The 57671-nt window shown below is 35.9% G+C and carries 53 protein-coding genes, 5 tRNA genes, 1 pseudogene and 1 CRISPR repeat array (1 of these 60 running past the window's edge); of the genes and pseudogenes, 23 read left to right on the top strand and 36 right to left on the bottom strand.

Translation table 11 applies throughout. The annotated features are described in order from the left end of the window. A protein-coding gene (locus tag AC1VS3_RS04905; protein WP_008687479.1) for a DUF1653 domain-containing protein crosses the window boundary here: on the top strand, positions 1-1436 show its 3' portion. Its footprint begins 301 nt before the window's first position; 1436 of the gene's 1737 nt are visible here — the last part of the coding sequence; its start codon lies off the left edge, out of view; it ends in the stop codon at positions 1434-1436. Between the two features lie 171 nt (positions 1437-1607). Here AC1VS3_RS04905 and AC1VS3_RS04900 read toward each other — a convergent pair whose 3' ends face one another. Genes AC1VS3_RS04900 through AC1VS3_RS04880 form a run of 5 tightly spaced genes read right to left on the bottom strand, consistent with a single transcriptional unit; the run spans position 1608 to position 5732 of the window. Next, positions 1608-2813, bottom strand: a complete 1206-nt coding sequence (locus AC1VS3_RS04900) for a S41 family peptidase (protein WP_008687478.1) — start codon at positions 2811-2813, stop codon at positions 1608-1610. A gap of 6 nt (positions 2814-2819) precedes the next feature. Next, positions 2820-3938 carry a hypothetical protein gene (locus tag AC1VS3_RS04895; protein WP_008687477.1) on the bottom strand — a complete coding sequence of 373 codons (1119 nt, stop codon included), beginning with the start codon at positions 3936-3938 and terminating at the stop codon, positions 2820-2822. After that, positions 3931-4818 carry a DUF4097 family beta strand repeat-containing protein gene (locus AC1VS3_RS04890; protein WP_008687475.1) on the bottom strand — a complete coding sequence of 296 codons (888 nt, stop codon included), beginning with the start codon at positions 4816-4818 and terminating at the stop codon, positions 3931-3933. Before AC1VS3_RS04890 ends, AC1VS3_RS04895 begins: the two co-directional genes overlap by 8 nt. Beyond that, entirely contained in the window at positions 4805-5419 is a 615-nt protein-coding gene (locus AC1VS3_RS04885; protein ID WP_008687474.1) for a DUF1700 domain-containing protein, read from the bottom strand. The genes AC1VS3_RS04890 and AC1VS3_RS04885 overlap by 14 nt, the downstream gene beginning before the upstream one ends. Then, entirely contained in the window at positions 5412-5732 is a 321-nt protein-coding gene (locus AC1VS3_RS04880) for a PadR family transcriptional regulator (RefSeq protein ID WP_008687473.1), read from the bottom strand. Before AC1VS3_RS04880 ends, AC1VS3_RS04885 begins: the two co-directional genes overlap by 8 nt. A gap of 331 nt (positions 5733-6063) precedes the next feature. Between AC1VS3_RS04880 and AC1VS3_RS04875 the strand changes: the two genes are divergently transcribed. After that, positions 6064-6139: transfer RNA gene (locus tag AC1VS3_RS04875), tRNA-Glu, on the top strand. Positions 6140-6283: 144 nt separating this feature from the next. Here the strand turns inward: AC1VS3_RS04875 and AC1VS3_RS04870 are convergent. Next, on the bottom strand, positions 6284-7645 hold the full coding sequence (locus AC1VS3_RS04870; protein WP_008687472.1) for a hypothetical protein: 1362 nt from the start codon (positions 7643-7645) through the stop codon (positions 6284-6286). Between the two features lie 305 nt (positions 7646-7950). On the opposite strand from AC1VS3_RS04870, the gene AC1VS3_RS04865 reads away from it, so the two are divergent. Continuing rightward, positions 7951-9336, top strand: a complete 1386-nt coding sequence (locus tag AC1VS3_RS04865) for a S1C family serine protease (protein WP_008687471.1) — start codon at positions 7951-7953, stop codon at positions 9334-9336. Between the two features lie 213 nt (positions 9337-9549). Here AC1VS3_RS04865 and malQ read toward each other — a convergent pair whose 3' ends face one another. From malQ to AC1VS3_RS04840, 5 genes are all read right to left on the bottom strand, one after another. Next, entirely contained in the window at positions 9550-11025 is a 1476-nt protein-coding gene (gene malQ / locus AC1VS3_RS04860; RefSeq protein WP_008687470.1) for a 4-alpha-glucanotransferase, read from the bottom strand. A 12-nt stretch (positions 11026-11037) separates the two neighbouring features. Further along, a complete protein-coding gene (glgP, locus tag AC1VS3_RS04855) occupies positions 11038-13305 on the bottom strand; it encodes a glycogen/starch/alpha-glucan family phosphorylase (RefSeq protein ID WP_008687469.1) in 2268 nt (755 codons plus the stop codon). Positions 13306-13434: 129 nt separating this feature from the next. After that, positions 13435-14235: a ZIP family metal transporter gene (locus AC1VS3_RS04850; RefSeq protein WP_008979438.1), complete on the bottom strand. Its 801-nt coding sequence runs from the start codon at positions 14233-14235 to the stop codon at positions 13435-13437. A gap of 192 nt (positions 14236-14427) precedes the next feature. Next, entirely contained in the window at positions 14428-14925 is a 498-nt protein-coding gene (locus tag AC1VS3_RS04845) for a PocR ligand-binding domain-containing protein (RefSeq protein WP_008687466.1), read from the bottom strand. A gap of 75 nt (positions 14926-15000) precedes the next feature. Further along, a complete protein-coding gene (locus AC1VS3_RS04840) occupies positions 15001-15684 on the bottom strand; it encodes an MBL fold metallo-hydrolase (protein WP_008687464.1) in 684 nt (227 codons plus the stop codon). Between the two features lie 133 nt (positions 15685-15817). Here AC1VS3_RS04840 and AC1VS3_RS04835 point away from each other — a divergent pair, with 133 nt between their 5' ends. After that, the gene (locus AC1VS3_RS04835; RefSeq protein ID WP_008687462.1) at positions 15818-16324 is read left to right on the top strand and encodes a flavin reductase family protein; all 507 of its coding nucleotides are present in this window, start codon (positions 15818-15820) and stop codon (positions 16322-16324) included. Between the two features lie 52 nt (positions 16325-16376). Here the strand turns inward: AC1VS3_RS04835 and AC1VS3_RS04830 are convergent, their stop codons facing one another. Continuing rightward, positions 16377-16610, bottom strand: a complete 234-nt coding sequence (locus AC1VS3_RS04830; protein WP_008687461.1) for a hypothetical protein — start codon at positions 16608-16610, stop codon at positions 16377-16379. A gap of 78 nt (positions 16611-16688) precedes the next feature. Next, a complete protein-coding gene (locus tag AC1VS3_RS04825) occupies positions 16689-17705 on the bottom strand; it encodes a hypothetical protein (protein WP_008687458.1) in 1017 nt (338 codons plus the stop codon). 171 nt (positions 17706-17876) lie between these two features. Here AC1VS3_RS04825 and AC1VS3_RS04820 point away from each other — a divergent pair, with 171 nt between their 5' ends. From AC1VS3_RS04820 to fumC, 3 genes are all read left to right on the top strand, one after another. Next, on the top strand, positions 17877-18440 hold the full coding sequence (locus AC1VS3_RS04820; protein WP_008687457.1) for a hypothetical protein: 564 nt from the start codon (positions 17877-17879) through the stop codon (positions 18438-18440). 279 nt (positions 18441-18719) lie between these two features. After that, positions 18720-19007 carry a hypothetical protein gene (locus AC1VS3_RS04815; protein WP_008687456.1) on the top strand — a complete coding sequence of 96 codons (288 nt, stop codon included), beginning with the start codon at positions 18720-18722 and terminating at the stop codon, positions 19005-19007. Positions 19008-19081: 74 nt separating this feature from the next. Continuing rightward, positions 19082-20449, top strand: a complete 1368-nt coding sequence (gene fumC, locus AC1VS3_RS04810; RefSeq protein WP_008687455.1) for a class II fumarate hydratase — start codon at positions 19082-19084, stop codon at positions 20447-20449. A 33-nt stretch (positions 20450-20482) separates the two neighbouring features. Here the strand turns inward: fumC and AC1VS3_RS04805 are convergent, their stop codons facing one another. Together AC1VS3_RS04805 and AC1VS3_RS04800 are read right to left on the bottom strand one after the other, a co-directional pair. Further along, positions 20483-21244 carry an amidohydrolase family protein gene (locus AC1VS3_RS04805; protein WP_008687453.1) on the bottom strand — a complete coding sequence of 254 codons (762 nt, stop codon included), beginning with the start codon at positions 21242-21244 and terminating at the stop codon, positions 20483-20485. Between the two features lie 376 nt (positions 21245-21620). Further along, positions 21621-22787, bottom strand: coding sequence for an NAD(P)-dependent malic enzyme (locus AC1VS3_RS04800; protein WP_008687452.1), 1167 nt, complete (start codon positions 22785-22787; stop codon positions 21621-21623). 207 nt (positions 22788-22994) lie between these two features. On the opposite strand from AC1VS3_RS04800, the gene AC1VS3_RS04795 reads away from it, so the two are divergent. After that, on the top strand, positions 22995-23840 hold the full coding sequence (locus AC1VS3_RS04795) for a metallophosphoesterase family protein (protein ID WP_008687451.1): 846 nt from the start codon (positions 22995-22997) through the stop codon (positions 23838-23840). Here AC1VS3_RS04795 and AC1VS3_RS04790 read toward each other — a convergent pair. Both AC1VS3_RS04790 and AC1VS3_RS04785 read right to left on the bottom strand, forming a co-directional pair. After that, entirely contained in the window at positions 23806-24039 is a 234-nt protein-coding gene (locus AC1VS3_RS04790) for a hypothetical protein (protein WP_008687450.1), read from the bottom strand. The two genes, AC1VS3_RS04795 and AC1VS3_RS04790, sit on opposite strands and share 35 nt — an antisense overlap. Positions 24040-24153: 114 nt before the next feature. Beyond that, entirely contained in the window at positions 24154-24690 is a 537-nt protein-coding gene (locus tag AC1VS3_RS04785) for a DUF1836 domain-containing protein (RefSeq protein ID WP_008687449.1), read from the bottom strand. Positions 24691-24960: 270 nt separating this feature from the next. Between AC1VS3_RS04785 and AC1VS3_RS04780 the strand changes: the two genes are divergently transcribed. The 5 genes from AC1VS3_RS04780 to AC1VS3_RS04760 are packed head-to-tail and all read left to right on the top strand — an operon-like array spanning position 24961 to position 29818. After that, positions 24961-25434: a potassium channel family protein gene (locus AC1VS3_RS04780; protein WP_418547839.1), complete on the top strand. Its 474-nt coding sequence runs from the start codon at positions 24961-24963 to the stop codon at positions 25432-25434. After that, on the top strand, positions 25435-26106 hold the full coding sequence (locus AC1VS3_RS04775) for a potassium channel family protein (RefSeq protein ID WP_008687447.1): 672 nt from the start codon (positions 25435-25437) through the stop codon (positions 26104-26106). Continuing rightward, entirely contained in the window at positions 26103-27602 is a 1500-nt protein-coding gene (locus AC1VS3_RS04770) for a TrkH family potassium uptake protein (protein ID WP_008687446.1), read from the top strand. The genes AC1VS3_RS04775 and AC1VS3_RS04770 overlap by 4 nt, the downstream gene beginning before the upstream one ends. Positions 27603-27628: 26 nt before the next feature. After that, the gene (locus tag AC1VS3_RS04765; protein WP_008687445.1) at positions 27629-29122 is read left to right on the top strand and encodes a DUF4118 domain-containing protein; all 1494 of its coding nucleotides are present in this window, start codon (positions 27629-27631) and stop codon (positions 29120-29122) included. 12 nt (positions 29123-29134) lie between these two features. Continuing rightward, entirely contained in the window at positions 29135-29818 is a 684-nt protein-coding gene (locus tag AC1VS3_RS04760) for a response regulator (RefSeq protein ID WP_008687442.1), read from the top strand. Between the two features lie 460 nt (positions 29819-30278). Here AC1VS3_RS04760 and AC1VS3_RS04755 read toward each other — a convergent pair whose 3' ends face one another. Further along, entirely contained in the window at positions 30279-31274 is a 996-nt protein-coding gene (locus AC1VS3_RS04755; protein ID WP_008687440.1) for an asparaginase, read from the bottom strand. 234 nt (positions 31275-31508) lie between these two features. Between AC1VS3_RS04755 and AC1VS3_RS04750 the strand changes: the two genes are divergently transcribed. Then, positions 31509-31584, top strand: a tRNA-Glu gene (locus AC1VS3_RS04750). A 3-nt stretch (positions 31585-31587) separates the two neighbouring features. Then, a tRNA-Asn gene (locus AC1VS3_RS04745) sits at positions 31588-31663 on the top strand. A 276-nt stretch (positions 31664-31939) separates the two neighbouring features. On the opposite strand, the gene AC1VS3_RS04740 is transcribed toward AC1VS3_RS04745, so the two are convergent. The 3 genes from AC1VS3_RS04740 to AC1VS3_RS04730 form a co-directional block, all read right to left on the bottom strand. Further along, positions 31940-32557 (bottom strand): HAD family hydrolase, encoded by a 618-nt coding sequence (locus AC1VS3_RS04740; RefSeq protein WP_008687439.1) that lies wholly within the window; start codon positions 32555-32557, stop codon positions 31940-31942. A gap of 495 nt (positions 32558-33052) precedes the next feature. After that, positions 33053-35086 carry a UvrD-helicase domain-containing protein gene (locus AC1VS3_RS04735; protein ID WP_008687438.1) on the bottom strand — a complete coding sequence of 678 codons (2034 nt, stop codon included), beginning with the start codon at positions 35084-35086 and terminating at the stop codon, positions 33053-33055. Between the two features lie 485 nt (positions 35087-35571). Continuing rightward, on the bottom strand, positions 35572-36147 hold the full coding sequence (locus AC1VS3_RS04730; RefSeq protein ID WP_008687437.1) for an N-acetylmuramoyl-L-alanine amidase family protein: 576 nt from the start codon (positions 36145-36147) through the stop codon (positions 35572-35574). Between the two features lie 228 nt (positions 36148-36375). On the opposite strand from AC1VS3_RS04730, the gene AC1VS3_RS04725 reads away from it, so the two are divergent. Beyond that, positions 36376-37299 carry an aldo/keto reductase gene (locus AC1VS3_RS04725; protein ID WP_008687436.1) on the top strand — a complete coding sequence of 308 codons (924 nt, stop codon included), beginning with the start codon at positions 36376-36378 and terminating at the stop codon, positions 37297-37299. Positions 37300-37434: 135 nt separating this feature from the next. Beyond that, on the top strand, positions 37435-38337 hold the full coding sequence (locus tag AC1VS3_RS04720) for a DUF368 domain-containing protein (RefSeq protein ID WP_226906275.1): 903 nt from the start codon (positions 37435-37437) through the stop codon (positions 38335-38337). Between the two features lie 260 nt (positions 38338-38597). Next, a CRISPR array of direct repeats spans positions 38598-39435; the repeat unit is 33 nt; unit sequence ATTTCAACTCACGTACCTCACAAGAGGTACGAC. Between the two features lie 164 nt (positions 39436-39599). On the opposite strand, the gene cas2 is transcribed toward AC1VS3_RS04720, so the two are convergent. From cas2 to AC1VS3_RS04685, 7 genes and pseudogenes are all read right to left on the bottom strand, one after another. Further along, positions 39600-39890 carry a CRISPR-associated endonuclease Cas2 gene (gene cas2, locus AC1VS3_RS04715; protein ID WP_026006737.1) on the bottom strand — a complete coding sequence of 97 codons (291 nt, stop codon included), beginning with the start codon at positions 39888-39890 and terminating at the stop codon, positions 39600-39602. A 5-nt stretch (positions 39891-39895) separates the two neighbouring features. Beyond that, positions 39896-40927 carry a type I-C CRISPR-associated endonuclease Cas1c gene (cas1c, locus tag AC1VS3_RS04710; RefSeq protein ID WP_008687432.1) on the bottom strand — a complete coding sequence of 344 codons (1032 nt, stop codon included), beginning with the start codon at positions 40925-40927 and terminating at the stop codon, positions 39896-39898. Beyond that, a pseudogene (locus tag AC1VS3_RS04705) lies at positions 40911-41255 on the bottom strand (CRISPR-associated protein Cas4); the annotation flags it as partial. The gene cas1c and the pseudogene AC1VS3_RS04705, both read right to left, overlap by 17 nt. A gap of 331 nt (positions 41256-41586) precedes the next feature. Further along, the gene (gene cas7c, locus AC1VS3_RS04700; protein ID WP_008687428.1) at positions 41587-42438 is read right to left on the bottom strand and encodes a type I-C CRISPR-associated protein Cas7/Csd2; all 852 of its coding nucleotides are present in this window, start codon (positions 42436-42438) and stop codon (positions 41587-41589) included. 1 nt (position 42439) lies between these two features. Then, positions 42440-44377 (bottom strand): type I-C CRISPR-associated protein Cas8c/Csd1, encoded by a 1938-nt coding sequence (cas8c, locus tag AC1VS3_RS04695; protein WP_008687427.1) that lies wholly within the window; start codon positions 44375-44377, stop codon positions 42440-42442. Continuing rightward, positions 44374-45099: a type I-C CRISPR-associated protein Cas5c gene (gene cas5c / locus AC1VS3_RS04690; protein WP_008687426.1), complete on the bottom strand. Its 726-nt coding sequence runs from the start codon at positions 45097-45099 to the stop codon at positions 44374-44376. The genes cas8c and cas5c overlap by 4 nt, the downstream gene beginning before the upstream one ends. An 18-nt stretch (positions 45100-45117) precedes the next feature. Continuing rightward, entirely contained in the window at positions 45118-47577 is a 2460-nt protein-coding gene (locus AC1VS3_RS04685) for a CRISPR-associated helicase/endonuclease Cas3 (RefSeq protein WP_008687425.1), read from the bottom strand. 176 nt (positions 47578-47753) lie between these two features. Here AC1VS3_RS04685 and AC1VS3_RS04680 point away from each other — a divergent pair, with 176 nt between their 5' ends. The 6 genes from AC1VS3_RS04680 to AC1VS3_RS04655 all read left to right on the top strand — a co-directional run bounded on the left by AC1VS3_RS04680 (position 47754) and on the right by AC1VS3_RS04655 (position 52062). Further along, positions 47754-48218: a MarR family winged helix-turn-helix transcriptional regulator gene (locus AC1VS3_RS04680; protein ID WP_008687424.1), complete on the top strand. Its 465-nt coding sequence runs from the start codon at positions 47754-47756 to the stop codon at positions 48216-48218. Next, positions 48211-48846, top strand: coding sequence for an HAD family hydrolase (locus AC1VS3_RS04675; RefSeq protein WP_008687423.1), 636 nt, complete (start codon positions 48211-48213; stop codon positions 48844-48846). Before AC1VS3_RS04680 ends, AC1VS3_RS04675 begins: the two co-directional genes overlap by 8 nt. A gap of 11 nt (positions 48847-48857) precedes the next feature. Next, positions 48858-49658, top strand: a complete 801-nt coding sequence (locus AC1VS3_RS04670; protein WP_481275538.1) for a putative ABC transporter permease — start codon at positions 48858-48860, stop codon at positions 49656-49658. 191 nt (positions 49659-49849) lie between these two features. After that, positions 49850-50404, top strand: a complete 555-nt coding sequence (locus tag AC1VS3_RS04665) for a CDP-alcohol phosphatidyltransferase family protein (RefSeq protein ID WP_008687421.1) — start codon at positions 49850-49852, stop codon at positions 50402-50404. Positions 50405-50417: 13 nt separating this feature from the next. Next, a complete protein-coding gene (gene ytvI / locus AC1VS3_RS04660; RefSeq protein WP_008687420.1) occupies positions 50418-51563 on the top strand; it encodes a sporulation integral membrane protein YtvI in 1146 nt (381 codons plus the stop codon). 423 nt (positions 51564-51986) lie between these two features. Then, positions 51987-52062: transfer RNA gene (locus AC1VS3_RS04655), tRNA-Arg, on the top strand. A gap of 277 nt (positions 52063-52339) precedes the next feature. On the opposite strand, the gene AC1VS3_RS04650 is transcribed toward AC1VS3_RS04655, so the two are convergent. The 8 genes from AC1VS3_RS04650 to AC1VS3_RS04615 all read right to left on the bottom strand — a co-directional run bounded on the left by AC1VS3_RS04650 (position 52340) and on the right by AC1VS3_RS04615 (position 57656). After that, positions 52340-52416, bottom strand: a tRNA-Arg gene (locus tag AC1VS3_RS04650). Positions 52417-52485: 69 nt separating this feature from the next. Beyond that, the gene (locus AC1VS3_RS04645) at positions 52486-53850 is read right to left on the bottom strand and encodes a site-specific integrase (RefSeq protein WP_117517883.1); all 1365 of its coding nucleotides are present in this window, start codon (positions 53848-53850) and stop codon (positions 52486-52488) included. 95 nt (positions 53851-53945) lie between these two features. Continuing rightward, the gene (locus AC1VS3_RS04640; protein ID WP_054322353.1) at positions 53946-55268 is read right to left on the bottom strand and encodes a hypothetical protein; all 1323 of its coding nucleotides are present in this window, start codon (positions 55266-55268) and stop codon (positions 53946-53948) included. A gap of 18 nt (positions 55269-55286) precedes the next feature. Next, on the bottom strand, positions 55287-55469 hold the full coding sequence (locus tag AC1VS3_RS04635; RefSeq protein ID WP_054322354.1) for a helix-turn-helix domain-containing protein: 183 nt from the start codon (positions 55467-55469) through the stop codon (positions 55287-55289). Between the two features lie 89 nt (positions 55470-55558). Continuing rightward, entirely contained in the window at positions 55559-55924 is a 366-nt protein-coding gene (locus tag AC1VS3_RS04630; RefSeq protein WP_178695074.1) for a type II toxin-antitoxin system PemK/MazF family toxin, read from the bottom strand. 396 nt (positions 55925-56320) lie between these two features. Continuing rightward, positions 56321-56740, bottom strand: a complete 420-nt coding sequence (locus AC1VS3_RS04625) for a helix-turn-helix domain-containing protein (RefSeq protein WP_158550359.1) — start codon at positions 56738-56740, stop codon at positions 56321-56323. A 73-nt stretch (positions 56741-56813) separates the two neighbouring features. After that, a complete protein-coding gene (locus AC1VS3_RS04620; protein WP_117454723.1) occupies positions 56814-57137 on the bottom strand; it encodes a hypothetical protein in 324 nt (107 codons plus the stop codon). Positions 57138-57182: 45 nt separating this feature from the next. Further along, complete coding sequence (locus AC1VS3_RS04615; protein WP_117454724.1) at positions 57183-57656, bottom strand: hypothetical protein; 474 nt, start codon at positions 57654-57656, stop codon at positions 57183-57185. Between the last annotated feature and the right edge of the window lie 15 nt (positions 57657-57671).

The following is a 57671-nucleotide window of genomic DNA, read 5'->3' as shown; positions in this document are numbered from 1 at the left end:
TTTTCAATCATGTAGGGCGTTATTTTTGGGCATTTCGTGATGTTATGGAAAAGCGTGAACAATCCCCTTACTGCAATTGGTTCCATAATCTAAACTTTCAATGGGATAACCCCATGCATGATGGATTTACCTATGATACATGGGAAGGACATTACAATTTAGTTAAATTGAATTTACAAAATGAAGAAGTTGTTCAGTATTTATTAGAAAGTATTGCGATGTGGATGGATGATTTCCACATTGATGGTTTGCGCTTAGATGCTGCAGATTGTATTGACCCTGCCTTCTTTCGACGCTTAAAACAATTTTGTGAAGAACATAATCCTGATTTTTGGTTAATGGGTGAGATTATCCATGGTGATTATAACCGTTGGGCAAATCCGGATATGTTAGATTCAGTAACCAACTATGAATGTTATAAAGGTTTGTATTCTTCACACAACGAAAAGAATTATTTTGAAATTGCTTATTCCTTAAACCGTCAGTTTGGTGGTAATGGAGGTATTTATAAGGATCTAGTTCTATATGATTTTGTGGATAATCATGATGTAAATCGTTTAGCTAGTACGGTAAAGGAAGAACGTGATCTGGCAAATATTTATACCATGTTATATGCAATGCCGGGGATTCCATCAATTTATTATGGTAGTGAATATGGCATCAAAGGCACAAAACATGATGGCAGTGATGCCGATATCCGCCCTTGTTTAACTTTGACAGAGCTTGCGACAGAAAATACGGCATTATTTTCTCATATCTGCAAACTGGGAAAAGCTTATGACGCTTTACCGGCCTTAAAGCATGGCGATTATCAGCAAGTTATCGTACGCAATCAACAGTTTGTCTTCGCTCGTAAAACGACTGAACAATGCGTATATGCAATTTTCAATGTCAGTGATGAAAGTGCTGATATTGATTTTCCAGTACAATCTGCACATTTATATGACATGTTAAATGAAAAAGCCTACAATTGCTTGGAACATCATTTTATCATTTCGATGCCTGCTAAAAGCTCCATGCTGCTGGTGGAGAAGGAAGATGTAGCAGCTGTTTCTTCAACACCAAGTGATAAAGCAGTAACCTTGCACAACACAGAAACACAAAATGAAACTACGACGAAAAAGAATGCATCAGTGCAGGACGCAACAGCTGTACCAAAAGCTCCGCTTCCAAAAGCAGATGGTTATCCAGAAGAAGATGCTTCACAGCTTGCCATAACAACACCTTCTATTCCTCTTGGCGTTTATCAACACTACAAAGGAAAACGTTATGCTTTATTATATATTGCAAAACATTCAGAAAATGAAGAAGCTTACGCGGTTTATCGACAGCTGTATGGCGATGGTAAGGTATGGGTAAGACCATTGCGTATGTTTGTTGAAGAGATTGAAGTTGATGGTGAGAAAACACCTCGTTTTACGTATCTTAAACCCTAGTAAAAAAAAGTCCAAGCGGACTTTTTTTTATACATTATCATTTTTCATACTTTATCATATTAAATTATGCAAGATAGATGCCATACAATAACTTCTTATGACAAACCTTTGTCCATCTACCAAATACTCTAGATGATAGCTTTTTTAAATTCTGGATTATTTCATAATGACTTATTTACCATGTGCTGCAATAAGCTGCAAGGTTGTTTGAATACAAACATCCTCTTTCGTGCTGACTTCATTAACGGTCGTTGACTTAACGTGCACATCCGGCTGTGTCTTGATCTCATCGTTGATATTTCCATCTTCATCTACACCTAAGCATATAGCCATACGTATCACTATGCCGCTGTTAGGCAATGCAAATAATACAGGATCACTTCCAATACCATCTCCGCCACTCACTCCTCCAACAATCGTTGCTGCTTTGCTTTGTTTTAGAAAGTTAGCCAGCATTTCACTAGAAGAGTACACATTTTCATCAATCAACAGATAGATTGGTTTCTTAAAACGAATGCTATCTTTCGCTGGTACCACCTTCATATCACCTACAATGCCATGTGAGAATTGAGAAAATTCTGATTTTGGGAAGCGGATGTTTGGAAGTTTCATATCCGTAATACGTTCTCCTTCAATCATGTTGGCATATTCCCCATCTTTCAAGAAGACATAAGAAGTTACCGTGATTGTTTTATCCACGATCTTTGGCAATAACATTTCAGACCAATATAGCGAGTTCCCTCCACCATTGCCCCGGATATCCAAGATCAATGCCTTTGCGGATTGATTTGCTTTTAAAAAGGAGGCGAGCATTTCTTCATCTTTTTTACTCGTTTCCAGAGATAACATTTTAGGAATGCGGATATACATAACCTGTCCATCTAATAGAAGTGCTTTTGCATTTACCGTAACATTCTCATCCGTTGCTGCATTTGGTAAAACATAATCACAGAACTGCTTCTCATCAAAGCCATAGTGTTCATAAACAGCTTTTGTTTTCAACTTTTTTATCATCTGATAACGATAATCCCTAGGTTGTTTCGCAAAACTTTGTTCATATAGTTTCATGGTATACATCAGCGATTGTGTATCTTGTATGCGCTGTGTATGACCATTGTGTAATTTTTCCAATACACCATCAATAATATTCTCAAAATCATTCATAGATGTACAACTTTCCACCTTATCACGTGCTGCTTTTTTTGCCTTCTCCCATTGCAAATTAGACAAACGTTCACTCATTTCTAAAAATGGATAATTTTCTTCAATGGTTTTGATGAAATAATCAAAATCCTTCAGATATTTTTGTTCGTTAGTACGGGAACAACTGCTTATGAATAGTACCAAAAGTAGTGATATCATCATGATTTTACGCATACACTTCTATCCCCTTTCAACCTGTTTTTCTTTTATCTTCATAAGTACTTTATTTTTAAGCTCTCTGATACATTCATAGGATAATGGCATAGCTGCCTTAATCTCTTCGACAAAGGAAGTTGGGAAATAGGCTGCCGTTTGTAAAACTGACAACAACATCATTTCGCGGCAATTTTTGATAATAAAGCGGCAAACTTGCTCATCCTGAATGTGTGTGAAAACGACCTTTTCAAGGAAAACCCATAGTTTTTCCAATAAGGCTTTGCGTTCTGCCTTATTACATATAGTAGCTAAGGTATGATGGTGATGCTGATCATCTTCTACAACATCTTGTAAATCATCTGCTACCTGTAAAGTAAAGCCAAACAGCATACAAAACTCCTGTTGCACATCACTTAAATGCCCATCGATTAAATAACCATCCGCTAAGACGCTAGTACCACCTTTCCAAATGGAAATTTCAAGTACGTCCTTCTCAGGTATCGTTTGCTGTTGACGCAAAGATTGTTGCTGTCCCTCTTGGATCAAATATAGGCTTTGATACACATCTTGATAACTTGATGGTGCATACTGATGTTCTATTTTTTCCACCAATTGATGCATCTTATTGGCATACGGATGTGCAAAAGCTTCTGTATGATGATGCAGTCGCCGCATGAACCAGTGATTAAAAGCCTTCTTTTCTTCCTTATCCATAAGGGTATCGTCTAACACATTATCAGAATATGGATACAGCATACTATAACCAAACATGGCTTGATGATATTGTATGGGTTTTTGAAAAGCAACTTCTAACATCCAAATGATCCACATATTGCGTAGTGCCTGAAATACCTCTTCAGCGTGAAGATTTTCATCAAAAGCTTTCGCATCATCAATAAATTTTTGGGTGCAAGTTTCAAATTGCTGCTGATCTTGTTTAGACATCCAAGAGATATCAAGGAATGCAGGAAGCAATGCTTTAATTTCCTGCACATCCTCTGTCATATGACTAAGCTGTTCCTGTAGTTTTGCTTCATTATGTTTTCTTTCCGTTTCATCATATGGTGGAAAAGAAAGTGGCTTTCCAGAAGTTTGCTTCCAAAACAACTTTGTGCTTTCGCATAGTGTCTGAATATCACGCATGATCAAAAGCGATTTCCACACTGCCAGCCTGGCAGTCAATATCTAGTTGATTTTTCGCATCATTACGTACACTGATTTCATTCGATAATCCACTATAGTCTTGCTCTCCAAGTTCAACAGAGCCCACTTCATTTTTTATCTGATACCCATACTGATTCTCTTTATCTTGTAAGTACAGATTTACACTACCGGCCTGACAATCAATTTTCGTTTTACCGCGTAAATCACCGGAAACATCAATACTTCCTGCCTGTACATCAAATTCGCTGTGCTCACTCACCATTTCTTTCATATCTATGCTGCCCGCCTGCGCTGACAGTTCCATTTTACGTGAAACTTGTACCTTTTGCATTTCTACTTCTGTAGCGTCACCATCTACTATCAGATCTTTTAAACGCAGACCTTGAACCGTTAAATGACCTGTGGAAGCATCAATTTCTAACTTTTTCAATAAGTCCTCTTTTTTCAATGTGATATCCAAACGTGCTTTATGTAGAAAATGTTTATTTTTCACATCTACTTTCATGGTATTTGTACTCCTAGAAACACTAACCTGATTTTCATAAATATTGGAAAAACGCAAGCTGTTGTTATCACCCACACGTATCGTTGTGTTCACGGCTGCTACGTTTAATTCTAACTTGTCTACATCATCAAAAGTTTGTGAGAATGTTTTCGTTTTTGAAATGTCTTCAGCGACCTCTTCAAGGTGAATACCAAAGCTACCATGAAAGGGCCACCAAGGAGCTGTTTGGTTATCAACTCGTAAATAGGCAATATCCCCATTTTGCACAATTCCCATGCCAATGCAGAAAGCACCGATGATGACACAAATTATGGAAATGATTAAAGTTACTTTTATCCCATTATGCTTTTTCATAATGCTTTCCCTCCTTTGCTTTGTGATAAAGGTTTGTTACAAGTCGCATGAATGCCGGCAACAAAGTACGAATCAACCAGATAAATAATAAGAGCAGCAAGATTCCCAATCCGATACATAACAAACCTCCGCCAATGGCAATCAATGCATTGCCTGGTGTTTCTAAATGATAAAATCCATTAACAAGTAAGGGAAAGCCTGTAAATGCAATCGCTCCTACGGATGCAAGACCGGCGATAGCAAAGGCTCCTATTGTTATAAATAGAGCAAATATCACTGCAACCAATGCCAACAGCAAAGGCAATGCGATGGGTAATGCACAGATACCAAGAATAATTGCAATAATGCTTTTTAGAGAAGATTTCTTGGTTGTATTTTGGTCATTTGCAAATGTCGTGTTATGACGTCGTATTTCTGCATCAGCTCTTATCTGTGCCGCAAATTTGTAAGGTGAACCAAGATCGGCTATGACCTGTTGCTCATTCCCTTCACCTGCATCATCAAAATATTCTTCACAATAAGATAATGCATCTTCTATTTCATCTTGTGATAATCCCTTTAAACGAACCCGAAGTTCTTCTAGATATTGTTGTTTACTCATCACAAACGCCTCCCTCTAAAATGTCTGTAATTTTACTGGAAAATTGTTTCCATTCCTCTACATATTCCTCATATTTGACTCTTCCTGTTTCTGTTAAACGATAATATCGTCTATTTCTGCCCATATGCTGCTGGTCATATGTCTCTAAATACCCATCTCGCATCAATCGACGCAAAACCGGATATAGTGTAGATTCACTCACGCTCATCACTACTTTTACTTCCTGGGTAAGCCGATATCCATATGTGTCTTCTTTATGCAAGGTCGCTAAAACACAAGCATCCAGCAATGCTGATCCAAGCTGAAATGTCATATACATCACCTTTCTTCCACAATATTATACATCGTATAGTATTATAATTCAATATATATTATATTTTAATTAATTAAATATGTAAAAACGCATAACATATAAAAATGCAGAGCTATTAATCATAAGCCATCTACTCTTATGAAAGAAACATTGTTGATGTAAAAACCTTAGTATACTCTTAAAATAAATGCGCATTTTTAAAGATTACCATAAGTAAGTAAAAAGTGTATTAAGCTCCATCTGATAAATAGTCTGGCGGATATTAATTTTTTACAAAAAGTTCTTGACGCTTAAAACCTATTTTGTTATAATTACGTGGCAACAGTTAAATGGCGCGTTGGAGAAACGGTTAACTCACATGCCTTTCACGCATGCACTCACGGGTTCGAATCCCGTACGCGTCACCAGTTAAATATATAAGGTAAGTTCAAGTGAACTTACCTTTTTTCAATAAGCGGGATGAGAAACACGTTACGGCTGTTTGGGCATGTGAGTTTTGATAAGTACATAAAAAAGACTGTTGTTTTTGATCAACAGTCCTTTATGCTCAACTATTTATTAATAATATCCATGATATTCTGATAATATGTGTAGCGTCCATCTACGTACTGTAAAGACTCATAAGCCAACGCTTTTGCTTTATTAAAGTCAATATCTTCATAAACAGATGCAAAGCGATAATAGATATAATCTTTGATTTGATTATCTCGTAAGATATAACCATAACATTCATCACCGTGCTGGAAATCACCATGCTTGATATATAAATCAGCAACATCCATCAAAATACGCAACTGATATTTTGTAAATAAATCATAATATTGAGATAATACGGCATATGCGAAATCTTCATAAAATTTCACATCGTCATACTGCCAATCTGGCAATATAGCATATGCCAAATCAAAGAAGTGTGCAACAAATGCATCAACATCTGCACCAATCAATTCGCTGACAATCGCTGAATCCCCTATATTCTTGCGCTGACCAATCATTAGCAATTTTTCACAAATCTTAAATTCCTTCAGATATTCAGCAGCATTTACTTCAGCATCTTCACTGATTGTAGTCTTAACCGCTGTATTCATATCCTTCTTAATATCTTTATAATCCATTGCTTTAATGTCCATAGTATCAGCCACCTTACCTAAAGTTACAGCCACTAAGTCGGTATCATAACCATCTTTTTCGTAAGCAAAGTCTGCATTCTTTAAGTTATTTCCCTCAATGATATCTTTCTCTAGTTTCTTAATGTCAGCCTCATCCATCAAGAAACGTGCATAATCTTCATACACATGCTGTACACCCATGGCTTGCATACGCTGGATGCATTCTTCTAAAGACAACACTTCATAGACAGCGGTTTTTTCCTTCTTTGTTGGTTTTTTGGCAGCTTTCTTAGCAGCTGGCTTCTTTTCATTAACTGTCTCCGTTTTTTTCACAGCCGATTTTTTTTCTTCTTTCGCTTCTACTTTTTTCGTTTCCGCTTTCTTTGTACTCTTCTTAACCGGTGTTTCTTCTTTTTTAGGTTCTTCCTTAACGCTCTTTTTAGTAGCAGGCGTTTCTTTCTTCGCCGCTTTGACCGTTTTGGTTTCTTCCTTTTTCACCGTTTTTGCACTCTTTGTTTCAGCTTTTGTACTCTTTGTTTCTGCTTTGGTTTCCTTTTTTACGGTTTTCTTAGGTTCTTCTTTCACAGTTAGTTTTTCTGGTTCCTTTGCTACCGTAATTTTTTCTGGTTCTTTTGCAGCTGTGATCTTTTTAGGTTCTTTTGCAGTCGTAAGTTTTTTAGCCTCTGGTTTTACGGCAATACTTTTAACTTCTTCGCTCTTTGTTTCTTTTTTAACAGTTTCAGCTTTTGCTGCAGCACTTTTCTTTGCTGTTGCTGTCATTTTCTTTTTACTGGTGTTTGCCATGTGTAATTCCCTCCCACATTTTCTTTTTATATATAAATACGAAAGTATACCGACGTTTACGAACGAATATGTATGATACACATTCCATTGTTATTATAGCATAGTTAAATGTCGTATTTAAGTAAGAAAAGGGGAATCCTTTACTTTTTGGCATTTTTTTCGTGATTTTATCCCGTTTTTCACATATTTCCATCCAACTTTGAAAAAAATTCATCTGATTTTCACATATTTATAAAATTTTTTTGAGATAATCTATCTGTATACTAAAAGGCGTAAAGAAAACATACTTAAAGGAGGAGCAGTATATGAACGAAAATGAAAACAGTAATGTCGAAAACATGAATAACAAAGATGAAAACAAGTATGATGAGACTGTAGTAAATGAAACAGTCACTGACACTGAGGAAGAAACAAGTACTCAAAAAGAGCCAGTAAAAGAAGAAACGACGTTAGAAGAAGATGTAAAACAAGAAGAAACCACTTCGACTGAAGAAGCACTGACTGACAATGGAAAGCAGCCAAAAGTGCCTTTCATAAAAAAGCATAAAAGCGGTGTTATGATGTCAGGTTGTTTCCTGTTGGCTTTAGCCGGTGGATTTGGCGGTACTTTAGCTGCCAATCATATCAATGGTAATGGCGGTGTCATCATGTATCAATCTGCCAACACCACAAAAACTACAACAACAGCAGCCAATGGTGACACGATGAGCATTAAACAAATCACCGAAGCTGCCGCAAACAGCGTCGTTGAAATTAAAACCGAATCGGTGTCCACGAATAGTTTCTTTCCTCAAGCAGTATCATCTGGAGCCGGTAGTGGTGTTATCTTAACCAAAGATGGCTATATTGTCACGAACAACCATGTCATTGATGGTGCTGATAAAGTCACTGTGACAACAAAAGATGGAAAATCTTATAATGCTAAATTGATTGGGACCGATGCATCCACCGATTTAGCTGTCATTAAAATCGAAGCCAGCAATCTTTCTCCTGCTGTAATGGGAAAATCCAGCAAGTTGGAAGTTGGTGATACGGCGGTTGCTATCGGAAATCCATTAGGTGAATTAGGTGGAACCGTAACTTCTGGTATCATCTCTGCTTTAGATCGTGAAATTACCGTTGATAATCAGAAAATGCATTTATTACAAACGAATGCTGCTATCAATCCAGGTAATTCCGGCGGTGGTTTGTTTAATGATCGAGGTGAACTGATAGGTATTGTTAATGCCAAATCCAGTGGCAACAATATTGAGGGTCTTGGTTTTGCTATTCCGATTGACCGAGCGAAAGATGTCATTGAAAATCTGATTGAAAATGGGTATGTAAAAGGCCGTGCTTCTTTAGGAGTTACCCTTTCAACCGCAACAAATCCTTATGGTGAAAGCATGTCTGCTGTTTACATCGCTAAAGTGGAAAGTGGTAAAGCCGCAGACAAAGCAGGTTTAGAAGTCGGTGATCAGATTTTAAAGGTAGACGGTAAGAAGGTTAGCGATATTGCGGATGTAAAAACTGCCGTAAATAGTCATAAAGCCGGAGAAACCATGACAATGAATATACTTAGAAATAATGAAACGAAGACCATCAAGGTGACACTTGGTGAAGCTGACGCATCAACAACCACTTCCAATAATGAAAAATCGCAACAATCCGATCAACAAAATGGGATGGATCCATTTTCCAACTTTAATTAATCGCTATATAAAAACTGCACATGACGATATGTGCAGTTTTTGATTTTCACTATAAATAAATTACTATATCAGCTTTTTGCTTTGTGTCACAAAACTTAGAATTATAGCATGGGAAGGAATATAAAAAGGCAAACTAATTTGCCTTTTTATATATGACGATTCTGAATAAGAAATTTTTCCGTTCCTCATGAAATGATGATTTAGCATCATTACTTAATGATCTCTGCCGGTTTCCCTGATCCAATCACCAAGCTTTGGTAACAATTCATAAAAGGTTTTTAAGTTCTTCAGTTTCCATTCCCAATTAGGTGAACCTATTGTCCCCGGTGTATTGATCCTGCCTTCTTTTTTCAATCCCAGAATATCCTGTACTGGTAAGATGACAACTTCTGCCGCACTGTTTAGGCAATAGCGAATAACCAGTTCGTGGAAATTACGGTTTTCATAGCCACAGTTGTGAAAATATCTACGCAGTGCAATTTTACGGTTTTGCGGTAAATCTTGATAAAAACCTTCCAGCGTATCATTATCATGAGTGCCGGTATATAAAATCACATGCTCTCTGCGTTTTTTCTTTAATTGCTTTGGAACCAATTCAAATTCAGCAACATTCATTCCTAATAAGTGATAATGATCTCGCAGCTTATGCACCTGCTTGCGCAAATCACCCAAATCTTCAGCGACGATTTGAATATCAGGCATCTGACGATATACTTCATCAAAGAAGTCATAAGCCGGTCCGCTTATCCATTCTCCAACCTGTGCCGTAGGACATTCCACCGGAATCTTCCAATACGTATCAAATGCCCGAAAATGATCGATACGGGTGATATCAAAGTTGGCAGCACTCCATGCTAAACGCTTCATCCAGAAATCATAATGCTGCTTTTTCATCTGTTTCCAATGATAAATTGGATTTCCCCAACGTTGACCATCCTCACTGAAATAGTCAGGTGGTACTCCGGCGATAAAAGTTGGATAACCATCTGCATCCAATAAGAATTCTTCTTGACGTTGCCACACATCGGCACTGTCTAAACCGACATAGAATGGCATATCACCCATAATCTTAACACCTTTGGCATTCGCATATTCTTTTATGCCTGCCCATTGTTTATAAAAGATAAATTGTAGAAACTCCTCATAACGGATTTCATTTTCAAGGCTTTGTAAAGAGTAGTGGCGATCAATGATCCACTCCCGTTGCTCCTTAGGCCATTGTTGCCAAGGCTTATCATCATTTTGTTTCTTTAAGGTAATAAAGACCGCATATGGATACAGCCATTCTGATTGTGACGTAAACAGTTGATACTCCTGTTCAAACTCATGAAAATTTTTTTGAAACGTTTTAAATGCCTTTCTTAAATAAGGCTCTTTGAATTTGCGCACGCCTTCATAATCTACACGTTCACTAAATTTATTATAGTTACGAATAGAGCTTTGTTTTAAAAGCCCATAATCAGCTAATGTATCTATACTGATGTATAGCTCATCTCCGGCAAAGGAAGAATACGGCTGATATGGTGAATTCCCATATCCGACAGGATTCAATGGCAATATCTGCCAAATATGAATATGCTGCTTTGCGATTGCATCAATCAAGCGATACGTATGCTTGCCAAAATCACCGATACCCTGATTTGACGGCAGTGAAAAAATCGGTAGTAAGATTCCTGTAGTCCGTTCCATGTGACCCCTCCTCTAAGACAATTTCCAGATATCCCTGTCATACTCTTGAATCGTTCGATCACTAGAGAAGAAACCGCTCATAGCGATATTCATCAGCATTTTTCTGCCCCAGTCCGTTTGCTTTTCATAATCTTGCAACATCTTTTCTTTACATACTATATACTCTTCTACATCTAACAATGTCATGAACCAGTCCTTATGAATTAATTCATGATGCAACCGTGTTAGACTGACCGGATCTCCAACACGTAGCATTTCATCACTGATAAGGAAGTCAACCAACGTTTTTACATGTTCACTTCCTTCATAAATATCCTTTGCCACATAATCTTGGTTTGCATAATGAGCGATTACAGTATCGCTATCTTTGCCAAAGGTATAGATATTCTCTTGACCTACCAAGTCCGCTATTTCCACATTCGCACCATCATTTGTGCCCAATGTCACAGCGCCATTTAACATGAATTTCATATTACCGGTACCACTGGCTTCTTTCGATGCAAGTGAAATCTGTTCAGAAATATCACTGGCTGGGATGATAAATTCAGCTTCACTGACATTATAGTTTTCAATAAAACACAATTGCAGATATGGAGATACCTTTTCATCCTTTGCGATAAGTTCTTGCAAACATAATAAAGCATGTATGATGTCCTTGGCAATTGTATAGGCGCAAGCTGCTTTCGCTCCGAAAATTATGTTGATCGGACGTGGCGGCAGTTCGTTGTCACGAATTTGCAAAAGCTTATGAATAATATATAACGCATTCATTTGCTGGCGCTTATATTCATGCAAACGTTTGACCTGTGTATCAAAAACAGCATAAGGGTTTAAGGTTATTTGCTGTTTCTTTTTCATATGCGCAATCCATTCCATTTTCTTTTCCTGTTTAATTGCCATAATATCTGCAATTACGGTTTCATCATGCGCATACTTTACCAATTCTTTTAATATTTCAGGATGGGAAGATGGATCTTTTTTCAACAAATCACATAAATAATGATGTAGTTGCGTATTACATCCACTTAACCAGCGTCGAAAGGTAATACCATTCGTCTTATTGTTAAATTTCGTAGGATATAAGGCATAGAAATCTTTCAATTCGCTTTGTTTTAATATATCAGTATGAATGGCCGCAACACCATTGACACTTTTACCGATATGAATGTCAATATTGGCCATATGCACATTGCGGTTTGCATCTATAATAGCAGTACTTGCTTTTTTACTGCGTTCTTTCATCATCACATCCAGTGTTTCTATAATATTCATTAATTGTGGTACAACGTCTTGCAAGTAAGCATAAGGCCAGGTTTCTAATGCTTCGGCTAAGATCGTATGATTTGTATATGCACACATACCGGAGACGACTTCAATAGCTTCAGCAAGCAATAGACCTCTCTTTTGCAAAAGACGAATAAGTTCTAAGATTACCATTGTCGGATGGGTATCATTGATTTGAATGATGACATGTTCATGCAGATGGCGCAGATCCCATTGGTGTTGTAAAGCTTCTTCTAAAATCATCTGGGCAGCACAGGATACCATAAAGTATTGTTGATAAATCCGTAACTTTCGGCCTGCTTCATCACTGTCATCCGGATATAAGAATAACGTTAGATTTTTTTCAATGGCTGTTTTATCAAATTGGATACCATCGTGAACAATTGATTCATCAACACTTTCTACATCAAATAGATGCAAGGTGTTGCGAGTGCCATGCTCACCGATGACTTCCATATCATATAAGATTGGTTTCAGCCAGCCGTTTTTATAGGGAACGCGATAATTGACTTCTTTTTTCGTAAACCAGGAAGTTTTACCGATCCAGCGATTTGGTAATTCTACTTGTTTATTGTTTTCAAATTTCTGTTCAAATAATCCAAAATGATAATATAAGCCGATACCGTCTCCATTGCGCTGTAAGGATGCAATTGAGTCAAGGAAACAAGCAGCCAATCGGCCTAAACCTCCGTTCCCTAAGGATGGTTCCATTTCCTCATCTTGAATCTGCGACCATGCAAATCCTTCTTTCTGCACCAATTCTTGCATTTCATCTAATAAACCTAAATTAACTAAATTGCTTGTAAGCATCTTTCCTAACAGAAATTCTGCTGAAATATAGTAGAGCTTACGCTCACTTTGGTGTATTGGTGCCGATTGCATCTGCGCTTTTACATAAGCTTGAATCAGCTCATACATTCTGGTTGCGCTTAAATGGTTATATTTACGTTTTTCCTGTTGGATATGTTGTTGCAGATCCTGCAGTTTCTTTATCATAGCTCTTCTCCCTTCGCATATGTAAGTGTTATCATTATTCTTATTTTAACACAAATTTATCTATTTTTGGCTGAGAAATGAAAAAAGTACAGATTTTTTCATTCTGTACTTTTTTCACCCTATTTATTTCTAACCTAAAGCTACATCCATGACCATCATCAGAAGGAAACCAAACATCACGCCAGCTGTTCCCGCATGGGTATGTTCTCCTAAATGCGCCTGTGGTATTAGTTCCTCTACCACAACATACAACATGGCACCTGCCGCAAATGATAACAGCCATGGCATGACCAATGTCGCACCCTGCACAATGGCGACGGTCGCAATTCCTGCTATGGGCTCTACGATACCGCTTAAGGAACCATATAGGAATGCTTTGCCATTTGAACATCCTTCTTTCTTTAAGGGAAGCGAAATAGCCGCACCTTCCGGAAAGTTTTGCAAACCTATGCCAAGAGCTAAGGAAATGGCTGCCGCTAATGTTACCGATGCCCCAGTTTGTAAAGACATGGCAAATGCTAGTCCTACTGCCATGCCCTCTGGTATATTGTGCAATGTTACGGCAAATACCAGCAAGGTTGTTCGCTTTAGTGAAGATGTTGGACCTTCCGGTTTCTCACTGCCTGGATGTAGATGAGGTAAAGCATGATCTAAGCCAAACAGAAAAATACCACCTAGGATAAAACCTCCAGCTGCTGGAAGCCAAGGAATCATCCCTAATTCTTCTGCTTGTTCCATGGCAGGGATTAATAAGCTCCAAACACTTGCGGCTATCATGACACCTGCCGCAAACCCAAGAAAAATTGATTGTACATTTGCTTTTATATCTTTACGAAAGAAAAAAACCATTGCCGCACCCAAAGTTGTCATAAGAAAGGTAAAACCAGTTCCCAGTGCCGCTAACAGATATGGATTTGTAATTTCCATCATAACACCTCACTTTATTACATATAGTATAGCGTAAGTAAGCTAAAGATAACATTAAAACGCCCAAAACCTTCCTTTTTCTTACCAAATATGTGTATGTTATGATTTTTCATATCTGTTTCCAAGTAAAAACCGTAACATCAATAGAAATGATACGGCATTTTCTATACTGTTACGGTTATATACTTATTTATCTTACATTCCTTTTGCAAATGTGAAATGATAGTTCAAAAGATCCTTTAATAATTGAATAGAGGCATTCATTTCTGACTCATCCATTGTTTTAATAACCTTAAAATTATGCAACAACATACCTTCATCAAGTTTATATTCACTGCTGAGATAATTTGCCCAGCGATCCGCCTCTTCTTTTTGTTTTTGTGCTAAGATGCCTTCCGATACAATCACACAATGATACTCCTTATAATTAACAGGAACCGCCCATTTAATCAAACCAGCATGACAAGAATAAATACATTCCTTATCAATCTGGCGTGCATTTTCATACGTTTCCTTTGTACATTCTTCACACTTTTCCAATGCCTTGCTTGAAATCTTAAGACATTTACAAAAATAATTTTTCTCTGATGCACTCTGAATCACCGTATTATCCTCAACGATATAAGAGCGCAGTCCGGTAATTCTCTGATAATCATCTAGCGCATGTTTTACTATTTGCTTTTCATCCATCATCTTTATCACCCTTTATCTTTCCTCTTCGTACTTTCAAATATATCATATTTTCATAAAAATGGCTACCGGATTCCGTTATATTGTAAACGTTTCCATATCTTTTCTAATCTTTTGGATACGCTTTGCATATGCTTTTACTTCATCTCTTTTACATAATTTCTCTACTATATCATATTGATCCCACATATGCATCGGGATGATATGCTTTGCATCACTATACTGCATAAAACAGCTGACACCTTTATAAAACCCTTTAATAAGACGTGGATCAACTGGTAAAAATGCCACATCCATCTGGTAACGACTAAGTTTTTTCATTGCTTTACGATATGCTGTTTCCATTTGTTGAGCCTCTTCTTCACTGTCTTCCTCGCCCCAATCCCACCAATTTAAATCTCCTGCATGATAGATGATATTTTGTTCACACATCACAAGGAAAGCAACCCCTTCATCTGTGGATGCAATCGTTTTTACTTGCAAATCATCCACTTCATATATCTGGTCACAAGCGCATACCAAAACGTCCTTACGATCCTTACAAGGAACATCATCACTGATCAGATAATGTACATCTGGATGAATTTTGGCTAATGTGAAAATCGCTTCATGGAAATGATCTTCATGATGATGAGAGACAAAGACATATAGTGGCTTATCTTTCGGTAGTTCACAAAGTGGCGTATTGACCCAATCAAACAATAGCAGATGATGTTTTAATTCAATAAGAAAGGCACTGTGATGTAAATACGTAATTTTCATGAGTAACTACCTCCACTTTTCTATATCTTATCTTAAGTTTTAAAAATACACAATAAATTCATATTTTCATGCTACTTGCCAAATGCTTTCTGCATAAACTATAATAGCATCATAACAGAAAGGAGTGTTTATTATGAACGCTTTACAAATCATAGAGCCAGAAAAACTGCATGGAGATGTCTTTACCATGATTGGCAAAGAGTGGATGCTGGTAACAGCAGAAAAGGATGGACGTGTCAACACCATGACCGCTTCCTGGGGTGGTATGGGAATTTTATGGAACAAAAAAGTCGCTTATATCTTTATCCGTCCGCAACGCTATACGAAGGAATTTATCGATGGAAGTGAGCGATTGACATTATCCTTTTATGATGAAGAGTATCGCAAGCAATTAAGTTATTGCGGTACTGTTTCGGGAAAAGATGAAGATAAGATCACAAAAGCCGGTTTCCATATTGCTCATCACCATGATGTTCCTTACTTTGAAGAAGCGAATACGGTACTGGTATGCCGTAAGCTGTATGCACAAGAATTAAGCGAAGCGTGCTTCTTGGATAGCTCCTTAATTGAGAAAAACTATCCATTAAAAGACTACCATACGATGTATGTCGTTGAAATTGAAGAAGCCCTAGCACGCTAAAAACACAAAATAAAAGATGGAATGTATTTCTTAAAAAATACACTCCATTTTTTTACATATGTTCAATAATTTCAACTTCGACTTTCTTCTCACTTGGATAATATTCATAAGTGATTTTAGCCAGATTGGTATCTCCTAAATTTTTGGTAAGAACACGCGTAATATTATCCGTCAATGTTTTCGTATCATCTTCTGATTCACAGAAATATTCAATCTTCGTCGTCACAAATTTTCGAGTCGTCACATTTTTAGAGATTTCTTCACTCAAACGAATTGCATTTTTCATAACATATACTCCTTTTTTTCTATATTATATTACCACTAACTTTATGATTTAGGAAGTCCTTTCCCTCGATATTTACGATTATGATGAAACTGTGATGGTCCCGTTATCCTCACTCACATACGTGAATGTTTCATCGGAATAATTCATTTTGACATTCTTTAACAGCTTTTTAGGCTCTTTTTCAACATAAAACGAAATTCTTTCTTCATCAGATAACTGTTGATATATACCATAACTCAATAAATAATGGCAAATACTTTCTAGTTCCTCATCACTTAAAGCATCATGCACATACAGTTTACTCGTACGAACATTATCTTTCGTAATTCGTGTTTCGTAACGATAGGATATTTCCGGTTTATCAATTAGCAGACTGCTTTCCTCTGTTCCATCAAAAGGACATGCCCCCGCTACATCCTGCAGTTCCATGCGCAATTGTTGTTGCGGAAACACAATCACATGAGTTATCGCCTTATCATTCAAAAAACCGTTGATGACATAATCGCTTGGATTCGTAAGGATGACCTTACCTTTTTCAACGCTACAATCAATTTTCGTAACCGGATGATCGTTCACCAATGCATCATTGCTTAATTCTGTATAGGCACTGTCATTATTATAATCTTCAAACTCATGCGACGATGATGCAAAGACGTTATAAGCAATGAAAGCAATAAGCAATAGGACGAAAATGATGATCCCCATAGCATTTTTCAATATAGTTGATGGCCCTTGGCGCTTATCTTCTTTATAAATATGAGCTTGGCGCTGCCGTTTTCCCCTTTCAAACTTCATTCTGGGGTGTTCAAATTTCGGCTTTTCAAATTCTGGATGTTTAAATTCTTTATACTCATAGTTTGGATGCTGTGCTTGCCGCTCATAGGAAGCCGCATTTTCAATTGTCTTTTTTTCTTTTTCCTTCTGCTCATTTCTATATTGACGTTCTTCATTTGATGCTATATCATCCTCTACGATATAAAGATTCTTTTCATGATAACGTTCACTGATTGGCTTTGTGTGTCTGCCGCAGATCTCACAAACCGCATCATTTGTCTTTGCTCCGCAGCTTGGACAATAGCGTTGTTTCTTTTCCATATCATTACCCCTTAAGTACACCACTTACGGTATATCCCTTTTTATTATTATACTATAATTTCTGATATTTTTTACAATTGATATTGATAGTTTGAAAAAATTTATGAATTAGTGAAAAAAAGAACATAAAAGAGGTATAATGGTATAGAGAATAAAACAGGAGGAACTCTTATGAAACAAGTTATGTATGGAATTGAGATCGCTGATGTGAATGATTTTGGCGGATGGGTAGGTTATGAACCTGTAAAGGAAGAGATGGCAACCGTTTTAAATCATCACATGTATCTGTTTTTCCAAAACGAATATCATATCCGTCAATTTGCGGAAGGACGTAAATTTGTCATTAATGTAAAAGATGATTCTTTTGGTAAAGTTGTGGATAATGCGCGTATCATTAAGGCTATTGTAGAATATGGAACACCATTAAGCATGAATGGTTATGAAATAAGTGCTCCAGCGTATGCACGCAATATCGTAAAACCATTAAGCCGTGCTACCCACTTCATTCCTGAGAAAGATATTTATAGCTTTGCGGATGAACATTATAAAACGATGAAGACAGACTTTAACTATATCACTGATTTAATGCGCCGCACTTCTATTGAAGAAGTAGATGTATTGCTAGGCAGTATCTCTTTTGTAAATAAGAATTTATTGTATCATTATCCACATTACTTTATTGTTGGTGACAGCCAGATCAAAGTATTAGATGATGATTACCAAATTGCTGAGTAAATGATAAAAAGCCGATTACGGCTTTTTTCATAATTGTATAGGCTTAAAGTCTTTTTTGGTGTTTGTGAAATAATAGCCACGTAACAATCCCCACCCCTAATACAGCACTTAGTTTTTTCATATTATCACGTTCCTTTCTTGCTATCAGTATAAAGAAGGAACGATAAAAAGACCATCGAATATGCTTACAATAGTCTTACAAAATCGTTAGTTGAAAGTAAATCTTGACTTATCTTCCTGTCAATCTTAAAATATACCGTATAAAAGGAGGTTTTATCTATGCAACCAAAAGGAAAAGCCATCGCATCAATGAGTGTGGGTATTGTAGCAACCTCCATCAGTGTCATAGCAATGATCCTTCCATTTTTTTGGATGGTAGCAGGGATCTTAACAGGGGTCATCGCCGTCATTTGTGGTATTATCGCCATTGTATTAAGCAATCGCTCCTTACATAGCGGCAGAGCCGTTGCCGGTTTAGTTACCGGTATTGTGGGCTGCAGCATCGGTGGCATTGTTGTTGTCTTATGCAGCGTGTTAGTTTATTTCTTTTCCTTCTCATTAGTGTAGATACCGTATGTGGTATCTTTTCTTTTTATCTGACATCTGTTAAAATGAGAACGCAAAAAGAAAGGAAGATCCTTATGAATACACGAGTAGAACATGACTCCATGGGTGAAATAGAGGTACCTACTGATCGCTATTGGGGTGCGCAGACCCAGCGCAGTTATCAGAATTTCAAGATCAGCGATGAAAAAATGCCATTTGCCGTAATTTATGCATTTGCCCATTTAAAAATGGCAGCCGCAAAAGTTAACTTAAAAAATGGCACTTTAAATGAAGAGAAAGCCGAAATGATCTTACGTGTCTGTGATGAGATCCTAACCGGTAAACTGGATGAACACTTTCCTTTATCCGTTTGGCAAACCGGCAGCGGCACCCAGAGCAATATGAATGTGAATGAAGTAATTGCAAATCGTGGGAATCATTTAGCTGGTAAAAAACTACTGCATCCCAATGATGATGTGAATCAATCACAAAGTTCTAATGACACCTTCCCCAGTGCCATGCATATTGCGGCAGTAACCGTATTACAAAAAGAGGTGCTTCCAGAAATCAACGAAATGATCCTTTGTATGAAACAACTAGAAAAAGAGTATCATGATATTATAAAAATAGGACGCACCCATTTGCAGGATGCTACCCCTTTACGTTTCAGTGATGAAATCAGTGGATGGCGTGGAATGCTGGAAAACAATGTGGATATGTTGCAAAAAGCAATTGACTCCTTAGGTAAGCTTGCCATCGGAGGTACAGCGGTAGGTACAGGACTAAACGCTCCTGAACATTTCGATGAAGATGTCAGTGCCCAGCTTTCACAGCAGCTGGCTATGTCGTTTATTGCCGATCCCAATAAATTTCATGCCCTAACGGCAAAAGATGACTTAGTTTTTGCTCATGGTGCTATCAAAGCATTGGCTGCTAATTGTATGAAAATAGCCAACGATATCCGTTGGTTGGCAAGTGGACCGCGCTGTGGCTTGGGTGAAATCCGCATTCCTGAAAATGAGCCGGGCTCCAGCATTATGCCGGGAAAAGTAAATCCTACCCAATGTGAAGCGATGACCATGTGTGCTGTTCAGGTCATGGGCAATGATGCGACGATTGGCTTTGCGGCAAGTCAAGGTAATTTCGAGTTGAATGTTTTTATGCCGGTCATCATCTATAATTTCTTGCAATCTTGTACACTGATGTGTGATGCTTTACGTTCCTTCCGTATTCATTGTGTAGCAGGTTTACAGCCAAATCAGGAAAAGATGGAAGCGTACCTACAACAATCCTTGATGCTCGTAACTGCCTTAAATCCTTATATCGGCTATGAGAAAGCTGCCAAAACCGCCCGTTATGCTTATGAAAACAATTTGACCTTAAAAGCAGCCTGCCTGCATTTAGGCTATCTTGATGAAGAGCAGTTTGATCGTTACGTAGACGCTAAAAAGATGGTAAAGTAGCTGACTTTGCATCTAGCATGCAATCCTACATTCTTATATTTTATATACCTTACAAGCTGTTTCATACAACAGCTTGTTTTTGGTTTGTTCATCCATGGCAAGAGATAACGCAAATTGTAAATGATCCAATTGATTGCATCCTGCATAATCAGAACCAAACATGATACGATTAGGATGCTTGTATAAAAATTTTTCTATTTCTTTCTTCATGCTTGGCAAGTAGATCCATTGATCAGCTAAGCTAGACATATCAAAGATCATATTTGTTGTATCTTCATAAGCCGCAAAACAATCCGCTACATCCGGATAATGGCAATGACAGCAAACAAAGGTGATGTCAGGATGCTGTTTTACTGCCATTTGTGTACTGGCTAAGCTGGCGTAAGGTGAGGTATGTCCTTCACTGTGATAAAGGATAGGTACTTGATAAGTTCTTGCTAAATCATAAACCGGTAATAATCGTTCATCATACAGATAAAACTGCTCATGTCCGCAAAATAATTTTATGCCAACGACACGTTTCTCCTGTAAATATTTTTCTAAGAGTCTTAGTTGTTTTTCATAGGTAAAGAAAGGACTAATGCCTCCAACAATCGCAATATGTTCATCATGGGCAAACAATTCTACACATTCCTGTAAGGAGCCGATCGTGCTTTCTAAAGAAGAATCGCTGATAACGATACCTTTCGTAATCTGATTGGTTTGCATTTCTTTTAATAGAGTACTTCTTTTATCCGCAAAAGACTTACAATCATAAGGCAGATGCATATGCGCATCTAAGATGTTTCGTTTCATTTTCTATATCACCGATTCCCTTCTTAAAAAACATATTATTTATAAGTATAACACAGTTTTTATCATTGGCCTTTTATCCTTTATCATCATTTGTAGCAGTTTATCTAATTGTCTTTGCGTTATCCTCATATGCAATAGCTATTCTAGAAAAAATGCTAATGTTCGAGGCATGACTGATTTGCGTTATCCTCATATACAATAGCTATTAGCACTTTAGCACTCATTTGAAACTGCAATACCATGTAAATCGCTGCATTATCAAAAAACCGGTTTGCTTATTACAGTTACATAAACTGTGTCTGGCAAATCGGTTTTCTTGTGCTTAAGCATCCATATCCTATAAATAGCATTTTATGCTTATTTGTGTCACCTATATTTATTTACGGGCTACTCCGCTTTCACGTGCCGCCTGCATTACTGCTTCGGCTACAGCATCAGCCACACGTTTATCCAAGGCACTAGGAATGATATACTCCTTATTTAATTCTTCTTCCTGAATCAGGGAGGCTATGCCATAAGCAGCAGCTATCTTCATCTCTTCATTAATATCACTCGCCTGTACAGCTAAAGCTCCTTTAAAGATTCCTGGGAATGCCAATACATTGTTGATCTGATTTGGAAAATCACTGCGACCGGTACCTACCACAGCTGCCCCTGCTGCCAAAGCTTCATCAGGCATGATTTCAGGAACTGGATTCGCCATAGGGAAAACAACAGCCCCTGCTTTCATAGAACGCACCATTTCCTGGGAAACGATATGTGGCGCACTTACCCCAATAAAAACATCGGCATCTTTCATAGCATCTGCTAGTGTTCCCTGTCGCTCACACTTTGTGATATCCAAGATTCTCTGCTGGCCGCTGGTTAATGTGCTATGGATGTTTAAAATACCTGCTTTATCTACCAATAACACTTCACCAAAGTGCATATCTAACAATAGTTTCGCAATGGCACAACCGGCACTACCGGCACCATTGATAACGATACGTACACTGCCCATAGGCTTGTTTACAACCTTTAACGCATTTAACAGTGCGCTGGCCACAACAATGGCTGTACCATGCTGATCATCATGAAAGACGGGAATATCACACACTTCCTTCAAACGTTTCTCTATTTCAAAACAACGCGGTGCAGCGATATCTTCTAGGTTAATACCGCCAAAGCTACCTGCTAATAAAGCAATTGTATTTACAATTTCCTCAGTATCTTTACTGCGGATACATAACGGTATCGCATTTACTCCGCCAAATTCTTTAAATAAGACACACTTACCTTCCATGACCGGCATACCGGCTTCCGGACCAATATCACCTAAGCCAAGCACAGCAGTTCCATCGGTAATAACTGCTACTGTATTTCCTCTACCGGTTAAGGTATAGCTTTTCTGTGGATCTTTTTGAATTTCCAAACAAGGTGCTGCAACACCGGGCGTATAGGCTAGTGACAAATCATCACGATTTGTTATTTGCATTTTCGGCTGAATATCTAGCTTACCCTGCCATTGTGCATGCAGGCGTAAAGATTCTTTTGCATAATCCATAAAGTGATCACCTTTCTCTTTCGTTTTCTATTTTAGCATAAAGTATTCTCATATATATACAATATTTTTTTGTTTTATGATCTTACCAATTTACTTACAAGTTCACAAATTAATTCCTACTTGTAGCGTTCATTTCACCATCTAACTTCATAAAGTATTCATAATCCTCTTGAATACAACCACACTAGGAAAAAAGGAGGATGCCTTATGAAGCAAGCACAAGTTTTGTATCAAAACCGTATACAAAATGAATCTAGTTTACTGACGTTTGATGTTTTGGCAGATTTACATATCACTTTACCATGGCGCAACCTGCATTTAGAAACGGCATTGGAAGATATTTGGCAGCGTGATGTGAAACATGTTGCCATCGTCGGTGATTTTACAAATAACGGTTATGCTTTTCAGTGGAAAAATGTCCTTTCACAGCTACAGGAATTTCCTTTTCAATATGTGATTGCTTTGGGTAATCATGATATTTACAATATACAACACCGCGGTATTCATATTCATCCTTTATATCGTTCTATGATTCTACGCCATCATAAACATGTGTATTATGATGAATATTGGAATGGGATTCATATCTATGTTTTAAATCCCCAACTTGCCACAAAGCAGCATGGTATCTTATTTCAAGATCAATTAACATGGTTAAGGCAAAAACTAAAACAGGATGACCCAACAAAACCCATTTTACTCTTTTGTCATCATCCTCTTTCAGACCTTTACGTAAACAGCGACAGTCAAAAACAAAAAGAAGAGTTAAAAATGATCTTACACAAGTATCCCAACATTTGTTATTTCAGTGGGCATTTGCATAACGATGCAGCATTATGTGAAAAAACGTATGCTCATTGTTTTTTCATTGATGTTCCGGCGTTTCAACATGTTGAAACAGGCGCAAAACAAAAAGGCTGCGGTTATGAAGTGCAGCTTTTCCATGACTTCTTATCGATTCGTACCAGAGATTATTTAAACCATGTATGGATGGCATCACAGCATTATATTCTTGCTCTCAACAACCACCGTGTTTATGTGATGGACGAATAGGCTCCTTACTTGCCAATTGTGCAATAAAGATGAGTACGAAGGCAAATAATAAAGAAATAAAACCAAAGATAAATGTTAAAAGAATGAATAGTAATGGCAATAAAAATAAATAACGTTTGCGTTGCTTCGCCCAAAGATACTGTACATAGGCGCATAGAATGACAATTGCTCCTATACATATCAGGAATAGATAGCTCATCGTAATTCCCCCTTCTTGCTAGTACAGTATATGAAGAATTCACAATGGAAAACACAAAAAAAGTGTTTCCCCATCATCTCTCTTATACAGAAAGATTGCTCTGGTTATCACACTTTATTTATCATCGACAGGATGTTCATTCACTTTTAGTAAACGTTCCTGCAGCGTTTCTCTGACATAAGCCGTATACGCTATGGATTGTATCGTATTGCGAATCAAATCTACGATAGCACTTCCTTCATCATCACTTGGAATATGCCGCACCTTTTTATGCGAAAAAATACAGGTCAGACAGCATTCTAATTCAGCGCAAAAATAATCGTATGCTTGATCCTGTGGATATTTTTCAACCTGTACACTGATCAGATTACTGATTTCCTCCATGGAATACACTGTCTTTAAGATACATACAACAAATAAATAAGCTACATGGCGTTTCATATAACGCTTTTTTATTGGTGCATTGACAATGCCATGTTTGACATAGTTATTGATCATCGTACTTGTAATGGGTTTCCCTTGATGTGGCTGGGTAAACAGCTGCAAGGAGGAGTTTAAAAGGGTTACGACTTGATCCATATATAAATCCATATCCGGCAGCTCTCGCCATCGTGGACAATGAAAACCTAAAAATCCCTGTTCATCTTTCATCTTATCACCATCTCTATATTAACATTGTCAAAATAAATTGTCAATTGATATAAATAGCTAAAACATCTGTACTTCAAAACTAAATGAAGCCTTTATAAAAGATGCATCATCCCATATACAATAAACACTTACATCCTAAGTTTCGACAGCTGTTTCTTTCCTATAAAAGCAGCTTTTTCCTTTGCCCTTTTCGCTTTATAGCATCTTTATGTTTTCTTAACATCCTTTATAAGAACTTCATGCCATCTTTATATCCCATCTGCTAAGATGATGGCAAAGAAAGTGAAGGTATTGTATATGAAATTTATAAAACACCATGGACACACATCCATTCTGATTGCCGGCTGTGGCCGTTTAGGCTCTTGTATGGCTTCCAGCTTAAGTCAAGAAGGCTTTGATGTAACCGTGATTGATAAAGATGAAAAAGCATTTCGCCGTTTAAGAGAAACGTTTAGCGGCTTTCAGGTTATCGGCGATGCCAGTGATCTTGACATGCTGCAAAGCTGTGGCATAGCTAACGCAGATATCGTCGTTGTTGCTACTGATAGTGATAATGTCAACTGTATGATTGCTCAGATTGCCAACATGATCTTCCATATCCAACAGGTATATATTCGCTTAAATGATCCGGATAAGGAAGAATTGTTAAAGGATACAAATATTCAGGCAATTTATCCGGCAAAATTAAGTATGCAAGAATTTATCAGAATCAGTCATATTCAATTAAAGGAGATGTATGCATAAATGAAAATCGTAGTAGCCGGAGGTCGCAATAAAGCAGACTTCCTGATTGGTTCACTTTTAGAAAAGCAACATGAAGTTATCGTCATCAATGATGAAGAAAGCTATTGTGCTTATTTATCTGAGAAATATAACATTCCCATCATCACCGGTAATCCTTGTAAACGTTACATCTTAGAGGAAGCAGATATTGAGGATGCTGATATTTTAATTGCGCTTCGTCCCAGTGATGCAGACAATTTGACCATCTGTCAATATGCCAAAAAAAGTTTCCATGTGAAAAAAGTTGTGGCAACCGTTGCCAATCCAAAGAATGTTAAGGTATTTCGATCACTTGGTGTCAATACCACGATATCCGCTACCTATACGATATCGAAAATCATCGAACAAGCGAGTACGATTGAAAATCTTGTGAATTCGCTTACGCTAGCACATGAAAATATTGTCATGAGTGAATTGTTGCTAACAAAAGACTGTAAGGTTATTCATCATAAGATTAAAGATCTACACAATATGCCAGCCAATGCCATCATCTGCTGCATCTTACGTAAACTGCGGATGATCGTGCCCAATGGAGATACCGAATTATTAGAACAGGATAAGCTGCTTATCCTAAGCGATTCCCAAACGCAAGACAGCGTATTATCCATCTTTTCTCAAGGAGTTTCTTTATGAAGATTGTCACGATACAACCACAGCCTATCCAAGGCTATCGTTTGATTCTAGGCTATTTAGGTATGCTATGCATGCTGATTGGGGGCATTACCCTGTTACCGTTGCTGACGTTATTCTTTTATCCACAAGATGGAAAAGAAGCAATCTATTTTCTGTTACCGGGTATGATCAGTATCTTGGTCGGTTTTCTTTTCTATCAACTGATTCGTGGCAAGGAAAAAGGTAGATTAGCCCGCAATCAAGATGCTGTCATTGTTGTTTCTTGTTGGCTGCTTGCCATTGTAATTACCGCATTTCCTTTCATGTTAAGCGGTCATTATGATTTTACCAGAGCGGTCTTTGAAACGACCAGCGGCTGGAGCACTACCGGGTTAAGCGTTGTCGATGTAACGCATACCTCACATTTATTTCTCATGCATCGCAGTACCATCCTTTTCTTTGGCGGCGTAGGGTTGGTAGTAATCATGCTTTCAGTATTAAGTGATACATATGGTATGCGCCTTTACAATGCAGAAGGTCATAGTGATCGTCTATTGCCGAATGTCATAAAAAGTGCTCGCATCATTCTCATCATCTATTTTTGTTATATTAGTGCCGGTGTGCTGTTATACGTTATCTGTGGCATGCCAATCTTTGATGCCATCATCCATTCCATTGGTGCTTTATCTACTGGCGGTTTCTCAAATCAAGCCGATAGCATTGCACATTACCACAGCATTTCGATTGAGATTATTACGATGGTCTTGATGATTTTAGGAAACATTAATTTTCTTGCCCATTTATTTCTATTACGCGGAAAATTTCGTAATTTTTTCTATTACTGTGAGATTCGTTTTCAATTTATTCTCATTGCCTTTGCTATTCCAATTATTGCTTTCCTTTTGGTTAATAACTTACAATATCGATTTGGAGATAGCTTCCGTTTGGCAGCCTTTCAAGTCATCTCTGCTTTGACAACAACCGGCTTTCAAACCATGTCTTCCTTTCAGGGATTGCCTGCCTCCTTCATGCTTATTATGATCATCTTACAGCTGATTGGTGGAGGTATCGGTTCTACGGCGGGAGGTATCAAGCAATATCGTGTTTATGTCATGATAAAACATGTCATGTGGCATCTTCGTTCGCTGTTTCATTCCCAAAAAATGCTTTATACCCATAAGATCTATAAGGTAGAACGCAAAGAAAAAATAGAATCCGCAGAAATCTTTTCCTGTTCAACTTATATCTTTATGTATCTGGTTATTTTTCTCTTAGGAAGTCTGCTATTGAGCCTTTTTGGATTTTCTTTACAAGATGCCATGTTTGAATTTTCCAGTGCCCTTAGTACGGTCGGCTTATCCACCGGCATCATGAATTATCATGCTGCTGATGCCATCTTATGGATTGGAACCTTTGGAATGTTTGTGGGAAGATTAGAGATTTATGTTGTCATCCTGGCCATTTTACGACTGCGTAAAGATGGGTATCACTATCTTCATACACTGAAAAAAGCTTAGAAATCTGTTATAATGAGGTCATGAAAATGAAAAATAAAAATGTTACAACGCTTTTGCGTCATTTCTTTATCACCACAGCAATCATTTTTATATGCACACTTGTTTCTTTATTCTTTGTCGAACTGCATATCCGTACCGAAAATATCATCATGATTTATTTGCTGGGTGTCCTTTTTATCGTCATCGAAACGAAACAGCTGGTATGGGGCATCGCTTCTAGCTTCATCAGTATCATCACCTTTAATTATTGCTTTACCCAGCCGTTATATTCCCTGCATATCCATGATCCGAATTATATCATCACCATCATCATCTTTCTCATTGTTTCCATCATCACGAATATTTTAATGGGAAAATTGCAAAAGCATGCGGCGATTGCTCGCTATAATGAGCAACAGACATTGGCCTTTTATGAAATATCCAAATCCTTTTTAAATCTTTCAGGAATCCAAACTATTTTCATGCATACTATACATGCTCTTTATGAAAATCAAAATATCATAAGTGTCTTATACTATTATGATGAAAAAAGTAAACAGCTGCAACGTTATCAGGATGCTGCTATGCCTCTGGCATTACATGTTGTTGACGAGCTTGCCGCATGGTGCTATAAACATCAAAAAGTTTGCGGACATGCTACTGCCATAAATGGCAATGAACAATGGAGCTATCATCCACTATGCCATGGTGAAGAAATACTTGGCGTATATGCTATTTCTCATACCCCAGAGCTTACTAAAGAAAATGAATTATTCATTCATACGCTGATTGCACAAATGGTTATGGCTTTAGAACGCGAACAATTATATGCACAGCAGGAACAAAGCCGCATTGCTATTGAAAAAGAGAAACTACGCAATAATTTACTACGTTCATTATCACACGATTTGCGTACACCGCTAACGAATATCGCTGGTTCGAGTGCCGTATTGTTAGAAAATGATGATGTTTTTGACTCTGGAATGAAAAAAAAGCTGATGAAAAGCATCAGTAATGATGCTCAGTGGCTAACTCAATTAGTAGAAAACCTGTTAAATATGACGCGTATTCAAGATGGTCGTTTGTTATTGAGCAAGCATTATGAAGTTGTAGATGATATTATTTGCGAAGCTTTACAACGCTGTGAATCACGCAAAGGAAGTCATACCCTTTCTGCTCATCTTCCTGAAACAATACAATTAGTAAATATGGACGGACAGCTCATTATACAAGTGCTGGTTAATTTTATTGATAATGCAATCAAACATACACAACCAACTTCCCATATTGATATTTATTATACACAAAAGAAAGGAAAAGCCTGTTTTGAAGTGAGTGATGATGGCAATGGCATTCCTGATAACATAATCGATACACTTTTTGACAGTTTTGTGACAACGAAAAGTGAACGTTCAGACGCAAAACGCGGTGTTGGTCTAGGCTTATCCATTTCCAAAGCGATTATCGAAGCACATGGAGGAACCATTTACGCTCATAATAGAGCAGACGGTCATGGTGCAATATTGGGTTTTTACTTGTAAGGAGGAATTTCCATGAAGGATAAAATATTATTGATAGAAGATGATAAAAGTATTCAGCGATTTTTACGTATCTCATTAGAAACAAAGGATTATAAAGTTATCAGCGCTGAAACAGGTATTGAAGGCATTTCCTTATATATGACAGATAACCCTGATTTGATCTTACTGGACCTAGGACTTCCTGATATTGATGGAATGGAGGTACTTTCTCAGATACGCGCACAGAGTGAGGTTGCGATTTTAGTCGTATCTGCACGTGGACAGGAACAGGAAAAAGTGGAAGCTTTGGATCATGGAGCGGATGATTATATCACGAAACCATTTCATATAAATGAGTTATTAGCACGTGTGCGAGTAGCTTTACGCAAGAAAACAAGTGATGTTATCAAGACAAAAGTATTTACGATGGATACATTGAAAATCGATTTTGAGAAATATAAAGTATTTGTTGAGGATAAAGAAATTCATATGACGCCTATTGAATATAAATTACTCGTATTATTAGTTGAAAATGCCGGTAAAGTTTTAACACATAGCTTTATTATTCGTAAGATTTGGGGATATAGCACAACTGAGGATTCACAATCCTTGCGAGTCTTTATGGCAAATATTCGTAGGAAAATCGAAAAGGACAGTGCCCATCCTCGCTACATCATCACGGAAGTCGGTGTAGGATATCGTTTTGTAGAATCATAAGCAGTAGGTGAATACACAAAAAAGCTCTTTATTTTCATCCTATTTCTCTTATTTCATGTGCGATGGTTTGGTATCGATGACAGATTTCATTATACTATATATGATAGAAATCAAAGAGGCGGCTACGCACACACCTATTACACTACCGATAATTTCTAGCATCATGATCGCCTTCCTTTTTACACCTTTATCTTAACGAAAAAGTCATCAATGTGCTGTTAGGATTTGCGAAAGCGCATTAAGGTGAGGTTAAGAAACGATAAATCTGAAGTATCATGTATCCTATAAGGTATTCCCTTCCTTATATGAAACAAGTACAGCATAAAAAAAGCGATAAATAACACGCTTTTTTCCATCTTAGATGATTAAAAAGCCTTAAGCATGACTATCCTTCATTCAACTATGCTTTTTACATGTATCATAAAATAAGAAAAATTAGCATATTATATCGCTTTTTTGATTATAGCGTGATTTCGTTTACCAAATTGGTTTCAAATAAAGCTTTCACCACTTTTGGATCTTGACTCTTTCCCAATGCCCACATTAATTTTGTGAGCGCTGCTTCACTTGTCATATCTAAGCCTTGTATCACACCTTTTTGTAATACTTTCTGTCCCGTTTGATAGATGGAGAAATCGCTATTTTCATAAAGGCATTGACTGCATGCAACTACGCTAATGCCTTTTTCTACCATCATTTCTAGTTTTTGGATCAGATCGCGGCGTTCAAAATGCATCCCACCTGCACCAAAAGCCTCAATAACCACGCCTTTATAATTCATCTGTAACAACATATCGAAGATATCAGGATTGATTCCTGGAGTTAGTTTCAACAAAAATACTTGCTCACATAATGTTTCATTGAGTCTAAATTTACCACGAGGATGTATCAGTAATGGTTGTTGTAGCGTCATGCCTCTAGCGCTAACTAAACCAACTGGCGGAACATTTACACTTTCAAATGCATTTAGATGCATTGTTCTTACTTTAACCGCTCTGGTGCCAAGAATCAGCTGACGATTAAAACAAACATATACACCTGTTAAAGCATCCTGCATAGCTGCATGAAACGCACAGCGAATATTGTCAACACCATCACTGAGGGGATGTTGTAAGGGCAATTGTGAACCTGTCACAATGACCGGGATGGGGAGATTTTCCAACATAAAGGATAAAGCGCTTGCCGTATATGCCATGGTATCTGTACCATGCGTCAATACAATACCATCATATTCTGGTACAACTTCGTAAATACGTTTCGCTATTAACAACCATTCTTCCGGTTGCATATTACTAGAATCTAGGCGCAATAAATCTTCACAGTAAATTTTTGCGTATTGCTGATGATGCCCTAAATATCCAATTAACTCTTCACTTGTTAAAGCAGGTACTAAACCTTCTTCACTTTCACTAGAGGCAATGGTTCCTCCTGTTGTTAAAAATAATATTTTTTTCATATTGTTTTATCACCTTTTCATCTTTTTAATTATACCTAAAACAAGGGGAAACTTCTATTCCTTTTCATTCGATATTCGTATTTTATGAATGTCGGTTATCGGCACTTTGAGACATGGCCGTTTCTGCTTGATTTTATAAAAAGAATTTTTCAAAAAAGTTGAAAAAAGTATTGCGTTATCATATTCTATATGATATTATAATATGGCACTTGCGAAGTGCGATAAATAGATTGTGGCGCGTTGGAGAAACGGTTAACTCACATGCCTTTCACGCATGCACTCACGGGTTCGAATCCCGTACGCGTCACCATGTGCCTTAATAGCTCAGTTGGTAGAGCATCCGGCTGTTAACCGGCAGGTCACAGGTTCAAGTCCTGTTTAAGGCGCCATATAACAAAGCAAGCCTTCTATGGAAGGCTTTTTTTGTGCATACGATTTGTACATACCAATGAATGAATCTGTGACCTTCCTTTGTAAGAGGATGCTCGTATAAGACGCATCAGCACTTCGCAAAGTACTCATAAGTGATAAAGAGGTGCGATTAAGGTAGCATTCTTTATATTGTAACTCACGTATCTCAAAATAGCTATGACTTTCATCCCATAGTTGATAAATAATAGATATGATTTATTTCAAGCCACGTACCTAACAAAGCAATCGATAAGTTAAAATAACAATAAAATATCTTTAGGATCGGTAAAGATGTAATCGGCCTCACCAGTTATATTCGACTGTTTCCAATTTGCGAAACCACTGCGCATGCCGGCGGACTTTGCACAGCGTATATCGGTTAACATATCGCCAATATAAAGACAATTAGCTTTATCGGCACCACTTACTTCTAAATATTTATAAAGTGGTTCCGGATCAGGCTTATGTTTTGAGGTATCATCCGCACATAGTATAATTGAGAATCGTTTATTGAACTGGAAAGGAGTAAAATATCGATCATATTCTTCCTTAGTGCGAGAAGTGACAATGCCTAACGTGCATCCTCTTTGTGTCAGTTCCCTAAGCATATCTTCCATACCATCAAAGTACTTCATTTCTTTTGCGAATCGTTCATATTGCTTGATCCAATATTGTTCAAAATCATCCTTTACATCCACTTGCAATATCTTTAAAGCAGCTTTGCTGGTAATGCCTAAAACCACACGCAACGCTTCTAATGTAAAATATCTATTCACCTGAGCTAGTAATGTCTGCTGCCACGTTTTTAGCACAGCCTCTTCGCTATCAATCAGCGTACCATCTAAATCAAAAATTATATGTTGTTCCTTCATCCCTTTTCCTCCTCATATGTGTTAAGTGTAACACGGTTTTTCTTCTTTATGATCATTGTAAATATTTTCTTCACCTTTAAAAGTTTTCATCATCTTCTAGTCTTATAACACCAAAGGCTTAACTTCATCCGTAAATACCACATGCTTTTCCTTTGATATCTAACATAGTTAGCTTTAGCAAGTTTTTCTATTTGCTTTTGATTGTTCCCTTCTTTTTATCATCCCTTTCTTTTAATACAAAAAAAACCCTATAAGCTTAGCACGCTTTTTTATCGTGTCTATCTTATAGGGTATCACTTAATGATGAGTTCTCTGTAAATTCCTAATAGCCTTACCTTTTCAATCGCCATAGGACTATTTCCTGCTTCTTACCTATTTAGAGGACTTTGCCTAAACCAATTAGGATATCCATCCTCCTAATTACTTAGCTGTGTCCCACCTTCATAAGCAAAACTTAATTTTCAGAGAACACACACCTTCTTCATCTCTATAGATTTAGCATAGCTCTATCAATTTATTCGCAATGCATAACTTCATATTCATCTGCTTAAGACCATCCGCAAATTTCACATGCATCATGCCATCCGCAATTTTCATGATTTTTCCTTCACCAAGCTGCACATGACGAATCATCATCCCTCGTTTAAGAGAAGTCAGTCGCAGTTTTTTGGCAGTAGGTGTTGCAACTGTCGCTGTTTCATTTCTTTTTTCTTCTTCCATCTTTTCATGTAGTTCATACAGATAAGGAGATATTTCCAAACGATGTGTCGTACAACGCTTGCTGGCAAAAAACTCCAATTCATGCTTCGCTCTTGTCATTCCATGATAGAACAGCATTCGCTCTTTCTGACTATCTTCTTTTTGAGGAAGAATCCCACGGATACAATCTAAAATGCATACACGATCATATTCATAACCTTTTGCATCCGCTAAAGAGCAAATCGTGATACGACTGATAGGATCTGCCTGATAATCTTTTAATGCACCTAAATGATATAGGAATTCATCCGGATCTTCATATCGCTGTGCCAGTATCTCAAAAGCTAAAATAACAGGAGCATTCATAGCGATACCTTCTTTGCGTAAGGTTTCATTATATCCCATTTTCTCTTTGATGAAGATGACCATATCCAAAGTAGATTTATTTTCAGCCATGCGAATCCGTTCCATTAAGGACGCTAATTTCTTTTTACCTGCTTGTTTATAGCTGCTTTCCATAAGTGCCTGATATACATCTACCGCTTCATCTGCTTTTAAACGTTCACTGACTTCTAATAAAACACGTTTCGAGATATCCAACCCCATGGCTTCATATACCTCATAAAAAGCTCGCATATCTCTAGGATCTATTAATAATTCAATAAAGTTCCACATATCTCTAACAAACTTATCTTGTAAGAAATGCTTCATATTGCCCTGATAACTGAATGAAATACCTTTTTCTTTAAATAATTCAATCAAAGGTACTGCCATTGCAAAATCATGGTATAAAAAAGCCGTTTCCTCTTCGTCTTCTTCTACCTTTTTCAAGGCATAGGCATATAATTTAGATAGATCCGCAAAACCTTTAAACTTTAATTCACATGTTTCCTGTGAGATACTTTGCAGACCTTCCTTATCTTTATAATAAAAACGATTGCAGGCATCTGTAATTGTCGCATTATTACGATAATTACCATTTCTGGTTAAGATTTCCCCATTGGCATAGGTCTGTGTAAAGGCATCTAAAGCCTGTGGATAAGCAGCTCTATGCTGGGCAATGGAAACATCCATATCGGCACATAAGAATAACTCATGTGTTGAAGATGAAACCATCTTTAATAACATATGCGCAAGAAAACTCAGTTCCTGAGCATCGTCCACGTGAACAAAGTGACAATGCTTTTTCACATCTTCTAATAGCACCGTATCTTTTACTAAAATCTCCGTAGCAACGGCTAAAATATCATCATAATCATAAATATCTTTTTTATCCTTGAACTTTGCATATTCTTTGTATAACGCAAGAAAATCAAGGTTCTTCCTATCCGCTATCATGATTTCTGATATCTGTTTTTCCGGCATCATCAAATTGCGACATTCACTGATCTTCCCCATTACTTCGCTGCATTGTTCCTTTGTTAAGGTAATGGCAAACATATCCTTACATAAACGACGTATCACACTGCTCATATCACGATAAGCCTTAGGTAACAATCTTCCTGTTGCTTCACAATGACGACGAATCAGCGCATAAGCAAAACTATAGATATCCACAAAAGATGGTATTTCACCATCATCCCCAAAATAGAAGCGATACTGTTTCGTCATCTCTTTTGCCATACGTTTATCATAAACAATATTCAGCATTTCTTCCTTTTGCGCCATCTCACTCTTCAATAGGTAAGCAATACGGCTCAAGAAAAGGAATGTTTTACCACTCCCTGATTTACCTTTCACAAGCATTGGATGTTGCTGCAACGTCAATAAAGCTACCTGTTGTTCATCCAGTTTTAGATCATATTCTTCTAAAAATTCTACTTCTGTCATACACTCACCTTTTCAAATTCTTACAGTAAAACATTATAACGTATAATCCCTTAAATATCTAACATTTTCCAACTATTTTTCTGCTTTTTTACTACTTTCCAAGTGTAACCTCTTACAGTCTTTTCGTTATATCTTCATCTGCATCTTTCCCTGTTTTTTTTCTTCTATACATCTAAATTTACCCTTTAGACGATACCCACCTTGCTGATTAACCAAACATTTCTACACTTTTTTCTTACCTATGCAGATGGCTCTATGTTATAGTTGCATATCAAGACTCATGACATGATATAAACGATGTTTTTGAAAACGATCCTCATGACAAAGTACTCGGTGTTTTAGAATAGCTGAATTTAACACATGGGGTTCCTAATGGGATGATGGTAGGTTAAAATTCTTCCTTACAAATCATTCTAGGCTTCCTTTCGTAAGTTACTTTTATATTTATCCTTTGGGTAGCATTAAAGTAAGGATGTTGTATAGTTCTATAATTCATAAGGTAAATTAAAGTAATTCAACAAACCAATATACATGGCAAAGGCAAAACGGAACTGTTCATTTTTAAGTTTCACCGCATCCTGAGGATTGCTAAGGTATGCCAGTTCTACTAAGATTGCCGGCATAGCTGTTCTACGCAATACATATAATGAAGGATTTGCTCTTACCAGATTATCCTTAGTGCCAACAAATGCAACAATAGAATCTAGTTCTTCATGAGCCAATTCAGCTGCTGTAGATTCTAATGAATATACATATACCTCTGTTCCATTGATAGCTGGATTGGGATTAGAATTCACATGGATACTGATAAAATAATCTGCCGGCCAATCATTGGCCATATCGACACGCGCACGTAAGGAAGAACTCTGATCGGTTCCTACCACTGTATCTAAGGTACGTCTGGATACTCGAACATCAAAATTGGAATCGGCAAATAACAAAGCAGCCAGATAAATCCCGACCCAATAGGTTACCTCTGCCTCCACGACTCCATTTCCACTTGCTCCTGCATTGACGTTCCCTATGTTATGTCCTTGATCAATAAAAATTTTAATCGCCATAAATTTCCCTCTTTTCTTTCTTATCGTATGTAAAGTGAGTGAAATGGTCTGGTATAGTTGCCTAGACTGCATGTAAGAATGCAGAAAAATACATGTTCTTTTTTCATCCGACTGTTATAATAAAAGCAAGAGGTAAATAAGGATATAAACACATCGAAGTGTTGATTCTTTACCGGAAAGGAAAATACATGCCACTGTTTCAGAACAGCAGCATGTAAGAAAAAAAGAATGAAAGAAGTAACGATTCGTGGACAGCGGGTTCCTTCCCTTATGCAAGGTTGTATGCGCATATCCAATCTAAGTGAAGCACAGGTGGATGCTTTACTGCATTTTGATCTTGAACATGGGATAAACTTTTTTGACCATGCTGACATCTATGGTGGAGAAGGTGTTTGTGAAACTATTTTTGGGAATGTTCTGAAGAAACAGCCTGCCTTGCGTGATAAGATGTTTATCCAAAGTAAATGTGGTATTCATCGCAGTGAAACCAATCACTATGATTTTTCTAAGGACTATATCATCGAATGTGTGAATAAGAGCCTAGAGCGTCTACAGTGTGGATATCTAGATTATTTGTTATTGCATCGTCCTGATGCGTTAATGGAACCTAAAGAAGTTGCTGATGCCTTTGATACGTTATACAGCAGCGGAAAAGTACGTCATTTCGGCGTTAGCAATCATAATCCTTATCAAATTGAACTATTAAAAACGGCGCTGCAACAGCCACTTGAAATTAATCAGATGCAGATGAGCCTTCTGCATACCCCGATGATCGACGCTGGTTTGAATGTAAATACATTTGATTCTCATGGTATTGAACGAGGCGCTATGACCTTGGATTACTGTCGTTTGCATGCGATTACCATGCAATGTTGGTCACCTTTCTTATATGGGATGTTTGAAGGCAATTATCTTGATAATCCAAAATTTCCAGAAGTGAATCAGCGGTTACAGGAATTAGCAGATGATTATCATACAACAAAGGCAGGTATTGCAATTGCCTGGTTACTACGTCATCCTGCGAATATGCAGGTGGTACTTGGTTCATGTAATACCTCACATATCAAAGATATCATCGATGCAAGTGATATCGTATTGACGCGTGAAGAATGGTATTCCCTTTATGTGGCTGCACAAAATCCTTTGCCATAGGTTTTAGATTTTAAAGATGAATGGTTGAGAAAATTTATCAAAGAATTAGCATATGTAGATCACACATATGCTTTTTTAACAGAAATTTTACATTTAACGATTGGTTTTTGATGACTTTCCTGTATAATAAAGGTCATGAAAGGCGGTTATAGTAATATGATTTTAAATTTCATTCGTGGCTTTTGTATGGCATTGGCAGACAGTGTTCCTGGCGTATCAGGAGGTACCGTAGCTTTCCTGCTAGGTTTTTATGATAAATTTATTGGTTCTTTAGATGCATTAGTTGCAGGTTCTATGCAAGAAAAAAAAGAAGCAATCATCTTCTTAATTAAAATTATGGTTGGCTGGGTCGTTGGTTTCTTAATGGCAGTCAGTATTCTTGCGAGTATCTTTGATGCTCAAATTTATAAAATTAGTTCTTTGTTTATGGGCTTTATCCTTTTTGCCATTCCGATTGTTGTTAAAGAGGAAAAAGCAAATATGAAGTTTAATGCCAGTAGCATTATTGCCGGTATTATCGGTATTGCCATTGTCGCATTGATTACATATTTTAATCCGATTGCTGGTCAAGGTAGTACAGTGGATCTAAGTAGTTTAAATATATCTTTAATTTTATATGTATTTGTTGCAGCGATGTTTGCTATTTCGGCAATGGTGTTACCCGGAATCAGTGGTTCTACCTTATTATTGATTTTCGGACTTTATGTTCCTATCATAAGTGCTGTTAAAGCGGTGATTAGCTTTAACTTAGATTATCTGCCAATCCTGATTGTCTTTGCATTGGGGATCTTAGCGGGAATTGTTTCAGTAGTGCGGGTTATCAAATGGGCTTTAGATAAACATCGTTCGATTATGATATTTCTGATAATCGGTATGATGATTGGTTCTTTTTATGCCATCATCATGGGACCACAAACATTGTCAACACCAAAAGCACCATTGAGTTTTAGTTCTTTTGATATTTTATGGTTTGTAGTTGGTGGACTTATTATCTTTGGTTTGCAGAAGATGAAGGATGTTACAGAAAAGGCAGATTAATACGTTATTTGGAAGGTAAATCCAAAGAGGATTTGCCTTTTTTATTTGTAAATACTTACATATAGACATCTGAATTTCTCGTAAGAAGTACGACCGATTATCCTCAATAATTTTTCATCTAAAATCAATAATTTCAACTCACATACCTCATAAGAGGTACGACGGAACCGGGGAGATCGCAGTATACATATACAATTTATTTCAACTCTCGTACAAGAGGTACGACAGCTGCAGATCAACACGTATGAACAATTAAAATTATTTGAACTCACGTACCTCACAAGAGGTACGACTGGTCGTAGATTTCAATATCTCCAAAATTACCATTTCAACTCACGTACCTCACAAGAGGTACGACAGTTGTTCATATTTATCACCTACCATATATTCATATTTCAACTCACGTACCTCACAAGAGGTACGACTATTATCGAAGTTATCTTTAAATCATTAAACAAAAAATTTCAACTCACGTACCTCACAAGAGGTACGACGATAGCAACTGACTTATATGTATTTAGACAGATGATTTCAACTCACGTACCTCACAAGAGGTACGACTGATGTTGACAGTAAAATGACCGGTTTAAAGGGTATTTCAACTCACGTACCTCACAAGAGGTACGACACCAACAACTAACCAACAATCAACCACTATAAAAATTTCAACTCACGTACCTCACAAGAGGTACGACCGATTCATGCGATGAAAAATTGTCTTCACGTCGGATTTCAACTCACGTACCTCACAAGAGGTACGACTATCAAAACCAAAGACATTACCCGAATGGTATGAATTTCAACTCACGTACCTCACAAGAGGTACGACACGCGTATAATAATCGATAAATACAGCGTCATTTATTTCAACTCACGTACCTCACAAGAGGTACGACCTTTAAATTTGATTTGACCTAACCAAGTTTGAAATATTTCAACTCACGTACCTCACAAGAGGTACGACGCAAATTGGGAAGTGCTTAATACTTGCCAATGATGATTTCAACTCACGTACCTCACAAGAGGTACGACCACAAAATTGAGTTAACAGATGAGCGTACAGGTATTTCAACTCACGTACCTCACAAGAGGTACGACAGCAAATATTGCTTTTAATCTCGATATTAGTAACAATATTTGCATTAAATTAACATAAAAATTAAATTTCTATCAAATAAAAGCATAAAAATCCAATTAAAATAATCAAAAATAGGTGCGAATGTCCTAGGAAATTTATGTTAGCTTCACATTCGCACCAACATTTAAAAAATCAAAGGTTCCGTAACATCGAATGTTGGTTTTGCTCCAATATGAATAATCTTATTTTTATAATTATTCCCTAAAAGATAGAAGCGTAGGCTGTCTTTACTTTCATCGATTTCAGTAGACAATACATGCTGCAATTCAACATATTCTTTTTGATTTACATTGCATTCAAACACTGAATTTTGTACTCGCAATCCATAATTCAAACAATGCTTAGCTACCTTCCTTAAACGTTTCCTCCCAGCTTTATCCTCTGTATTCACATCATATGTTATTAATACCATCATAATCATCACTTCCACAAAAATGGTGCATATTCATCTAAATCACCTCTTAAGTACCGAGCTAATAATTGTGCTTGTACGAAAGGCACCATACCCCATTCAATTTTTTCTTTTAGATAAGGATGTGTAATCTGTTCGTTTTTCTTGTTTTGCCAAGTTGCCAGAAATATTCGTCTACCTTCTTCATTTAAAAGAACAGCATTATTTTCTTTCTTTATAAAATGAGCACTTGTTAAAATTTTCTCATTTATAAGTGTTATAACAAATCTGTCTACCATGATTGCTCTTAATTCTTCCATAAGATCTAAGGCTAATGAAATCCTGCCAGGTCGATCTTGATGTAAAAAACCAACATAAGCATCTAATCCGACACTTTCACATGCAGAAGCACAATCATGAGATAACAATGTATAACCAAAAGAGAGCAATGCATTTATGTTATCTTCTGGCGGTCTTTTATTTCTGCCATGAAAGAAAAATACATCTTTTTGCTGCAATATTAATTCATCTAGTACACTAAAATAGGCAACAGCAGCTTTTCCTTCAAAACCCATTAACATTTTACGATCATTTACACTTTGTAGATTGCACAAACATTCCTGCATGATGGAAACAGCATTTTTAATAGCATTTACATCCACACGCATCGCGTGATCACGCACTACTCTAGCTAATACCCACTTTGCATTATATATCTTTCCTATCAACATATTTTTCGCGATGGCTAGACTTTCCATCTCTGAATCAGATATCCGATATTGTTTTTTTCGCAATACCACATTACCATATTGTTCACCATTTACTCTAGCTAAAAAGCGTCCATGTGAACTCAAAAAAGTCAATGCAATGTTTCTTTGAGCACAAGCATGCATTAAGTCTGGGCTTGCCCCTGCATATCCAAAAGTGATAATTCCTTCTAAATTATGAAAAGGTATACGTTTTTCTTTATCATCACCTATTTGTATCTTTACCGTTTCACCATCCAGCGATAAATAAGCATCTGGTGACGTAATATATAAAATATTATTTAATTTTTTCATCTTCTGCTTCCTCATGCAATTTTCTCTTGATGTAGGTATTCACTGTTTCTTTATTAGCTATCTCAGGCAGACATATGTTTTGTAAGTAACATCGTTTGCATTTTGCAGAAGGTTTTACTTTAGGTGTATAAGATTTTTCATAATATGCATGCATCTCTTGAAATGCGCTTTCTACTTGTTTCCGTAATGCTTCTGAAAACTCCACTTCTTCTCTCCTAGCAATTTCATGATAAAACAAATACCCTTTATCAATGTTGCAATCAAACATTTCTTCTAAAGCGATTGCCTGTGTACACAATTGCAAACAATCCATTTCAGTTGTTTTAGGTTTTCCTTTTTTCTATTCCACAGGATAAGGTTTCCATATGCCTTCCCTATTGAATAATTTTATCCCTTGCTTATCTTTATGAAATTCCACCACATCACAAAATCCATGTGCTTTTAATGCATAAGAGTGCACTTCTAAACTTCTTGTGATTAAGATATCTCCTCTTTTTTCAGTAAATGATCCATCGTGGGCATGTTCATGAACTATCGACCCTAAAACTGTTAAATCGTTATCTTCCTACTCTTTTTCAATGTGTATTAATGCCCACTGTCTACGACAAAAGGAAAAGTGCTGAATACCTGCTATATCAAGGAAATCTATATCTTCCCATTTATTCATAAGTTTCAGGTTTTAAATCAGGGTAATCTTCCGTATAAATTTCATAATCATTTATATCAGAGGACATGCTTTTCTTGACATCTATCTTTAAAGTACGATGAACCTTTGCAGATGAATATTGACCATTTGCACAATTATGCTTCCACCAAAACATCTTTAGTACTTCCATACTACCATCAGGACGTGCAGCAGAACAATCATTTTCAAATAATGTGCGCAGTGCCTCCTTAATAACCTCAGCATCTTCTTCGCTAAAGCCAGTCTTTTCTGCTAATTGACAATTGATACTTCCCTTAAATACATAAATACCAAAATCTACACGATGCTTTGTCCCCATGGTGTCTGAGCTTTTCTTATCACCACTTTCACCATTTACGCTCTTTGTAATCTGCAATCCAGATACTTCCGCCGGTTCAATGCTATATGCTGATTGTACAGATACCGGACCTCTAACACTGACACTGACGCCAGCTGTTGAGCCTTTTTCTTTAAAGGCAAATACTTGCCCAAAACTTCGTACATCTAGCCATGATTTACATGCAGCTTCTGCATAAAGTCCTCTATTCTTAGCTTTTTTTGCAGCTACAACCTGCTCATTATTATCAGCTCTTTCTTTTAAACTATCATATCCATCTGTTGCTCTATCTTCAGATTGTACAAAAATATCGTATCCCATATCTTGCATACGGTTTCTGATTTTTCTTTTAATACAAACATCAGATACTTCTCCATACCCATCTAAGGTCGTTCTTGGACGGTTTCCATTTAATGGATCACCATTAGGATTCGCATAGCGAACAGAAAATACTACTGCAAAATCAATCTTGTTTTTTAAGGTACTCATATTATTTATCCTCGCTTTCTTCTTGTTTATTTGTTTTATATCGCAATTCATCAAGCTGTGCGCAATAGCTTAAAATAAAACATTTATCTAATGCACCATCTAACTGATATTTCTCTTCATTCAGCAGTGTGTTAGCCAGTTCATTCATTTCTTCGTTCAAGACTTTAAAACGATAATTTTTATTCTTCCTTAACTTTACCTGGTAAGGCTGTAATCTTAGGTAAAGTTGTTCCCAAGTTTCTAATGGTCTTAACTGAAAGCGCCGCATATAGCGCTCCGCATTGGTTTCTCTATCTCTTACGCCCATAGTTTCTAAAGCTTCTTTTTCTACTTCTTGCGCATAAGCAAGTAAGCGTCCCCATAAATAACTAATATCCATTTTTTGTTTATCTAGTCCCATGATCCAGACCTCCTTTTCTGACGCTATATCATTCAGATATTTTCTTAAAACAGCACAACCGATATGTAAATCAGCATCATATTCTCCACTTGACATAGTATAGGGTTTATATAAGCGTTGGCAAATATGATCCACTAATGCATAAGGCAGTTTACGCCCATCCATGATACAGCTTAATAATTCCTTTGTTGTTGCTTTTTCTATTTCTTTTTTAATGCTATTACCATATGCGCAATGGATGATACTCTTAATCGAAGGCGTGCCGGTGTAACGTATACGTTGGTAGATTTCTTTCCCTTTTGCATCTATTTGTTTTTCAAAACGAATAACATTTTGCCATGCACAGGATGCATACCACTTACCTATACGTTGTAAGAAAGCAGAACCTTTTAATTCACTGTAATACGAAATTGAAAGTCTTCCTGTAGTGGCAGAATCTAAAGCCATAATGACAACATCTTCATCTGGATCTTGAAATCTTTTGGTATAGTATCCTGATAAAGCTTTATTTAATGCATACGCATAATCTTCCTGTATATCTATTTTAATTTCCTTTTCATCATCAAAATCAAAGATATTGTCTAGTGGGTTGATAAGCTCAACTTTTTTTAATCCCCATGCAACGATGGCTAATTCACCAGAACCATATAGCTTCCCTTGACGTTCAATCAGCCATTTCAAGGCATTGTGTATTTTCTGGGATGCTTCATAGCCAATACCTGCACATTGTGCACTATCAGTTAATAGTCCTAAGTAAGTGAAATTGGTTGTATCATTTGATGATATCAATTTCGCTTTATCAGCAACATTGCGTATCTTATTAGGATGTTTTGTAGATAGCGAGGTATGTTCCCCACTAATATAGCAAAGCCCTTTTTGTTCAATCATCGGTTCATAGTATGCAGAAAAAGACTTTATTAAATCTGCTTCCATCCATAGTTTATGAAAGTGCCCATCTTCATCCTCTACAATAAAACGAAGTACCGCACTGCTCTGTTCTGTTACTAATTTGAAGATATCAATGCCATCTGTGTCAACCATGCGTTTTTTGCTAAGTTTTCCATTCTCATCAACAATCAGAATGTCTTGCTGTACAAGATCATGCAGCAACGTTCCTTTATCCAAATATGTATAAAGCGATTTTAAAAGTGATGTTCCCAGTTTTCCTTGTGCCGATTGGATCCATGCCTGCAGTTGTTGCATATAAATCGCATGGCTATCATAAAGCTTTTTTTCATCTGAATATTGTGCTAGATTTTTTGCCATGAAATAAAGCTTATCAAACAGTGGATGGGGAACCTTGTTGGCATCCTTACCCGAACGACAAGAAGAATCAATGGTACTTGGTATCATTGTTTTTGCATTCGCTTTCGGAATAAGTACTGCTTGTATACTACCATCTTGAAACAACGTACATTCGATATGTGCACTTACGGTTGTATAACCGATTGGTAACAATATCCGATGATTATTATCGGCAATTCCTACCTTATCCAAACAATTATCATAAGTTTCACATAGCTTTACCGCCCAGCTCATACCTCATCACCATCCTTTAAGAAGGAAAAGTTCTGACCGGGAATGAACAGTTTTTCTTCTTTCATAACACGCAAATCATTTTGAATAGGACAATTTTGTTGTTGTGGGAATTCAATAATGCCATGCTTCATCTGTGGATAGAAAAACAGCGCTCTTAATTTCTCATCCGCACTTTGTTCCGGATATTGATAGCTATGAAACATTAAGCCAAACGTCATGGCCGCAACATTATCATAAGCTGAACTTCCTTCGCCAAATATGCATGGTTCTACTTCTGCAACACATTCTCTGGTCCCAAGAAATACATCTCGCTTGCCACCTTTTTCCAGCATACGTTTAGCAATTTGATAATGTTTATCTTCGTTGCGATCTTGTTTCAAATCGGGACGATTTTCATTCCATACAAAATGTGCTTCAATCTGATACTCTACATCATACAAATAGGTGTAAAGGGATAGTGAATTCCCTTGCGATTTGCTGATGGCACCATCATAAACCAAAGGCCGCATTCCTTTTGCTTCTGTTTGAATTTGTTTCATCACACGACACTTATCAATCATCCATTCGATCGTTGGTTTCCAATATATCGCTTCTACAATACCTCGTAAAGCACCATAGGTTGGAATTTGATATGACATCTTTTCTCCACCCATACGCGTGATGGGATCCGTAAATAACGCATATTGCCCCTGCACTTTAAATTGAATTTTATTTTCTCTCATATTTCATCACTCCTTTCTTCATAGAAAATAGCCACCTTTTTGTGCCATCATGTGGAATCCACACGTTTCATCATAATAACCATCATTCAGTATCATCACCCCCAAGTCTTTTATAGCTGTAAAGCAGTCTTGATAGTGATTCCCTTGTGTATATACTTCAATGCTATAACGCTGTGCTTGTTTTATTAACGTATCGATGCGTTCATAATCTTTTATATCCGCACATAATTCGGTGATGATGTCTTCACCTTTGCCATATGGTACAATTACTGTTGTCGTTGCATTAGGTATTACTTCAAATAAATCGCCAGCTTTACGAAAAGCTTGCCGCATAACACATTGTTTTTTCTCATCATTACTGAATTGCTTTATACTTTGTTCATTTTCTGACAATAAATCATATAGATTGTAAGTCACTTGTCCAACTTTTTTAATATAATCTGTTTCGATAGCTAATTCGCTCTTATAAGCAGAAAGGTTTTCATAGTAAAATTTATAGTAGCTATGCAATGTCTTCTGTGATGCGATATTATTATCGTATTGTAGTGGATTATCTCTGAATTTTTTCAATACTCGAAGGGTCAATGCTTTTGCTCTGGCAATTTCTGATAGTCTTGATAAATTTTCATCAGCATCCGAAAAAATATACGTAATTCCTTCTTCATATTCACGATTTCGATTACAGCGTCCAGCTGCTTGAATAATACTGTCTAAACCTGTACAAGCACGCCACACAGTTTCAAAGCTTAAATCCACTCCTGCCTCAATCAAAGATGTGCTGACACAAATGACTTTCGTATCTTTCTTTAAAGCTGTAGTCATCTCTTTAATCATATCTTCTTTATGCTGTGCACACATTGTATTCGCCAAGAAGAATATTTTATAATCTTTATCCAAAAGAGTCTTAAGTTCATGGTAAACATCATAAGCTCTTTTCTTTTGGTTTAGGATAATTAGAGCCGATTGGCGTAATTGCATATCCTCGCTAATTACCTTTACTAATTCATCTGTGTGCATTATACACTGTGTCTTATCTTCATAGCGGACACGTTGAAAAGCTTCATTATATATTTTTAAATGAGAAAGTATTTCTTCATAAGGAGGAATAGCGTTTAATTTATTGGGAGGAAATGGCTGTGTAGCGGAACACAATAAAACAGTAGACCCACAAAATTCTGTTAAATAGTCAATAGCTGTTTGAAACATATTCTTACAAGACACAGGTAATGATTGAATTTCATCGAATATCAAAATCGCATCTGTCAATTGATGCATTCTGCGAATATTTTGTTTAGACCCATGGAAAAGTGCATTTAATACTTGCACATAACTTGTGAGGATTACTGCATGATCCCAACGTTCTGTGAATAGTTGATGCTGTTCATCATCATCAATAACAAGACTAGAATAATGTTCTAAGATGATGACTTCATCTTTTTCACCCAACACATCTCTTAAGTTAGCTGCATTTTGCGTCAATATTGACAAATAAGGTATCACATAGTAAATATGACGGATATGTTTATGTTTTTTTGCATGTGCTAATGCAAATCGTAAACTTGCTAACGTTTTCCCAGAACCGGTAGGAGCAGCCAGTGTGTAAATGCCTTGCTTTTTTTCTCCGGCCTGATAACATTCTAGAGATATTTGATTTCGTAACTGATTGATTTCTGTTTGCTTGTTTCCTTGTTGAAGAGTTAAAAGATGTGCATTTAGTTTTTCTTCTAATGTTTCCCAGATATGCAGGCGGTTCTTTTCAAAATAGGGAGGTTGAAGTACATTATAAGATAAAGTAGGATGATTCATGAACAAATATGTATCATAGCAATCTGCATCTCGTAATGCACTTTGTAATAAGCGCGTTTGCAATCCTAATTGAAAATACAAAAGTGTTCCATTTTTCTTTTTACAACCTTGCTCTTCTAAGAATGGTTTTAATTTATTTACATGTTCTTTCATGCGTAAAAAGAGAGTTTGATATTGTTGAATAGCCTCTTGGATGAGTGTTTGCAAATACCTTTTATCAAATATGCTGAAAAAGGTATTTACGCTTTCTTCATAATCTAATATTTCTTTCTTTGTCATTAATTTTGAATGAAAAGGCATTTCTTTATCCGGATTATACATATCATAAAGTTTTGAATGATGGGATAATATGATCAAACTTACGGATTCTATAAAGCATTTTTGTATAACTTCATTAGTATTATCTAAATTATAGAAATGATCATATAGATAAATAGCACCTGCAAAAGCATGATTAATTTTTTCATTTGTGTCTTCATCTTTCATTAAATATGCTTGAAATAAAGATTTAGCTTTTCCTAAATCATGCAGTATCCCACTTAAATAACCAATTTTATCAAGTTCACAAGTGGTTAAAAATTTTTGGCATAAAGCTGCTGTATTTTCTTCGTGCTGTTTTAGTGTTTGTGAATATGCTGTTTTTTTGATACGATGCGCTAATAGTTCACCCATGAAATGCCCCCCGACAGTGTTTGTAAGCGTTTTCTCAATTATATCATAAAATTTTAATTATTGAACGATATTATATGATTGACTTTTACAATTTATCGCTTATGACAAAGTTGACAAATCTTTATATTCTATATAAAATATGTAAACTACATATAAATTATATAGAAGGTGAAAATATGAATATTTCTATGTATACGTATCAGAAACAAATTGAACGCATTTATCGCAAATTAAACCATCGTTCTACTGGTTTTCTACGTCCTTACTATGAAAAATATCAAATAAGTGAACTTCAATACCGTGTTTTATCCCATATTCAAGAACATACCGCTTGTACCATAGGTGCCTGTGCAAAAGCCTTGCAACAAGATGCAGGCAATATGTCTGTAACCTGCAAAAAATTAGAAAAATTAGGATATATCTTTCGTAAACGCAGCGTGAGCGATGAACGTGTAGTCTTATTATATCCTACAGAATCCGGAAAAGCTTGTATTCATACGATCCATGATGCCATGTATCAGCATTATCAAAAACAATGGAATTATTATAACGATAAAGACAAAGAACTCATCGTAAAAGGATTACAAAAGTTAGAACAATTTATAGAAATGATAAATGAAAAGGAGGATCCTCATGAATAAAAAAGGTGTCTTATTCGATATGGATGGTACTCTCATCAATACCTATGAAAATATCAATTTCAAGCAAGCATTAAGTGAATTAAAGACTGTCCAAAAAACATTAATATTAAAAGTTTTAAAATCACGCGTGCGAAGCTTCTCAGAAATGGAACAAAAGATTCGTGAAGAGGTGGAAGATCCACAAGAAGCGCAAGATTTAATTGATCGTATCATGGATTTTTTACTAGATCATTATGATCATGCTCCTATGAAAAATGAAGCTTTGACCTTCCTGCATTATCTGAAGCAAAAAAATTATAAAATATGTCTATGTACAAACAATGCAACTGATGTGGTCAATCACATCTTAAAACACAAACAAATGACTCCCTATTTTGACTATGTTATTACTTCTCAACAAGTAACACGCAGTAAACCAGATCCTCAGATGTATCTAGAGGCATTACATAATGTCAATCTTAAAGCAGAAGAATGTGTAATTTTTGAAGATACAGAAAATGGTGTACAAGCTGCGAAAAATGCCGGTATTGATGTTATCGTTGTGAGCGATAAAGAAAAACGCAAATTTGCAGATTGTCCGATTATCATACAAGATTATTCTGATAAACGTCTGTATGAGTTATTCTAGGAGGATATCTTATGTTCTATATCTTATGTTTCTTCGCTTATAGCTTTTTAGGTTGGATATGTGAGTGCATCTATTGCAGTATTCCTGCCAAGAAATTCATAAATCGTGGATTTTTAGAAGGACCCTACTGTCCAATTTATGGCTGTGGAGCTATGCTTGTTATTTACCTACTCACACCTTTTGCCGCTAAGCCACTGCTTCTATTTGTAGCAGGCATCTTTGTTACAAGTGTACTTGAATACATAACCAGCTGGCTGATGGAAATGTTCTTTCATACAAAGTGGTGGGATTATTCAACATATCCTTTTAATATTAATGGACGTATTTGTTTAAAAAACTCTACACTTTTCGGTATTATGGCTGTATTTGTTTACTATGTATTGCATCCATTTGTAAATGATTCAATAAATCTTTTGCCGCATCCGGCACAAGCTATACTTTGTATATTGTTAATTATCCTATTCACCTATGATGGTGTATCAACACTTATGGCATTACTACGCAAAAACAAGGACTTCTTGGAAGTGGAGAACAGTATGAAAGAATTGGTCAAAGAGTTTAAAACAGCCCAGATTTTTCCACTTGAAGAACCTATAAGTGAAAGTATTCGCCGTGTTTTAGATAGTACCGATGCAGATGAAATTTTATTATCGCATATTAAAAAAATTCATGATATGGTAGATTCCCTGCATCAAAAACGTAAGCATACACACGAGCGTTTAAGTAAAGCATTCCCTAACAGAAAAGAAGCTTTATCTAGAACGAATATTGTAGCATTATTTAAAACAATGCACAATCACTTACATCATTAATCTTTGTAAACAATGAGCATCACAAAACATTAACCAAAAGAATTGGAAAAGCTTTTCTTCGTACAAATTCATATAGTATAAGATGTACTATAGCATCCAACTCTACCGTCATTGTTTGGACAATTGAATGGACATATAATCGCGGCTTATTATAAATTTATTGCATTTTCAAATAACATAAGGAGAATATCATGTATATAAAAAAATCAGATATTTGTACCATACCAAATTTACTTACTATGCTACGCATAATTCTAGTACCTATTTTCATATATTATTATATGCAGGATGAACAACTGATCGCAGCTATTCTTATCCTAGCATGTGGTTTTACTGATTTCTTAGATGGCTATATCGCAAGACATACGAATGCAATAAGTGAAGTAGGTAAAATGTTAGATCCTTTTGCAGATAAACTTCTGCAGTTCGCTATTGTATTTGTACTGCTATTCAAGATTCAGCATATGAAATGGGTGTTTCTGTTATTCATGGTCAAAGAAACCAGTATGTTCTTATGTTGGCTGTATATGAGAAAAAAAGGCGGTTATATGAACGGTGCGCAGTGGTTTGGTAAGGTATCGACGGCAGTTTTCTATGTTACAATGTTTCTACTGCTCTTGTTGCCAATTAAAAACACTATATACTCAGATATCCTTTTACTCATTACAGCCATATTCTTACTGATTTCGTTCCTGCTTTATATGAAAACCTATTTCTCTATGTTTCATAAAATGAATCATTCATAAAGGAGGGTGCAGAATGGATACAGAAAAACAACGAGCCTTTATCATTCGTTTTCTGTATTTTTCCATTCTAATGCTCCTTTTTTATGTCTTTTTTCAATATATCATTCCCTACCTTTTACCATTCATTCTTGGTTTTTTCATAGCCTTTATGTTACGTCCCATTATCCGTATTTTTGTCAGGATTACAAAGGGACATGAAAAGTTTTGGAGCATTGTCATCATTTTATTTTTTTATGCATTATTAGGTGTTATATTAAGTTATTGCGGTATGAAGATATACTTTTGGACGCAAGATGTGCTTGTTAAAATACCCGAATGGTATCAAAACACGATGGAACCTTTTCTTCAAGATTCTTTCTCTCATGTCCAAGTAGTTTGGAAGGATTATGATGGGGCGATATCAAGTGCCATCACATCCATTTGGGAAGGACTACAAAATTTTCTTTCAGGATTTGTTACCGACTTATCGCAAAACATTCTAAGCATATTAAGTAATTTACTATCTTCAGTACCTAAATTCCTTTTAACCTTTTTTATAGCCATATTTTCCAGCTTCTTTTTTACTTCTGATTACCATAACCTTTCTAATTTCTTTTTTCAACAGTTCTCACCAGAAACACAAAAAATCATATTATCTATACGTTATTTTGCCACTCATACCTTTTTAAACATGTTTATAGCTACAATCAAATTAATGCTATTAACATTCTTTGAATTAGTCATAGGTCTTTCTATTTTAGATATAAAAAAAGCCTGGCTAATAGCCTTAGGCATAACGATTTTTGATGTACTTCCAATATTAGGTACCGGCGGTATTATGATACCATGGATTCTGTTTTCTTATGTTCAAGGACAACATAAACTAGCCATAGGATTATTAATATTATATTTAATTATTACTTTAATACGTAATATAGTAGAACCTAAATTAATGGGAAAGCAGTTAGGACTGCATCCTTTGTTAATGCTGTTATGTATGTATGCAGGTGGTAAATTATTTGGTGTGTTTGGATTCATGTGCATGCCGATGGTGTTACTAATCCTTAAAAATCTTAATGAAGAGGAAATTATACATTTGTATAAATGTTATAACTTACATGAATCCAAATGCAACATTTCAACTCACGTACCTCATAAGATGCGACACTTTGACAAATAATTATGTACGATTCAATTTCAACTCACACATCTCGCGAATGCGGCGTTTCTCATAGAGTGCTCTATCGAATACTTTATCATTTCAACTCACGCTTCTTACAAGATGCGACCTTCGCTGATAACTTCATCTGCTTTATTTACTTCATTTCAACTCACGTACCTCATAAGAGGTACGACATCAGCGTACTGGAAGATTATTTCAAAAAATGGTCATTTCAACTCACGTACCTCATAAGAGGTACGACCTGTAGATCATCTACCTGCTGCAGAAAGGTATCATTTCAACTCACGTACCTCATAAGAGGTACGACACTTGTTCATTTGGTTTATGATGTTCGTTAAATCATTTCAACTCACGTACCTCATAAGGGGAAGCTCAGCTAAGCCCAATTGATTAGCAAATCTCTTTTAAAATTGAATATATGTCCTCGTAGCACAAAGGATAATGCAACTGCCTCCTAAGCAGTAGAGTGATGGTTCGAGTCCATTCGAGGACGCCAATTTTGTCGATAAATAGGGCGTTTTCTTGAGTTTTCAAAAAATAGATTTTGAAGTGATAAACTCATACCTTTTAAGGCTTTGCTCTATCTATTTTATAGTCAATCAGTTTTATCGCTGATTGCTTTTTTAATGTGAGTCGAACTTTTTCGCCCTTATTTTTGCTAATGAAAATAGGTGTTTTGCTAATTTGATTTTAAGTGCTCATTTTTCATAAAAGAAAACACTCATTTTATTTGAGAAAACGATCTCTTTAAAATAAGTGTTTTTTTTATTTACTGGCGTACCCGACAGGACTTGAACCTGCAACCTTTTGAATCGGAATCAAATACTCTATCCAATTGAGCTACGGGCACTTACATATTCAGTAAATAGTATATAACATAATTGAAAATATTAAATGACGAAACTGTTATAATTGTAAACTATTTCAATGCATCAATCAGTTGCGACATAAGGTCTGGATTTGACTTCAATGCATTGACAAGCGAATCAACATCAACTTCTTGAGGTTTTACTGTTTGTTGATCAACTCCAACTCCTGAATTTTTATAAAATGTTTCATCGAATTTTTGAGCATTTACCTTACGATCTTCATCTAGGATATGACTATATACTTCTGTTATCATATCTGCTTGAGAATGACCTGTATCACCTTGTGTGGCTTTTATATCACCATGATTGAGTTTTAACTTATAAGTGGTACTAGAATGTCGAAAAGAGTGAAATACAACGCTAGGAAGTCCTGCTGCTTTTGTAACTTCTTTTAGTTGACTTCGTATTACACTATGTGAACATTGTCTACCGTCCTCAAAACAAACTACAAGATCATAATCGGTATATTCACAACCAAAGTATTCTTTGTATTTTTCTTGTTCTTCTTTCCAATCACGAAGCATAAGTGCTAATGTTTTTGGTAGCCATATTTTACGAATGCTGCTTTCTGTCTTTGGTTTCTTTAAAACAGTGGCTGTTTGATATGATCTATGAGGTGAACGTGGTGGAAATGTAAAGATAACATCTTTATCATTTAAAACTTTTAATGCGTTTGTAGATACTTGTTCTAATTCACAAGTAACAAAGATATGTGCATCGTCATTGGCAATATCATTATCACTGATGGCTACATCTTTCCATCTTAATCCTAATACTTCTCCTAAACGCAAAGAACAGGCAAACGATAAATGAATTGCAATCGCTAGCTTAGGATCTGTACAATGCTCTAATGCTTGAATAATCATATCTGAAGTCCATATTTCTCGTTTCTTATAAACATGCTTAGGCGGTTCTACGGATAAGAATGGATTTTTTGCGATTAGATCCCATTTTACTGCCATTCCAAAAGCACATTTTAAATGCTTATTGATAGTTTTGATTGTGCCTGTTGTAACTTTTCGTTTTGTCTTATGAATTTTATTTACTGCACTATCCATGTTTTGTAAATCACGATAATACTTTTCAATCACTAAAGGTGTGATGTCTTGTAGTGCCATGTTTCCTAAAATTGGACGAACATAATTGTCAAAATCTCTCACTGTTTTTTCATAGGTACTCATTGACCATTTCTTTACACCATATAAATCAATAAATAAATCTAAAAATTCATTCATTGTCTGAGAACTAGGTGGTATAAAGATGTTTTTATCTTTTTGGCTTTCTACTTCTGATTTTCTCATTCTTGCTTCATTATAAGAATCAAATGCTTCCCATTTCTGTTTTCTATTACCTTGACTATCTTCATAAGTGTAAACAACTGCATATTTTTTATTTCTCTTTTGTATTGATGCCATAATTTTCTCTCCTTTCCTTGTTTACAGGACAATTCTAAGCAAAATTAAAAATAAAAGCGAATGTGCGATTTTCTAAAAACGCAAAAAGCGAAACACTAAAGTTCCGCTTTGAGTTTAGCAATCAATTTCATTTTTAATTCAGGATTATCCTTGATTTGTTGTATTAGCAAATTCATATCTTCATTTTTTTGTTGTGGCAAGACTGCTTGAATCTTACTATTGATACTTTTTTGATTTAATTGAATGACATGAGTTGTTGATATTTTTGGTTTTGGAAGTGATAATTCATGTTTTAATGTTGCATAGAAATAATCTGCATTACTCATGCCTTGATTTTGACTTTCCTTTTTAGAAAAAGACTTAAACTTTGTGAGTGTAAGTTCTTTAAGGTTTGCCTCTGCACAAGTCTTGTGATACAGCTTTGTCATATTACGATCATCACAAGGTTTTCCGTTAATCAGTGTAATTAACAATGCATAAGGATTTTCTTCAACCATGAATTCTTTTTGTCTTTCTTTCCATATTCTTAACAATAACGCAACTTGTTTATGAATATGTACGGTCTTTTGAGGAACATCTTTATAAAACAAGATTAAACTTGTATTGGTTTGTGTAAATCCAGCACATTCAAATTGTTTGATAATTCTTTGAGGATTCATCATTTGAACTGTGTTTTTATTTAAACGGTCTAATATTTTATTGGAACAAAGGTAACATTGATCTTGAGCAATCAACTCATCGCTAATATGAATATCATGCCACGATAATCCACCGATTTCTCTTATATCTAAACCGGTAGAAAACATAATATGCAAGAAAATAAATAATCGCATATCATCAACCGATTCAAATAAATGTTGAACAAATTCTAAATTCCATTCTTTATATGGTTTATTTTTATGATATTTAGGTGCAACTTGCTCATGAAATGGATTGTTTTCAATCAACTGTTCTGATACTAGATAATCAAATGATGTTTTTAATAGCATATAGCAGGAACGTAACATACTGTTAGGGATATATTCCGTTTTTATTTGATTCCTTTTTCCGATTGCAGGAGTTTTCTCTAATTGATTCATTGTTTTGATAGCAAAATTAGGTTTTATATCTTTGATTTTCTTACTTCCAACAACTTGAGATATATAATTGTTGATCACTCCCATATTGCTTTCATACCTTGAACTGCTCCATTGATTGCGTCCAATCTTAGTCGCATATTGAACTAAAAAGTTAAGTATTGTCGTGTTAGGTTTGATATTCATCTTTATATGAATACCTTCGTTTTCAATTTCTCTTTTTCTAACAAGTGCTGATGAATAGTCATAATAAGTTTCCCATATTTGCTTTGTTACGCCATTCTCATCAACTTTTTGATAAACCACAGAATATGCTTTTCTTCGTTTTGTAATAATCGCCATTGAATTATCCTCCTAATATTAAAGATTTTCATTGAGCCACTTATCAAATGACTCTTTTGAGATTCTAATAGATGAGCCAATTCTTACGGATTTGAATTTGTTTTCTGCTACTAATTGATAAGCGGCATTTTTTCCAACACCTAAGATTTTCATAATTTCTTGAACGGTGTAGGTTTTCTTTTCATATAAAATAGGTTTCATCTTTATTATCTCCTCTCCATCTTATCTTTAATAAATGAGTAAAACAAATGTGCGATTTTCAATTCAATAGCGATTTTACATACTTGACATTAGTTGTTTTTATGATAGTTATGCTTCATACCTAAACTAATTAAAATTCGGTTATCTAATAATTTCATAAATCTGGGCGTTACACTTCCTATATATTTGATAATTCTGCTTTTATCAATGACTTTGATCTGTTCCATCATTACAATAGACGGATACTTTAATCCAACCGTCGTAGGAATACTATAATGAGTAGGTAAGTGATGCTTTTCATACACTTTGCTTGTCAAACAAGCAACAATAATCGTAGGACTATATTTATTTCCTTTATTGTTTTGTACAACAAGAACCGGTCTTACACCACCTTGTTCAGAGCCAAAGCCATTACTTAAATCAACTAGATAGATTTGTCCTCTTTTGATCTTCATTCAAATTACCTCCTATGTAAAACCAGACTCAAAATAGAATCTGGTTATTTATCATATGAATCGTTGTTTTCCATTTTTCCCTGAATACCTGAAAACATTAAGGATACTATTAGACAAGCAGTAGCATTGCTTTCACTGGAATTTCACCATCGTGTGGTATCTCACACAACTGCAGTACAGGAGTATCATTATACCTAATAAATTTCATTGCCGAACATTTGCTAGATGTTTTTACAGTTCAATTTTATTCGCTCGCATATCACTGGTCATGGCGTATTGACTGAAAGGCTCATTTACTAGGAACGTATCTAATAGCTGTTATTTTGTTTTCAAGGATCAGTGAATCCTACTTTTTAAGTGGGTTCACTATATATGCCACGAAAACGTCTTTTTTTCTCACATTTTTAAAAGTTCTTTTATTTTTTTTATTTTTCGATAGATAGAACTCATAGAAAGACCTAAAATTTGAGAAATTTCCCGAACATTATATCCATGCTGCTTTAAGATAATAATATCTAATACAATTGAATCTGTGTATTTTAAATACTCAAATAATGTTTCATTTTCAATTTGATCCAATAAATCTTCTATCGAATAAGATTCTTTTTTGTCATGCACTGGTTGCATATAAAAGAAAATATCTTTTGTAACATTTTGATTTCGTCTAAATCTTCGCTCGGCATTAAACTGTTCTAAGTCAAATTCATGTAATTCTTCTATTTTTTGTTCATTGAAATGATGTTGTCTTAAAATTTTTTCTTCTCTATCTTTCCATTCTTTCCATCGTATATATTCTTTTTTATAATCATAACCCATATGATAATCCTCCATTTACTAAAAAGGTAAAACAATTTGGAGTAGGGAGGGCTACGACACCTAATTTCCGGTTTCATATCATAAATAATGAAACAAGTACATCATGAACATGACAATACATTTCAAATTCATCATAAGTAGCTGGAAACATTGAAATTCTACTAGAATAATTTACAAAAATAACAGTGATTTCTTTTTTTACTAGAGAAATTATCAATCTTCTCATTTCAAATGAATTTAACCATTTTTCAGTAGAGATTTTTTTTATTACACCAATAATATCCATATGATTTTGAATTACAGAAACTTTTAGTTGATCTACTAAATAATCTAATAAGTTTCTCGATAATTGTTCTCCTATTCTACAATAAATCAAGATTTTAATTTTCTTTTGCATAATCATTGCCTCCCGAAAAGTTCTTTTCACCCATATATGTGAAAGTTACTTATCAAGTGGTAGAAACTTTTTTATCTTTTTTTGAATTATTTGTTGAATTTGCTTTTTATGATAAATAATAGTTGAGTTTTTTACTCCTAGTACCTTTGCAACATTTCTTATTGACATATTTTCAATAAAAATAAGATTTGCTATTGTTTTATTTGGTTCATTTAACATTGATATTTCATGTAATATTTTCACATACAAGTCGTGTATAATAATTTTGTCTAGGAGTTCGATTTCCTTCTTATATACAAAAAAAGTAGCTAAATCAATATCTTCAAAATACAAGACTGATTTAGCTACTTCCATATGATGCATATGTCGAATTTGATCATAACTACTTCTAATAGTTTTAAACACCTCCTCACTTACTTCAACATACTCTTTATTCACTTTTATGTAATACTGTCTATGTTCCTTATTGCCATAAGTTTTAAAACTATTTTTATTGTAATCATATTTATAATTTTTCATCGCTATTTCCTCCTC

The organism is Longicatena sp. (assembly GCF_982403165.1).
Note: the sequence above shows the minus strand (reverse complement) of the source record. Positions and strands in the feature narration are given on the sequence as shown.

Excerpts from the sequence above, each read along its gene's own strand:
- AC1VS3_RS04900 (WP_008687478.1), bottom strand. The coding sequence starts at position 2,813 with ATGCGTAAAATCATGATGATATCACTACTTTTGGTACTATTCATAAGC.
- AC1VS3_RS04895 (WP_008687477.1), bottom strand. The coding sequence starts at position 3,938 with ATGCGTGATATTCAGACACTATGCGAAAGCACAAAGTTGTTTTGGAAG.
- AC1VS3_RS04890 (WP_008687475.1), bottom strand. The coding sequence starts at position 4,818 with ATGAAAAAGCATAATGGGATAAAAGTAACTTTAATCATTTCCATAATT.
- AC1VS3_RS04885 (WP_008687474.1), bottom strand. The coding sequence starts at position 5,419 with ATGAGTAAACAACAATATCTAGAAGAACTTCGGGTTCGTTTAAAGGGA.
- AC1VS3_RS04880 (WP_008687473.1), bottom strand. The coding sequence starts at position 5,732 with ATGACATTTCAGCTTGGATCAGCATTGCTGGATGCTTGTGTTTTAGCG.
- AC1VS3_RS04870 (WP_008687472.1), bottom strand. The coding sequence starts at position 7,645 with ATGGCAAACACCAGTAAAAAGAAAATGACAGCAACAGCAAAGAAAAGT.
- AC1VS3_RS04865 (WP_008687471.1), top strand. The coding sequence starts at position 7,951 with ATGAACGAAAATGAAAACAGTAATGTCGAAAACATGAATAACAAAGAT.
- malQ (WP_008687470.1), bottom strand. The coding sequence starts at position 11,025 with ATGGAACGGACTACAGGAATCTTACTACCGATTTTTTCACTGCCGTCA.
- glgP (WP_008687469.1), bottom strand. The coding sequence starts at position 13,305 with ATGATAAAGAAACTGCAGGATCTGCAACAACATATCCAACAGGAAAAA.
- AC1VS3_RS04850 (WP_008979438.1), bottom strand. The coding sequence starts at position 14,235 with ATGATGGAAATTACAAATCCATATCTGTTAGCGGCACTGGGAACTGGT.
- AC1VS3_RS04845 (WP_008687466.1), bottom strand. The coding sequence starts at position 14,925 with ATGATGGATGAAAAGCAAATAGTAAAACATGCGCTAGATGATTATCAG.
- AC1VS3_RS04840 (WP_008687464.1), bottom strand. The coding sequence starts at position 15,684 with ATGAAAATTACGTATTTACATCACAGTGCCTTTCTTATTGAATTAAAA.
- AC1VS3_RS04835 (WP_008687462.1), top strand. The coding sequence starts at position 15,818 with ATGAACGCTTTACAAATCATAGAGCCAGAAAAACTGCATGGAGATGTC.
- AC1VS3_RS04830 (WP_008687461.1), bottom strand. The coding sequence starts at position 16,610 with ATGAAAAATGCAATTCGTTTGAGTGAAGAAATCTCTAAAAATGTGACG.
- AC1VS3_RS04825 (WP_008687458.1), bottom strand. The coding sequence starts at position 17,705 with ATGGAAAAGAAACAACGCTATTGTCCAAGCTGCGGAGCAAAGACAAAT.
- AC1VS3_RS04820 (WP_008687457.1), top strand. The coding sequence starts at position 17,877 with ATGAAACAAGTTATGTATGGAATTGAGATCGCTGATGTGAATGATTTT.
- AC1VS3_RS04815 (WP_008687456.1), top strand. The coding sequence starts at position 18,720 with ATGCAACCAAAAGGAAAAGCCATCGCATCAATGAGTGTGGGTATTGTA.
- fumC (WP_008687455.1), top strand. The coding sequence starts at position 19,082 with ATGAATACACGAGTAGAACATGACTCCATGGGTGAAATAGAGGTACCT.
- AC1VS3_RS04805 (WP_008687453.1), bottom strand. The coding sequence starts at position 21,244 with ATGAAACGAAACATCTTAGATGCGCATATGCATCTGCCTTATGATTGT.
- AC1VS3_RS04800 (WP_008687452.1), bottom strand. The coding sequence starts at position 22,787 with ATGGATTATGCAAAAGAATCTTTACGCCTGCATGCACAATGGCAGGGT.
- AC1VS3_RS04795 (WP_008687451.1), top strand. The coding sequence starts at position 22,995 with ATGAAGCAAGCACAAGTTTTGTATCAAAACCGTATACAAAATGAATCT.
- AC1VS3_RS04790 (WP_008687450.1), bottom strand. The coding sequence starts at position 24,039 with ATGAGCTATCTATTCCTGATATGTATAGGAGCAATTGTCATTCTATGC.
- AC1VS3_RS04785 (WP_008687449.1), bottom strand. The coding sequence starts at position 24,690 with ATGAAAGATGAACAGGGATTTTTAGGTTTTCATTGTCCACGATGGCGA.
- AC1VS3_RS04780 (WP_418547839.1), top strand. The coding sequence starts at position 24,961 with ATGGCAAAGAAAGTGAAGGTATTGTATATGAAATTTATAAAACACCAT.
- AC1VS3_RS04775 (WP_008687447.1), top strand. The coding sequence starts at position 25,435 with ATGAAAATCGTAGTAGCCGGAGGTCGCAATAAAGCAGACTTCCTGATT.
- AC1VS3_RS04770 (WP_008687446.1), top strand. The coding sequence starts at position 26,103 with ATGAAGATTGTCACGATACAACCACAGCCTATCCAAGGCTATCGTTTG.
- AC1VS3_RS04765 (WP_008687445.1), top strand. The coding sequence starts at position 27,629 with ATGAAAAATAAAAATGTTACAACGCTTTTGCGTCATTTCTTTATCACC.
- AC1VS3_RS04760 (WP_008687442.1), top strand. The coding sequence starts at position 29,135 with ATGAAGGATAAAATATTATTGATAGAAGATGATAAAAGTATTCAGCGA.
- AC1VS3_RS04755 (WP_008687440.1), bottom strand. The coding sequence starts at position 31,274 with ATGAAAAAAATATTATTTTTAACAACAGGAGGAACCATTGCCTCTAGT.
- AC1VS3_RS04740 (WP_008687439.1), bottom strand. The coding sequence starts at position 32,557 with ATGAAGGAACAACATATAATTTTTGATTTAGATGGTACGCTGATTGAT.
- AC1VS3_RS04735 (WP_008687438.1), bottom strand. The coding sequence starts at position 35,086 with ATGACAGAAGTAGAATTTTTAGAAGAATATGATCTAAAACTGGATGAA.
- AC1VS3_RS04730 (WP_008687437.1), bottom strand. The coding sequence starts at position 36,147 with ATGGCGATTAAAATTTTTATTGATCAAGGACATAACATAGGGAACGTC.
- AC1VS3_RS04725 (WP_008687436.1), top strand. The coding sequence starts at position 36,376 with ATGAAAGAAGTAACGATTCGTGGACAGCGGGTTCCTTCCCTTATGCAA.
- AC1VS3_RS04720 (WP_226906275.1), top strand. The coding sequence starts at position 37,435 with ATGAAAGGCGGTTATAGTAATATGATTTTAAATTTCATTCGTGGCTTT.
- cas2 (WP_026006737.1), bottom strand. The coding sequence starts at position 39,890 with ATGATGGTATTAATAACATATGATGTGAATACAGAGGATAAAGCTGGG.
- cas1c (WP_008687432.1), bottom strand. The coding sequence starts at position 40,927 with ATGAAAAAATTAAATAATATTTTATATATTACGTCACCAGATGCTTAT.
- cas7c (WP_008687428.1), bottom strand. The coding sequence starts at position 42,438 with ATGAGTACCTTAAAAAACAAGATTGATTTTGCAGTAGTATTTTCTGTT.
- cas8c (WP_008687427.1), bottom strand. The coding sequence starts at position 44,377 with ATGAGCTGGGCGGTAAAGCTATGTGAAACTTATGATAATTGTTTGGAT.
- cas5c (WP_008687426.1), bottom strand. The coding sequence starts at position 45,099 with ATGAGAGAAAATAAAATTCAATTTAAAGTGCAGGGGCAATATGCGTTA.
- AC1VS3_RS04685 (WP_008687425.1), bottom strand. The coding sequence starts at position 47,577 with ATGGGTGAACTATTAGCGCATCGTATCAAAAAAACAGCATATTCACAA.
- AC1VS3_RS04680 (WP_008687424.1), top strand. The coding sequence starts at position 47,754 with ATGAATATTTCTATGTATACGTATCAGAAACAAATTGAACGCATTTAT.
- AC1VS3_RS04675 (WP_008687423.1), top strand. The coding sequence starts at position 48,211 with ATGAATAAAAAAGGTGTCTTATTCGATATGGATGGTACTCTCATCAAT.
- AC1VS3_RS04670 (WP_481275538.1), top strand. The coding sequence starts at position 48,858 with ATGTTCTATATCTTATGTTTCTTCGCTTATAGCTTTTTAGGTTGGATA.
- AC1VS3_RS04665 (WP_008687421.1), top strand. The coding sequence starts at position 49,850 with ATGTATATAAAAAAATCAGATATTTGTACCATACCAAATTTACTTACT.
- ytvI (WP_008687420.1), top strand. The coding sequence starts at position 50,418 with ATGGATACAGAAAAACAACGAGCCTTTATCATTCGTTTTCTGTATTTT.
- AC1VS3_RS04645 (WP_117517883.1), bottom strand. The coding sequence starts at position 53,850 with ATGGCATCAATACAAAAGAGAAATAAAAAATATGCAGTTGTTTACACT.
- AC1VS3_RS04640 (WP_054322353.1), bottom strand. The coding sequence starts at position 55,268 with ATGGCGATTATTACAAAACGAAGAAAAGCATATTCTGTGGTTTATCAA.
- AC1VS3_RS04635 (WP_054322354.1), bottom strand. The coding sequence starts at position 55,469 with ATGAAACCTATTTTATATGAAAAGAAAACCTACACCGTTCAAGAAATT.
- AC1VS3_RS04630 (WP_178695074.1), bottom strand. The coding sequence starts at position 55,924 with ATGAAGATCAAAAGAGGACAAATCTATCTAGTTGATTTAAGTAATGGC.
- AC1VS3_RS04625 (WP_158550359.1), bottom strand. The coding sequence starts at position 56,740 with ATGGGTTATGATTATAAAAAAGAATATATACGATGGAAAGAATGGAAA.
- AC1VS3_RS04620 (WP_117454723.1), bottom strand. The coding sequence starts at position 57,137 with ATGCAAAAGAAAATTAAAATCTTGATTTATTGTAGAATAGGAGAACAA.
- AC1VS3_RS04615 (WP_117454724.1), bottom strand. The coding sequence starts at position 57,656 with ATGAAAAATTATAAATATGATTACAATAAAAATAGTTTTAAAACTTAT.